This window comes from Streptomyces pseudoechinosporeus (genome assembly GCF_054783935.1).
This window is the reverse complement of record NZ_BAAGPS010000016.1, coordinates 110,657-166,727: the sequence shown is the minus strand read 5'-3', so window position 1 is coordinate 166,727 and position 56,071 is coordinate 110,657. Positions and strand designations below refer to the sequence as shown.

Here is a 56,071-nt window from a genome sequence, read left to right as displayed (position 1 = left end):
GGGGTCCGTGTCGCCGTAGTCCACACCCACGGTGCCCGCGCAGTTACTCGGTACCTTCAAAGTGCCTTCTTCCATAGCTTTGGATGCTGCCGCAGGCTGGCCATGGTTACAAGAGGGAACCGACCCTCAGCCGAGTAACCGCCTCTACCCAACCGCCCCCTGCCTCGAAGGAGTCCCGCCATGGGCACCCGCGCCTGGGCCCTGCTGCTCGTCCTCTGCGGAACGATCTTCCTCGAGGGCATCGACGTCGCCATGCTGGCCGTCGCGATCCCCTCCATCAGAGCCGATCTCGACCTGTCCACGAACGCGGCGGCGTGGGTGATCAGCGCGTACGTACTCGGTTACGCCGGCTTCACCCTGCTCGGCGGTCGCGCGGCCGACCTCCTGGGCAGACGCCGGATGTTCCTCACCTGGCTGACCGTCTTCCTCGCCTTCTCGGGCCTCGGCGGCTTCGCCACGGAGGGCTGGATGCTGATCGTGGCCCGTTTCGTCACGGGCGTCTCGGCGGCCTTCATGACTCCGGCCGCGTTGTCCCTCATCACGACGTCGTACGAAGAGGGCCCGCAGCGCAACAAGGCCCTGCTCGTCTTCGCGGGCACGGCGGCCGGCGGCTTCTCCCTCGGCCTGGTCATCGGCGGCCTGCTGACCCAACTTGGCTGGCGCTGGGTGTTCTTCGCACCGGTACTGCTGGCGGCGGCGATCCTGACGGCGGCGGTACGCCTGATTCCGGCCCAGACGGGCGAGGGAAAACCGCACACAGCAGAGGGGCGCCCCCAGCCGCGTACCACATCCGTCAACAACGCCTCCCAGCCCCGCACCCGCACCCGCACCCGTGCCGAAAGCTTCGACATCCTCGGTGCCATCACCGCGGCCGGAGCCATGCTGCTCGCCGCGTACGCCGTCATCCGGCTCGAACACGGCCTGAACGAATGGCAGTTGACGGCCGGAGCGGCAGCCGCCGCCGCGCTCCTGGGCACCGCCTTCGTCGTCGTCGAACGCCGCAGCGCCGCTCCCCTCGTCCGTCTGGGCATTCTGCGCAAGGCGTCGGTCGTACGTGCCGACCTCGGCGCCCTGCTCTTTGTCGGCGCCTTCTTCGGCTTCCAGTTCGTCGTCACGCTCTACCTGCAGGAACTGCGCGGCTGGTCCTCGCTCCAGACGGCGATCGCCCTGGTGGTGATGGGCTGCGACGCGATCCTCGCGCCGACGCTCACGCCCCGCCTGGTCAACCGGTTCGGCAACGGCCGGGTGATCCTCGGCGGCTTCGTCCTGGGGATCGTCGCGTACGGGCTCTTCCTGCCGGTCGGCATGGACTGGACGTACGCCGCGATGTTCCCCACCCTGCTCATCGCGGGCATCGCCTTCGCCCTGGCCTACGGTCCGCTCACGATCGCGGCGACGGACGGCGTCACGGAGTCCGAACAGGGCCTGGCGGGCGGCCTGTTGAACACCGCGACCCAGTTCGGCTCGGCACTCGGCATCTCGGCGGTGACGGCGGTGTACGGCCTGGCCTCCTCGGGTTCGGATCCCGAGTCCACCCTGTCCGCCTTCCGTACAGCCCTGATCGTCCCGGTGGTGATGGTGTCTCTCGGCGCCCTGCTCTCGTCCTTCGGACTACGCGGGCGAGGGAAGCGGGTGGCCGGAGTGCCTGCCGAGGCGGCGGCCAACCCCGCCCGACAGAAGGTGAGTTGAGGATGCGCGGCACGCCACACGGCGCGGTACTCGCCGACATAATGTCCCCATGACGGACACCGCCGCCCCCTCCTCCACAGAGCGCACCTCGGTCGTCGTCGTGGGTGCCGGCCCCGCCGGTCTCACCGTCGCCAACATCCTGCGTGCCGCCTCCGTCGACTGTGTGGTGCTGGAGACGGAGAGCAGGGAGTTCATCGAGCAGCGGCCCCGTGCGGGCTTCCTGGAGGAGTGGGCGGTGCGCGCCCTGGAGCGGCGCGGTCTCGCCGACCGGCTGCTGGAGAACGCCCAGGTGCACAGCGAGTGCGAGTTCCGGTTCGCGGGCGAGCGGCACAGGTTCCGGTACGGCGACATGTCCGGGCACCACCACTTCGCCTATCCCCAGCCGCTGTTGGTGACGGACTTGGTGCGTGTGTACGCGGACGAGCGGGGCGGTGACATCCGTTTCGGCGTACGCGACGTGGAGTTACACGCCATCGACTCGGACCAGCCCTCGGTGGCGTACACGGATCCGGACACGGGCGAGCGCGTACGACTCGACTGCGCGGCCGTCGCGGGCTGCGACGGCGCGCGCGGTGTCACCCGGGCGTGCATGCCGCCGGAGCATGTCGGCATCGCCCGACACGACTATGGGATCGGCTGGCTGGCGCTGCTCGCCGAGGCGCCGCCGTCCAACGACTGCGTCGTCTTCGGCATCCATCCGCGGGGCTTCGCCGGGCATATGGCCCGCAGCCCGCAGGTCACCCGGTACTACCTGGAGTGCCCGCCCGGCGACGACCCCGAGAACTGGTCGCACGAACGCGTCTGGGCCGAGCTCCACAAGCGGCTCGCGGCGGACGGGGCCCAGCCGCTCACCGAGGGGCGGCTGATCGAGAAGCGGGTCCTGGACATGCACAACTACGTCGTGGAGCCGATGGCGTACGGGCGGCTGTATCTGGCCGGCGACGCGGCCCACCTCCTCGCGCCGATCGGCGCGAAGGGCATGAACCTCGCGATCCACGACGCCCTGCTGCTCGGCGACGCGCTCATCGCGTACTGCGGCAAGGGCGACGGGAGCGGGCTCAGCGGCTACTCGGCGGCCTGTCTGGGGCGGGTGTGGCAGTACCAGGAGTTCTCGCTGTGGCTGTCGGACATCTACCACGGCGCCTCGTCCGGCGACCCGTTCCGGGCGGGCGCCACCGCGGCCCGGTTGCGGCGGACCCTCGCCTCGCCCGCCGCCGCGGCCGGGTTCGCGGGGCTGTACATCGGCAAGGACGCCGATTACTGACTCGACTACTGACCACCGGGCGACTAAGCGGCCTCGGGGAAGTGAGGCACGCCTCCACGCCTCCCCCACTGCCTTAAAGGCGTGGGAGGTACCCCCAGGCACGGCACCTCGCCGCACTGCCGCATTACCCAAGTACGTCCAGTACGAGGGCGATGCGGCAGCACGCCGATGCTCCCCCAGCTACCTCCCCCAGCACCGGACGACGCGGGAACGCACCCCACCTCCCCGAGGCCGCTCAGGACCTGGGGCTCGAGGTCGGCTTCTGGATCTCCGGGACGTCCGCGTCGACCCCTGCCGCCTCGGCAACCCCTGCCGCCTGCAGAGTCAGCCGCGCCCGGCGTGACGTCCGCAGTGCGTCCCACGTCAGCAGCGACAGCGCGGCCCACACCAGCGCGAACCCGGCCCACCGCTCGGCGGGCATGGCCTCGCGGAAGTACAGGACGCCGAGCAGGAACTGCAGTACGGGTGCCAGGTACTGGAGCAGCCCGAGCGTCGACAGCGGTACGCGGATCGCCGCCGCCCCGAAGCAGACGAGCGGCGCCGCCGTCACCACACCGGTCGCGGCCAGCAGCGCCGCGTGCCCGGCACCCTCGGCACCGAACACCAGGTCACCCTGCCCCGCCAGCCACAGCAGGTACGCCAGCGCGGGCAGGAACTGGATCGCGGTCTCCGCGGCCAGCGATTCCAGACCACTCAGATTGACCTTCTTCTTCACCAGCCCGTACGTCGCGAAGGAGAAGGCGAGGCAGAGGGAGATCCACGGCGGCTGCCCGTACCCGACCGTCAGCACCAGAACCGCGGCGAAGCCGATGCCGACCGCCGCCCACTGGGCGGGCCGCAGCCGTTCCTTCAGGAGCAGGACGCCCATCGCGATGGTGACGAGTGGGTTGATGAAGTAGCCGAGGGACGCCTCCACCACATGGCCGGTGTTCACGGCCCAGATGTAGACGCCCCAGTTGATGGTGATCACGGTCGCCGCGACCGCGACCAGGCCCAGTCTGCGCGGCTGCCGCAGCAGTTCGCCGGCCCAGGCCCAGCGCCGTATCACCAGCAGCGCGACCGCGACAATGCCGAGCGACCACACCATGCGGTGGGCGAGGATCTCGATGGCTCCGGCGGGCTCGAGGAGGGGCCAGAAGAGGGGGACGAGGCCCCACATGCCGTACGCCGCGAAGCCGTTCAGCAGACCTATGCGCTGCTCGCCCTTGGACTCCAGACCTGTGTGCTGCTCGCCCTTGGACCTCACCGGCACGGCCTCTCCCCTCTCGAGCGGCTGCGAGCGCGCAGCCGCTCACGACGGTAACGCCGAACACCCCCGCCTGTCATGGCCGTATTCACGATACGGTCATTACAAACGGGGGTGGGCGAGGACGGCTCTTGAGGGCGGCAGGGGAGTCGGCCCTCGAATGCCGTCGCTCTTCAGGGAAGCTCGAGCAGGTCAGCCCTTGAGTGCCGCCGCGATCGACTCCGCGATCGGGGTGGTCGGGCGGCCGGTCAGCCGAGACAGGTCACCGCTGGTGACGACCAGCTCGCCCTTCTCGACGGACGCGTCCACTCCGGCGATGGTCGCGGCGAGCGGCTCGGGCAGCCCGGCGCCGGTCAGGATGCCCGTGAAGACCTCGACGGAGACAGGGCTGTACGCGATCTCCTTGCCGGTCTGCTTGGCCACCTCGGCCGCGTACTCGGCGAAGCCCCAGGCGGTGTCGCCGCCCAGCTCGTACGTCTTGTTCTCGTGGCCCTCGCCCGTCAGCACGGCCACGGCGGCGGCCGCGTAGTCCGCGCGGGAGGCCGAGGAGACCTTGCCGTCGCCGGCGGCCTGGACGACGGCGCCGTGCTCCAGGACCGGGGCGAGGCTCTCGGTGTAGTTCTCGTTGTACCAGCCGTTGCGCAGCAGGGTGTACATCACGCCGGACTCGAGGATCGCCGCCTCGGTGCCCCGGTGGTCGTCGGCCAGCGCGGCGGTCAGGCTGCCCGGCGCGCTGGTGTAGGCGAGGAGCGCGACCCCGGCGGCCTTGGCGGCTTCGAGGACGACCTTGTGCTGGCCCACGCGGTCGTTGCCGATCTCGCTGCCGGAGATGAGGAGCACCTTGTCACCGGCGGAGAAGACGCTGCCGAAGGTCTCGGGAGCGCTGTAGTCGGCGACCGCGATCTTCACGCCGCGGGCCGCGAAGCCCGCCGCCTTCTCCTCGCTGCGGACGACGGCCGTGATCTGGTCGGCCGGAACCTTCTCCAGCAGCCCTTCGATGACAAAGCGGCCGAGGTGGCCGGTGGCTCCGGTGACGACGATGCTCATGATGTTGCAGCTCCTTGTGAGTGGGTATGCCACTAACCCTAGGGGCTGCACTTACTTCTCGAAAGTACCCACTTTGAAGTAAGGTACTGGCATGGCCGTAAGCGCATCAGTCAATGGATCCGTCAGTGCAGCTGGCAGCAAGTGGAACGTGGAGGGTGAGGCGATGTGTCCGCATCGCCTGGTCCTGGAGCACGTCACCAGCCGCTGGGGGGTCCTGGTCCTGATCCAACTCCTGGAGCGCCCGCACCGCTTCAGCGAGCTGCGGCGTGCCATCGGGCGGGTCAGCGAGAAGATGCTCACGCAGACCTTGCAGACGCTGGAGCGGGATGGACTGGTCCACCGGGACGCGAAGCCGGTGATCCCGCCGAGGGTGGACTACTCGCTGACGGACCTGGGCCGCGAGGCCGCCGAGCAGGTGCGCGCACTGGCCGACTGGACGGCTCGCCGCATGGACGCGGTGCTGGAGGCGCGCGAGGTGTATGACGCGGCCAGAGGGTAGCTCTGAGCTGGGGTGACGTGCCTGCCAGCCCTGATTGCACGAATGCGAACGGCGCTCGCGGGGCACACATGGGTCAGGGCGCTGGTCGACGTACGAGGCGCGCTTCCATGCGCCCCCCTCTCCACCTCCACGCCTGCTTGAGCCGCCGGGCACGCTGGGGGCGGGGTGGTTTCACCCACCGTGTGCCGACCCACGATGCCACCACGCGGCGCACGGCCACCGGATCCAGGGGGATGCCTTGACATGGCCACACAGACTCCGGCCGCGCGGGCTAGCAGGATCGGTTCTGCAGTAGTGGCGGGACTTGGCCTGATGCGCGCCTTCTTCGCCCGAGGCGCCCGCCGTCGGCGTCAGGAGGAGCTCCTGCTGGACCTGCTCCGACAGCTCACTCTGATGACGGAGGAGATTCATCGGGCGAACCTGATCCAGCAGTACAGGCTCACACTGGACCAGATGGACCGGGCGATCGACGACCCTTCTCTGGCCGACGCGGGGAGCACGCTGACCGGCATCCCGGAGGGCAAGCGCCGCCAGATGATCTTCGCCAACCGGGAGTACGGGAGCCTGCTGATGGCCCACCGGGTCGGGGTGTACGACTGGGATGAACTCCTGGGACATCTGCGTGTGCTGTGCCGCAACAAGCTGTTCGCCGAGTACTGGGACCGCACGGTCGAGCACCGCAGGTCCCTGCCCACGGATTCGGTGGAGGCACGGGTCGGGGCGGTCGTCGACGTGATGATCGAGGAGCTGGCCGACGATCCGGAGGAGTGGTGGATTGTTGGTTCACCGTCCAGTGAGCCTCCTGACGGGCCTGCGGCGTGATAGATCTTGGTATCGTGCCCGGCTCTGCCCTGGCACGTCATCCAGCCTGCCCGGACATAGAAAAGGCTCCGCGTGTGTCTGCCCTCAGCGTCGTCCGCCGTCTCGGAGATCCACCCAAGCTGCGGGGCAGCGGAACGATGGAAACCTGTCCGGACATCTTCGAGCTGAGCGACGGCAGCTTCGCCGTCATCGGCACCGAAGCCACCGCCGCGCTGGCCCACCGCCTTCCCCCAGGCGTCACACGAGCCGACCACGAGCGCATCGTCGTCCTCGACCGCGACACCGTCATGCGCGCCAAGAAGGACATCCCCGACGCGTGACAACAAGGACCCGCGTCCCGTACGTACGGGACGCGGGTCCTCATACCCATGACTTGCGTCAGCCCACAACAGTCCAGGTGTCCCCGCCCGCCAGCAGCGCGGCCAGGTCGCCCTTCCCGTTCTGCTCGATGGCCGTGTCCAGCTGGTCCGACATCTGGGTGTCGTAGACGGGTCGGTCCACCGAGCAGAAGACGCCGATCGGGGTGTGGTGCAGGGTGTCCGGGTCGGCCAGGCGCGACAGTGCGAACGCCGTCGTGGGGGACGGGGAGTGCGCGTCGTGAACCAGGATCTGCGACTCGTTCTCCGGGGTGACGGTGACCACCTTCAGGTCGCCCGTCATCTGATCCCGTACGACGCCCCGCGAACCGTCCGTGCCGAAGCGGATCTGCTGGCCGTGCTCCAGGCGGATGACCGCCTCCTCGGCCTGCTGCTTGTCCTTGAGGACTTCGAAGGCGCCGTCGTTGAAGATGTTGCAGTTCTGGTAGATCTCCACGAGGGCGGTGCCGGGGTGGGCGGCGGCCTCACGCAGGACGCTGGTCAGGTGTTTGCGGTCGGAGTCCACGGTGCGTGCCACGAAGGAGGCCTCCGCGCCGATGGCCAGCGAGACCGGGTTGAAGGGCGCGTCCAGCGAACCCATCGGCGTCGACTTCGTGATCTTGCCGACCTCGCTCGTCGGCGAGTACTGGCCCTTGGTCAGGCCGTAGATCCGGTTGTTGAAGAGCAGGATCTTGAGGTTGACGTTCCGGCGCAGGGCGTGGATCAGGTGGTTGCCGCCGATGGACAGCGCATCGCCGTCACCGGTGACGACCCACACGGACAGGTCCTGCCGGGACGAGGCCAGGCCCGTCGCGATGGCGGGCGCGCGGCCGTGGATGGAGTGCATCCCGTACGTGTTCATGTAGTACGGGAAGCGGGAGGAGCAGCCGATGCCGGAGACGAAGACGATGTTCTCCTTCGCCAGCCCGAGTTGGGGCATGAAGCCCTGCACGGCGGCGAGGACCGCGTAGTCGCCGCAGCCGGGGCACCAGCGCACTTCCTGATCGGACTTGAAGTCCTTCATGGACTGCTTGCCCTCGGCCTTGGGCACAAGGGAAAGCGCCTCGATCGTGTCCGTGCCTTCCGTGGTCGTCTCAGCCATCGATGGCCTCCTTGAGAGCCGTGGCGAGCTGCTCAGCCTTGAACGGCATACCGTTGACCTGGTTGTAGGAGTGGGCGTCCACCAGGTATTTCGCCCGGACGAGCGTGGCGAGCTGCCCGAGGTTCATCTCGGGGATCACCACCTTGTTGTAACGCCCCAGCACCTCGCCGAGATTCCGCGGGAACGGGTTGAGATGGCGCAGATGGGCCTGCGCGATCGATTCCCCGGCCGCGCGCAGCCGCCGTACCGCCGCGGTGATCGGGCCGTATGTCGACCCCCAGCCCAGCACCAGTGTCTGCGCGACGTGCGGATCGTCGACCTCGATGTCCGGTACGTCGATGCCGTCGATCTTCGCCTGGCGCGTACGCACCATGAAGTCGTGGTTGGCCGGGTCGTAGGAGATGTTGCCCGTGCCGTCCTGTTTCTCGATGCCGCCGATACGGTGCTCCAGGCCGGGCGTGCCCGGGATCGCCCACGGGCGGGCCAGAGTCTGCGGGTCGCGCTGGTAGGGCCAGAAGACCTCGGTGCCGTCGTCCAGGGTGTGGTTGGGACCCTGTGCGAACTGCGTGCGCAGGTCCGGGAGTTCGTCGATGTCCGGGATGCGCCAGGGTTCGGAGCCGTTGGCCAGGTAGCCGTCGGAGAGCAGGAAGACCGGGGTGCGGTAGGTGACCGCGATCCGGGCGGCCTCCAGAGCCGCGTCGAAGCAGTCCGCGGGCGTGCGCGGGGCGACGATGGGGACCGGAGCCTCGCCGTTGCGGCCGTACATCGCCTGCAGCAGGTCCGCCTGCTCGGTCTTGGTCGGCAGGCCGGTAGACGGGCCGCCGCGCTGGATGTCGATGACGAGGAGGGGGAGTTCGAGGCTGACGGCCAGACCGATGGTCTCGCTCTTGAGGGCCACACCCGGGCCGCTCGTCGTGGTCACGGCGAGGGAGCCGCCGAAGGCCGCGCCCAGGGCCGCGCCGATACCGGCGATCTCGTCCTCGGCCTGGAAGGTGCGTACGCCGAAGTTCTTGTGCTTGGACAGCTCGTGCAGGATGTCCGAGGCTGGCGTGATCGGGTACGAGCCCAGGTACAGCGGCAGGTCGGCCTGGCGGGAGGCGGCGATCAGGCCGTACGACAGGGCCAGGTTCCCGGAGATGTTCCGGTACGTACCGGTCGGGAACGCCTGCGAGGCCGGGGCGACCTCGTACGAGACCGCGAAGTCCTCGGTGGTCTCCCCGAAGTTCCAGCCCGCGCGGAAGGCGGCGATATTGGCCGCCGCGATGTCCGGCTTCTTGGCGAACTTCGACTTCAGGAACTTCTCGGTGCCCTCGGTCGGCCGGTGGTACATCCAGCTCAGCAGGCCCAGCGCGAACATGTTCTTGCTGCGCTCGGCCTCCTTGCGGGAGAGGTCGAACTCCTTGAGCGCCTCGACCGTCAGCGTGGTGAGGGGGACGGGGTGGACGTGGTAGCCGTCCAGCGAGCCGTCCTCCAGCGGGCTCGCGGCGTAGCCGACCTTGGCCATCGCCCGCTTGGTGAACTCGTCCGTGTTGACGATCACCTCGGCGCCGCGCGGCACATCGCCGATGTTGGCCTTCAGCGCGGCCGGGTTCATCGCCACGAGCACGTTCGGCGCGTCGCCCGGCGTGAGGATGTCGTGGTCGGCGAAGTGCAGCTGGAAGGACGAGACGCCCGGCAGGGTTCCGGCAGGGGCGCGGATCTCGGCGGGGAAGTTCGGCAGAGTCGACAGGTCGTTGCCGAAGGACGCCGTCTCCGAGGTGAAGCGGTCGCCGGTGAGCTGCATACCGTCACCCGAGTCCCCCGCGAACCGGATGATCACCCGGTCGAGGCGGCGTACATCCTTCGCGCCCGCGCCCGCCGGTTTGCGCTGTTCTCCTACGACGGCTCCGTCGGCCTGTTCGATTGGACTGACCTGGCTGGTCACTGAACTGGACCTCCCTCGAGGCGGCTGTCTGGGAGCGGCTTTCCCGCAAGCCTTCCCACCTTCAACCCTACGTCTGTAAGGGTCGCCTTCCCTCGGCCATTCGCATGATGGACACCACCTTGAGACGGTGTGACGCCCCGAATTGCCACGACTTTTCCACCCTCTGGCCCCTTCTCTGAGGACGCTCCCGGCTGGTCCTTTGGTTCTTCATGAGTTCGGGCAGGGCTCGATCACGAGTTCAGGTAGGTCAGGACCGCCAGTACGCGTCGGTGGTCGCCGTCGCTCTGGGACAGGCCGAGCTTCAGGAAGATGTTGCTGACGTGCTTCTCCACGGCGCCGTCGCTGACGACCAGCTGCCGGGCGATCGCGGAGTTCGTCCGCCCCTCGGCCATAAGTCCCAGGACCTCTCTCTCGCGGGGGGTGAGTCCCGCGAGTACGTCCTGCTTCCGGCTGCGGCCGAGCAGCTGGGCCACCACCTCCGGGTCGAGCGCCGTACCGCCCCGGGCCACACGTACCACCGCGTCCACGAACTCACGTACCTCGGCTACCCGGTCCTTGAGCAGGTAGCCGACGCCGTGGCTGGAACCGGCGAGGAGTTCTGTGGCGTACTGCTCCTCCACATACTGCGACAACACGAGTACGCCGAGTCCCGGGTGGTGTTTGCGCAGCTGCACTGCGGCCTTGACGCCCTCGTCGGTGTGGGTGGGCGGCATGCGTACGTCCGCGACGACGACATCCGGCAGTGTGCCCTGGGCTGCCAGTTCGGTGATGGTCTTGATCAGCGCCTCGCCGTCGCCTACTCCGGCGACCACTTCGTGCCCGCGGTCGGTCAGCAGCCGGGTCAGGCCCTCCCTGAGCAGCACTGAATCCTCGGCGATGACCACTTGCACCCTGTCCTCCACGATCTCTGGCCCCCCAGCCTGGCGCAGGCTTGCGCCTTGGGGCCAGCATTTCACCTCCGGCGGTTGGGCGGGTGGGTTCGTGGGGGGTTTGGGTTCGTTGTCTTGTGCGGGTTTGTGTGTGGCTGGTCGCGCCGTTCCCCGCGCCCCTGGGTGGGTGGTGGGTCGGGGCCGTGGGCCGGTGCGTCAGCCCGTCGCAGGCGGGGCGTACGGCCCTTTGCTGGTACAGGGTCCTGGTTTCCTGAGACAGAACCTACGCGACGGGCATACGACGCACCGGCCCACGGCCCCTCCCGCCGGTGAGAGGCTGCGGGTGCGTGGGGGCTGACGGCTCCAGGACGCGCCCTTTAGGCGCGGGGAACTGCGCGACCAGCCACGACGGGCCCGCACTCGCCCATGCACCGAACCCACCCTCCCGGTAGACGCCCCCGCTCAACCGCCGGAGGCACAGCGCGTTACCCCCGCCAGGGCAGCTCCGCCGTGATGCGGGTCGGGCCGGCGAGCGGGGAGTCGACGACGAGGATGCCGTCGACCGCGTCGAGGCGTTCGGCGAGGCCCGCGAGGCCGGAGCCGCCGGAGGCGTCCGCGCCGCCTATGCCGTTGTCGACGACCTGAAGCATCAGGCGGTTCTCGACCCGCCAGACGTCGACATACGCCCGCGTCGCCCGCGAGTGCTTGCTGACGTTCTGGAGAAGCTCGGAGGCGGTGAAGTACGCGATGCCCTCGATGGCGGGCGCCGGCCGGGACGGCAGGTCCACCTCGACCTGAACCGGCACCGTGCAGCGGGAGGCCACCGCGGACAGGGCGGCGTCGAGCCCGCGGTCGGTGAGGACGGCGGGATGGATGCCACGAGCCAGGTCCCGCAGTTCCTGGAGTGCCGTCTTCACCTCACCATGCGCCTCGCCCACCATCCGCGCCGCCGCCTCCGGATCCTCCGTCAGCTTCTCCTTGGCCAGCCCCAGGTCCATGGCCAGCGCCACCAGCCGCGCCTGCGCCCCGTCGTGCAGATCCCGCTCGATACGCCGCAGATCGGCCGCGGCCGTGTCGACGACGACACCGCGGTCCGACTCCAGCTCCACGACCCGCGTCGCCAGCCGCGAAGGCCCGAGCAGCCCGTGCACCAGCAGCCGGTCCACCAGCGTCAGCGCCCGCACGATCCACGGTGTGGCCAGCGTGAGCAGCAGCCCCAGCACCGCGGTCACGGTGATCTCGAAGGGGTTGTCCAGGTAGATCCGGTGCGCTTCGTCCCCGTACAGCTGAAGCCCGCCCTGACCGCCGTACACCGGAAAGAGCCAGAACCACAGCGGATACGTCAGCATTGCCCAGCCGTACGCCCAGAAGTTGATCGCCACCGCGAACGCGAACACGGCCCACGGGAAGTGCAGCACCGCGTACAGCAGATGCCGCCAGGACGCCCCGCTCTTGAGCATCGCGCCCATCCACGCCATCGCGCCCTGCTTCCGGACCCGCAACGGCTCCGGCGCCGCGACCTCAAGACCCAGCAGCCCGCGCGCCCGCGCACGCTCCAGCGCGCCGAACCCGCGGCAGCCTGCGAGCGCCGCCGCGAGTACCGGAATGCCGAGGAATGTGATCAGCAGGCCCGCGCCCACCGACACCATCGTCACGGCGAAGGTGAACATCAGGATGCCGACCGGCAGGCTCAGCATCAGATAGCCGAACTCTTTCCAGCTGCGCGCTTCGATCGGCGCCCGCAGCGCGGCCGGGAGCCGGTGCCGCCGCCCCTCGACGCCCTCCCTGAGGAACCCGGGCACACCGTCTCGCCCGTATCCCTGTCCGTACTCCGTCGCCATGGTCGCCGTCCGTTTCTGCTCGGTTCCAACTCGGCTTGGTTGTCCGCTGTCGTAGTTCCACACTGCTCGGTGCCAGGTCCGCGGACCATGGAGTACGTCGGCGTCTTGAGGCGGGGGTTTTCCCTACCTCGGGGCCTTGGGACCTCGGGGGCGCGCGGGGTGGTGCGGGGCGGCTCGGATCGCGGCGCGGCGGGGCGGGGCGGTCGGGACGAGGAGTCGTACGACAGGGCCGTACGACAGGAGCGGTCGTGTGACAGGAAGGGCCGTACAGCAGGCAGTCGTACGGCCCGCAGCCGTACGCCTACCCTCGCGTCGGCTCCTCCGTCCGGTCCCGCCACGGGAGTTCCGCTGTGATCGTCGTCGGGCCGCCTACCGGGGACTCGATGACGAACAGGCCGTCGACCGCGCCGAGCCGGTCCGCGAGGCCCGCCATTCCCGTGCCGCCGTCGAGGGAGGCGCCGCCGCGGCCGTCGTCCCAGACCTGTATGAGCAGGCGGTTGTCCGAGCGCCAGACATCAACGGAGGCGGACCGCGCCCCGCTGTGTTTGCTGACGTTCTGGAGGAGCTCGGAGACGGTGAAGTACGCGATGCCCTCGATGGCCGCGGCGGGGCGCGTCGGCAGGTCGGCCGTCACCTTGACGGGGACCGTGCAGCGGGAGGCCACCGCGGACAGGGCGGCGTCGAGCCCGCGGTCGGTGAGGACGGCGGGATGGATGCCACGGGCCAGGTCCCGCAGTTCCTGGAGCGCCATCTTCACCTCGCCGTGCGCCTCCTCGACCATCGACGCCGCCGCGTCGGGGTCCTCCAGGAGCTTCTCCTTGGCCAGACCGAGCCCCATCGCGAGGTTGACGAGGCGCGCCTGTGCCCCGTCGTGCAGATCCCGCTCGATACGCCGCAGGTCGGCCGCGGCCGTGTCGACGACCACCCCCCGGTCCGACTCCAGCTCGGCTATACGCCGCTCCAGTTCGTCGGAGGGCGACAGCAGACCGCGGACCATCGCCCGGTCCGCGTTGGCGAGCCCGCGCGCGATGAACGGCAGCACCGGCCACAGCACGAACAACGAGGTCAGCGTGATGGTGAAGGTGAGGATGCCCCAGGGCAACCGCATGAAGTCGTACAGCACTGTCCGCCAGCCGACCGGATCCCTCAGCGCCATCCACAGCCTGGAGAGGAACCCGCTCTGGCCGCGGAACGGCAGCGGACTCGGCTCGTCCACCCGTACCCCGAGCAGCGCCCTGGCCCGGTTCCGCTCCAGCTGGCCCAGCAGACGCGCGCCCATCAGCCCGCCCGCGAGCAGCGGAAGACCGATCACCGTCAGGCTCAGGAAGGCGCCGGTGGACAACACCGTCACCACATACGTGAAACCGATCAGCGACACCGGCAGGTTCGCCAGGAGATGCGCGATCTCCTTCCAGGTGTGCCGGTCGTAGGCGAAGCGCGCGGGCGGCGGCCGGTCGCCGACGTCCCGGGTGTCGGTGGCGATGATGCGTTCGGTCATAACGGCTAGCGTGCCGGGCCGCGGGCCGGAGCGCCATGAGGTGGACCGCCGGGATGCCCTGGGGAAAACCCCACCCCGGGGCCCGCCCTCGGACCCGCGCTCGGGGCGCCCATGGAACAGCTCCGGGGGCCTGTTGGGATCCGGCCGGGAGGTTGGCGGGATCCTGCCGGGAGTCTGCCCGGCGCCTGTCGGCGACCTCCGCGCATGCCAAGGCGTGACGGGCTGCTTACCGTTTCTTTAGCAGGGCCTAGACTCCGGTGCGTACAGATCGTCGAGCACGGCGCATCGCACGGCGCACATCAGGGCGCGCACGAGGTCATACGAGGTCAGGGAGCGAGGGGCGGACGTGCCGGAAGCGACCAGGGGCGCGGGGACCGGGGCCGCCGGGATTACGGCCGCGGCGGACTACTTCCAGTCGTACTCGGTCGTCGGACTGCTCGCCGTGGTCGGCGTGCTGTTCGTCGCCGTCGCCTTCGGGGCCGGGCGCCTGCTGCGGCCCGTCGTCCCGACGCCCGAGAAACTCCTGACGTACGAGTGCGGAGTCGACCCCGTCGGCGAGGGCTGGGCCCACACCCAGGTCCGCTACTACGTCTACGCCTTCCTCTACGTGATCTTCGCCGTCGACTCGATCTTCCTCTTCCCTTGGGCGACGGTCTTTGCCGCGCCGGGCTACGGGGCGACGACGCTCGTGGAGATGTTCATCTTCCTCGGCTTCCTGGCCGTGGGACTGCTGTACGCATACAAGAAGGGCGTCCTCACATGGACGTGACTCAGCCCGAGCCCGTGTCCGAGCCGGTGCCTGTGCTGCTGCCGGAGCCGAAGCGCCTGGGTGCGCTCGCGCGCCTCGCCCCCGAGCCGATGAAGGTCGTCCTGAACTGGGGCCGCCGCTACAGCCTGTGGGTCTTCAACTTCGGCCTCGCCTGCTGCGCGATCGAGTTCATCGCCGCCTCCATGGCCCGGCACGACTTCATCCGCCTGGGAGTGATTCCGTTCGCTCCGGGGCCGCGCCAGGCCGATCTGATGGTGGTGTCGGGGACGGTGACGGACAAGATGGCGCCCGCGGTGAAGCGACTGTACGAACAGATGCCCGAGCCCAAGTACGTCATCTCCTTCGGCGCCTGCTCCAACTGCGGCGGGCCCTACTGGGACTCGTACTCCGTGACCAAGGGCGTCGACCAGATCATCCCGGTCGATGTGTACGTCCCCGGATGCCCGCCCCGGCCCGAAGCGCTGCTCCAGGGCATCCTCAAGCTTCAGGAGAAGATCGCCAGGGAGTCGTTGGGGGAGCGGTACGGGTCCGATTACGGGTCTGAGCGGTACGGGCCGTCCGCCGGCGCCCGGCCTTCCGCGGGCGCGCTGCAGAGCGGGCTGGTGAAGCCGCCGGTTCCGGCCGGGGAGGAGGGCGAGCGGTGACCGGCTGGCTGCCCGCCCCTGTGGAGGAGCTCTTCGGTACGGAGGCCACGGCCGAGGAGTCGTACGAGCTTCTGACCGTCGACGTGCCGCCCGCCGCCTGGATCTCCGCCCTGGAGACCGCGCGCGGTGAGCTGGGCTGCACGTACTTCGACTGGCTGAGCGCCGTCGACGAACCCGGCACGGGTTTCCGCGTCTCGGCCCACGTGGTCGCGCTCGCTCCGGTGCGCCGCCTTCTCGTACGTACGACCGTCCCGCACGACGCCCCCGTACTCCCTTCCGCCGTCGACGTCTACGCGGGCGCCGCCTGGCACGAACGCGAGACCCACGAGATGTTCGGCGTCACCTTCGAAGGCCACCCGGGGCTGGCGCCGCTGCTCCTCCCGGAGGGCTTCGAGGGCCACCCCTTGCGCAAGGACTTCGTCCTGGCGGCCCGCGTCGCCAAGGCCTGGCCCGGCGCCAAGGAACCGGGGGAGTCGGAACACGGTGGCCCGAAGCGCCGTCAGATGCTGCCGCCGGGCGTCCCCGACCCGAACGAGTGGGGCCCTCTGAAGGGTCAGCTCCCGCCTGCCCCGGCCCGCCCGGCCCGCGGCGCGGGTCGCGCGGCGGGCGAACGCCCGGCCCGGCGGACTCGCACAGCGGGGGAGGGCTCGGCGAGCCAGGCTCCGGGTACCGATGCGCCCGCTGCAGGCCCGGGTACGGGCGCGGCGGCGGAGGGCAGGCCTGCGGGACGCCGGGCGCGTAGCGTGAGCGAGGGCTCGGCGACACAGCGGACCGAGGGGGCAGGGCGCACGGAGGAGGCGGAGGCGGGCTCGACGGGTGCACCTCCGGCCTCGGCCGCGGGTGTCGAAACGCCGCCCGCGACGCCGCGTCGCGCCCGCAGTGCCGGCGAGGGCTCGGCGTCGCAGCGCGAGGCGTCCGCTGCCGCCCCGGCCGACGAAGCCGGTGGTCAGCAGTCCATAGGCGAGCGGCCCGCCCGCCCGGCGCGCCCCCGCAGCACGGACGCCCCCTGGCACCATGCGCGCCCGGCCTTCGACGACGCTGAGCAGAGGCCGCCCACGGGGGAGTCGCCGATCGGGGAGTCGCCCACTGAGGAGCCGACGACTGAGGAGCGAACCTCGCCCGAGCGGCAACCGGACGACGAACCCAACGCACCCGGTGGACCCATGGCTCCCAAGGAGGCGCAGGCGAAACCCTCCGAGGCACCCGAAGCCCAAAGCCCCACCGACGACAACCCCCCAGGAGGCCCGCAGTGAACGACGTGCTCGACGTCACCCTGCGACTCCTGATCGTCTTCGTCGTGTTCCTCACCTTCCCGCTGATCGTCGGCCAGACGGAGCACAAGGTGATGGCCCATATGCAGGGCCGCCTCGGCCCCATGTACGCGGGCGGCTTCCACGGCTGGGCCCAACTCGTCGCGGACGGCGTGAAGTTCGCCCAGAAGGAAGACGTGGTCCCCGCAGGCGCGGACCGCCGTATCTTCCAGCTGGCCCCCGCCGTCGCACTCCTCCCGTACCTCCTCGTCCTCCTCGCCATCCCCATCGGCCCGGGCGAAGGCGCCGTCGGCGAGGTCATCGACGCGGGCATCTTCTTCGTCCTCGCCGTGATGGGCGTGGGCGTCCTCGGCTCGCTCATGGCGGGCTGGGCCTCGGCCAACAAGTTCTCCCTCCTCGGCGGCCTCCGCACCGCCGCCCAGCTTCTCGCATACGAACTCCCGATGCTCCTCACCGCGGCCTCGGTCGCGATGGCCGCGGGCACGGTCTCACTCCCCGGCATCCTCGACGCCTTCCAGTGGTGGTGGCTGCCCTGGCAGATCGTCGGCGCGCTCGTCTTCTTCGTGGCCGGCCTCGCCGAACTCCAGCGCCCTCCCTTCGACATGCCCGTTGCCGACTCGGAGATCATCTTCGGCGCGTACACCGAGTACACCGGCCTGCGTTTCGCTCTCTTCCTCCTCGCCGAGTACGCCGGAATCATCGTCCTGTGCGGCCTGACCACCGTCCTTTTCCTGGGCGGCTGGCACGGCCCGTGGGGTGTCGACGGCCTCGGCTGGGTCTGGACCCTGCTGAAGACCGCGGTCCTCGCCTTCCTCGTGATCTGGCTCCGTGTCACCTATCCCCGTCTCCGCGAGGACCAGCTCCAGAAACTTTCCTGGACCCTCCTCGTCCCTCTCTCCCTCGCCCAGATCGCCCTCACCGGCATCGTCAAGGTGGTGATCCAGTAGCCATGGCTGAGTCCCTCCCGCCCACTCGGTCCCGCATCCCCGGCAGCGGCCTCGCCAAGGGCCTGGCCGTCACCCTGCGCACGATGACGAAGCGCGCGCACACCGCGCAGTACCCGGACGCCCAGCCCGAACTCCCGCCCCGCAGCCGTGGCGTCATCGGCCTCTTCGAGGAGAACTGCACCGTCTGCATGCTGTGCGCCCGCGAGTGCCCGGACTGGTGCATCTACATCGACTCCCACAAGGAGACGGTCCCGCCCGCCGCCCCCGGAGGCCGCGAGCGCAGCCGTAACGTCCTCGACCGCTTCGCCATCGACTTCGCTCTGTGCATGTACTGCGGTATCTGCATCGAGGTGTGTCCTTTCGACGCGCTGTTCTGGTCCCCGGAGTTCGAGTACGCGGAGACCGACATCCACGAACTCACCCACGAACGCGACAAGCTCCGCGAGTGGATGTGGACCGTCCCGGCCCCACCCGCCCTCGACGCCTCCGCCGAGGAACCCAAGGAACTCACCGCCGCCCGCAAAACCGCCGACAAGCTCGCCGCCGAGCAGGCAGCCCGGGCAGACGAACAGGCAGCCGGGGCGGAGCCGACCGCGCCGCAGGAGGGAGAAGCGTGAGCCTTGCCGCCGTCGCCGCATCACCGGCGACGACCACCGCCGCCGAAACCAACGGCTTCCTCTCCCCGACCGGCGTCGAGATCGCCTTCCTCCTCGTCGGCCTCGTCACCCTCGGCGCGGCCGTCGTGACCGTCACCACCAAGCAACTCGTCCACGCCGCCCTGTGGCTGGTCGTGACGCTCGGCGGCCTCGCCGTCGAATACCTCCTGCTCACCGCCGAGTTCATCGCTTGGGTACAGGTCCTCATCTACGTCGGTTCCGTCGTCGTACTCCTCCTCTTCGGTCTGATGCTCACCAAGGCCCCCATCGGCCGGTCCCCGGACGCCGACTCCGGCAACCGCTGGGCCGCCCTGACCGTCGCGATCGCCGCGGCCACCGCCCTCGTCTGGGTCGTCGTCGACGCCTTCCGGACGACCTGGATCGACCTGGACGGCGCTGCCGCCGGCTCCACCGAGGCAAACGGCAAGGCCCTCTTCCAGAACTGGGTCCTCCCCTTCGAAGCCCTCTCCGTCCTCCTCCTCGCCGCACTGGTCGGCGCGATCGTCCTCTCCCGCAAGGCCGCCGCCGCCAACCGGCCCACGGGCAGTCCGGCCCCGGGCAAACAGCCCTCGGGTACGGATGCGGCCACCTCCGACGAGCAGCCCTCGCGCCAGGGCAAGGAAGGCGCCCGCTGATGCATCTCGCCTATCCCGCCGTGCTCTCCGCCCTCCTCTTCTGCACGGGCCTGTACGGAGTCCTCGCGCGCCGCAACGCGATCCTGGTCCTGATGTCCGTCGAGCTGATGCTCAACGCCGTCAACCTCAACCTGGTCGCCTTCGACGTCTGGCTCAGCAAGACCGCCCAGGACACCCTGCACTCCGGCCAGGCCCTGACCCTGTTCACCATCGCCATCGCCGCCGCCGAGATCGGCATCGGCCTGGCGATCGTCCTCGCCGTCTACCGCAACCGCGGCACCTCGGACATCGACAAGCTCCGCGACACCGCCGAGACGGACGACAGCGACGACGGTGACGCCCCCGAATCCGCCGCGTCCACGACGGCCGAGAAGGCTGAGGCCACCGCGTGACCACGACCACCCTCGCCGTCCTCGTCCCCCTCCTTCCGTTCCTGGGCGCAGCGGCCGGCCTGCTCCTGGGCCGCACCGCCCCCGGCTTCGTACGGCCCCTCGCCGTCCTGCCCTCGGTGTTCTCCCTGGCGCTCGCCGTCCTCGTCGCCGTACGCCAGGGCGGCGACCAGGCTGTCGACGCCGCCACCGAGCTCACCCCGACCGGCTCGGTCCCCATCGAACTCGCCCTGCACATCGACGGCTTCGCCGCCCTCGTCGCCGTCCTGGTCGGCGTCGTCGCCTCCTGCGTGCAGATCTACTCGACGGGCTACCTGCGCGACGACCCGCGCTACCCCTCGTACGCCGCTCTCGTCTCCCTCTTCACCTCCGCGATGCTGCTCGTCGTCTACTCCGGCGACCTGATGGTGCTCATGGTCGGCTGGGAGATCATGGGCATCTGCTCGTACTTCCTCGTCGGCCACTACTGGGAGACCCCGGAAGCACGCGCCGCCTCCCTGAAGGCCTTCCTGGTCACCAAGCTCGGCGATGTCCCCTTTCTGATCGGTCTGTTCGCGCTCGCCGCCGACGCCGGTTCCTTCCGCATCAGGACCGTCCTCGGCACGGTCGTCAGCGGCGGACTCGACCATCCGACGCTGATCGCCCTGCTGCTCCTCGCCGGTGTGGCGGGCAAGTCGGCGCAGTTCCCGCTGCACACCTGGCTGCCCGACGCGATGGCGGGCCCCACACCCGTCTCTGCGCTGATCCACGCCGCGACGATGGTCGCCGCCGGTGTCTATTTCATCGCCCGGCTCCTTCCGGTCTTCGCCGCCTCCTCGGCCGCGCTGCTCGTCCTCGCCGTCATGGCCGCCGTCACGATGGCCGGCTCGGCGCTCGCCGCGCTCGCCCAGGACGACATCAAGCGCGTCCTCGCGTACTCGACGATCGGCCAGCTCGGCTACATGACCGGCGCCCTCGCCGTCGGCGACCGCGGTGCCGCCGTCTTCCACCTCCTTTCACACGGAGCCTTCAAGGCGCTGCTGTTCCTCGCTGCGGGCGTGATCATCCACGCCGCCGGCACCAACTCGCTGGCCGCCATGTCCCGCATGAAGGACCTGCGCGCCCGCGTCCCCGACGCCTACTGGACGATGACCGTGGCGCTCCTCGCCCTCGCCGCGATCCCTCCCTTCAGCGGCTTCTTCTCCAAGGAAGCCGTCCTGGGCGCCGCCGAGCACGCCGCCACCGGTCACGCCGAGGACATCCCCGGCGCCGCGGGCTGGATCGTCCTCGTCGCCGGCCTGGTCACGGCCCTGCTCACCGCCGCGTACGCGATGCGCCTGTGGCTGCTCGCCTTCCGCGGCCATGGCGCCGAGGCCCCCGACCACGGCAGGCAGCCCCTCGCCATGAACGCCGTGCTGTGGATCCTCGCCGTCCCGTCGCTCGCTTTCGGGCTCACCACTGGCCTGCTGCCCGACTGGTTTGACGGGCACGACCTGACTCCGACCCTCGCCACCTCCGTACTCGGCACGGGAGTCGCCCTCGTCGGCGGCATCGTCACGTACGGCGCCTGGCGGCACACCACCGCGCTCGCGGCCCGCGTACCGATGGGTGCAGTCGCGGCCCACCCCGAGGGCGACGCCGGACTCGTCGAGGCTGAAGCCATCGCCAGCCACGCGCCCGCGTACGGAGACGTGGCCTCCGCGCCCGACCCGGCGGACCCCGGACGCCTGCTCCTGGGACCGCTGCACCGCCACGCTGCCGTCGGCTTCCACCTCGACGCCGTCTACGCGGCCCTCTTCGTCCGCCCGGTCCAGGCCGGAGCCACACTCGTCCGGTTCCTCGACCGCGAGGTCGTCGACACCTACGTACGCGGCGCGGGCGCCCTGCCCCGCCTGCTCGGCGCGGCCGTCCGGCGCGCTCAGACCGGCAATGTGCAGACCTATGTGAGCGCGCTGCTCGCCGGCACCGTCGTCCTCGCGGTCGCCGCCCTCCTAGTCGCCACGGGGGCGTGAACAGGCGTGATCGATATCAGCGAGTCCGTGATGCAGTTCCTTCTGGCGTTCATCGTCGTCGGCCCACTCCTCGGTGCCGCTGCCGCTCTCCTGCCCGCCCCGCCGGGGCTGAAGGGGAAGTCACCCGAGCAGGCCGTGCTGCGCCACGGCGTCACCGTCACCGGCGCCGTGCTCATCGCCGCGATCGTCCTCGCGCTCGGCTTCGACCACGACCAGCCGTCGAAGATGCAGGCCACGACGGACATCAGCTGGATCCCCGCACTCGACGTGCGGATCCACCTCGGCACCGACGGCATTTCCCTCCCCCTCCTGGTCCTGACCGCGCTGCTGACCTTCCTCTGCGCGCTGTACTCCTACTTCAAAATGCCCTCGGGCCCGACCCCGAAAGCCTTCGTCTCGCTCCTGCTCGTCCTCGAGTCCGGCACCCTCGCGACCTTCGCCGTCCTCGACCTTCTGCTCTTCTTCCTCGCGTTCGAGATGGTGCTCATCCCGATGTACTTCCTCATCGCCCGCTGGGGCGGTGAACAACGGCTGGCCGCCGCTTGGAAGTTCATCCTCTACACACTGCTCGGCTCCGTCGTCATGCTGCTGGGCCTGCTCCTCGTCGGGCTCAAGTCCGGCACATTCGACATGATGGCACTCGCCACTGACAACGGCCGGTCGCTGACCGCATCCGCGCAGGTCATCGCCGTTTTGGCGATCGGAATCGGGCTCGCGGTCAAGACCCCGATGTGGCCGCTGCACAGCTGGCTGCCGGACGCCCACACCGCCGCACCGACCGTCGGCTCGGTCCTGCTGGCCGGTGTTCTGCTGAAGATGGGTACATACGGGTTTGTCCGGATTCTGCTGCCCATCACACCCGACGGCTTCCGCACCTTCGCGCCCTACCTCGCTGCCTTTGCCGTCGTCGGGATCATCTACGGATCCCTCGCCTGCCTCGCCCTCGCGAAGCAGGGCGCGAAGGGCGACCTCAAGCGCCTCATCGCGTACTCCTCCGTCGGCCACATGGGCTTCGTACTCCTTGGCATCGCGACCATGACCCCGACCGGCGTGAACGGCGCGCTGTTCGCCAACATCGCCCACGGACTCATCACCGGCCTGCTGTTCTTCCTGGTCGGCGCCCTCAAGGACCGTACGGGCACGACCGACCTCGACACGCTCGCGGAGAAGACCGGCGCCTCCCTCTACGGCAAGGCCCCGCGCCTCGGCGGCCTGCTCGCCTTCGGTGCCGTCGCCTCGCTCGGGCTGCCGGGCCTCGCCGGGTTCTGGGGCGAAATGCTGACGCTGTTCGGCGCGTTCGATCCCGCCGACGACCTCAGCCGACCCGCGTTCCTGACCTTCATGGCGATCGCCGCGTTCGGCACACTGCTCACCGCCGCGTACATGCTCATCGTGGTACGCCGCGTCTGCATGGGCGTCGCTCCGCAGGAGAGCCCCGGGCTCGCCGACGTCCAGACGTACGAGTTCGCCGCCTGGACCCCGCTCGTCGCCCTCACTGTCCTCGCCGGACTCTGGCCCAAGGCTCTTCTCGGCCTGACCGACCCGGCCGTGCAGCAGCTCCTTGCAGGAGGCACCCGATGAGCTCCCTGGCCCAGCCTCTGGCCGAGTCCCTGGTCCAGTCCGTCGACTGGCTCGCGATCGCACCACCCACCATCGCGGCGGTCGTCGGCCTCGTGGTGCTCGTCGTCGACCTCTTCGTGGGCGACGCCAAGAAGGCGCTGCTCGGCTGGCTCTCCGTCGCCGGACTCGCCGCGTCCGCACTGATGCTGCTGCCCCTGCTGGACGGCGACCGCTCCACCTTCTGCCTGACCGGCGACGCGGACGTCTGCAGCTACACGGCGGACCGGTTCACGCTCGTCATCCAGTTCCTCGTCCTCGGCGGGGCCCTCCTGGCGGCCCTTCTCTCCGTCACCGCACTGAAGGACGCCAACAGGGAACTCCCCGAAGGGGAGTTCTGGTTCCTGCTGCTCTCCTCGGCCGCCGGTGCCGCCCTGCTGCCCGCCTCCCGCGACCTTGCGACCCTGATCGTCGCCCTGGAAGTCGCCTCGCTGCCCGCCTTCGCCCTCGTCGGCATCAGACGCGGTGACAGGAAGTCTTCCGAAGCGGCCCTGAAGTTCTTCCTGTCCTCGGTCACCGCGACCGCCGTGAGCCTCATGGGCGTCAGCTTCATCTACGCCGCTACAGGCACCCTGTACCTCACCGAGATCGCCACCGAGATCCAGAACGTCGACGGACAACTCCATACACTCGCCCAGGCGGGCGTCGTCCTCACCCTCGTCGGCTTCGCTTTCAAGACGGCCGCCGTGCCCTTCCACTTCTGGGTGCCCGACACCTACGTAGGGGCACCTTTGCCGGTCGCCGCCTACTTGTCGGTCGTCGGCAAGGCGGTCGGCTTCTCCGGGCTGATCCTCGTCACAGTGATCGCCCTCCCGTCGTACGCCGACGTCTGGGGCCCGGCACTCGCCGCCCTGGCCGCGCTCACCATGACCATCGGCAACGTGGGCGCCCTGCGGCAGCAGTCCACGCGTGCGTACAGCGCGGTACGGCTGCTCGCCTGGTCCTCGGTCGGCCAGGCCGGCTACCTCCTCGTGCCGATCGCCGCCGCCGCGTATTCCCAGGACGCCGAGAAGGCCATCGGCTCCACCGTCGCGTACGCCCTGATGTACGCCGCCGTGAACCTCGGCGCCTTCGCCGTTGCCGCCCTCGTGGCCCGTACGAAGCCGCTCAACCGCATCAGCGACTACCGCGGCCTGTACGCCTCACGCCCTCTCTCCGCGCTCGTCCTGGGCTTCTTCCTGCTCTGCCTCGCGGGCCTGCCGCCGGGCATCATCGGCCTCTTCGCCAAGGTCACCGTCTTCTCGGCAGCCGTGGACGCGGGCCTCGGCTGGCTCGCCGTGGTCATGGCCGTCAACGTCGTGATCGCGCTCTTCTACTACCTCCAGTGGACGACGCTCCTGTTCCGCGCCCCCGAAGGGGAACCCGAAAGGCACCGCGTCCCGGCCCCGCTGACCGCCGCGATCGCACTGACCGCAGTCCTGGGAGTCGCCCTCTCCGGAGCACCCCAGTTGGCCCTGCGCTTCTCGGACACCGGCCTCTTCTGAGCCGCGACACGCGCCCCTTCTGAGCCGCTGGCGGCATCCGGCACGCGCGCGTGGGGCACCCGAACCGCACGCGCGTGTGCCAGGCGTTGCCGCACTCACCCGGACGGCCCACCCGCTCCGCAGCGCGCACAAGGGAACTAGGACTTCCCGCCTGGCGTTGACCAGTAAGGGAGGGTCCACTGGACCGTGGAAGCACGGAATCAGTGACAGAGATCAGCAAGCAAAGGGTTCCCCTGCCGCACAACTTGGAGGGCGTACCGTGCACCGCCGGCACAACGGGCTCAGGACCGCCGTACTCCTCGGGGGACTGTCCGCACTCATCATCGTCATCGGCAGCTTCTTCGGGCGTATGGGCCTCGTCGTCGCGCTGCTCATCGCGATCGGCACGAACGCGTACGCATACTGGAACAGCGACAAGTTGGCGCTACGCGCGATGCGCGCACGCCCGGTGAGCGAGTTCGAGGCCCCGGCCCTCTACAGAATGGTGCGCGAACTCTCCACGCAGGCCCGCCAGCCCATGCCCCGCCTGTACATCTCACCGACCGAGGCCCCCAACGCCTTCGCGACGGGCCGCAACCCGCGCAACGCGGCCGTGTGCTGCACCGACGGCATCCTGCGGATCCTGAACGAGCGTGAGTTGCGCGGCGTCATCAGCCACGAGCTGAGCCACGTCTACAACCGCGACATACTGATCTCGTCGGTCGCCGGCGCCCTCGCCTCCGTGATCATGTTCCTGGTCAACTTCGCCTGGCTGATCCCGATCGGCCGCTCCGACGACGACGAGGGCCCCGGACTCCTGGGGATGCTGATGATCATCATCCTGGGCCCGCTCGCCGCGTCCCTGATCCAACTCGCCATCAGCCGCTCCCGGGAGTACGAGGCCGACGCGTCCGGCGCCCAGCTCACCGGTGACCCGCTGGCCCTCGCGAGCGCCCTGCGTAAGCTCGAAGCGGGCACGAAACAGCTTCCGCTGCCTCCCGAGCCACGCATCGAGACCGCAAGCCACATGATGATCGCAAACCCCTTCCGTCCGGGCCAGGGGATGTCCAGGATGTTCTCCACGCATCCGCCGATGGCGGAGCGCATTGCCCGGCTCGAGCAGATGGCAGGTCGCCACCAGTGAAGACAATCCTGAACGTCATATGGCTCGTACTGAGCGGCTTCTGGCTATTCCTCGGCTACTTGTTCGCGGGCGTGCTGCTGTGCATCACGATCATCGGCATCCCGTTCGGCATCGCGGCCTTCCGTATCGGCGTCTACGCCCTATGGCCGTTCGGACACACCACGGTCGAGCGGCCTGGTGCGGGCGCGGCCTCCTTCATCGGCAACATCCTGTGGCTGATCCTCGCGGGCTGGTGGCTCGCCCTCACCCACATCGTCACTGGTGTCCTTCAGTGCGTCACGATCATCGGCATCCCCCTGGGGATCGCCAACTTCAAGCTGATCCCGGTTTCGCTGGTCCCCTTGGGGCGCGAAATCGTGCGTACGGACCAGCCGTTCGCGACGTCGCGCTGGTAGAGCGGCGCGGGGGTGCGGCAGCCGAAGTACGCCTTGGCGGCCTACGACGTCGAGGCCGAGGACGCCGAGATCTGGGCCCTGTGTGCGGACGCCGAGAACCTCTTCGGCGATCCGCGTCCTCCCGCGCGTGGGACGTACGAATTGCTGGGCTGCGCGCCCGAAGGGGCGTTGAGTACCGCCCTGGCACGCGCGCGTGCCGATGGCTCGGCACCGCTCGGCTTCCTCGCTCTGCAGATCCTCGACAAGAAGGGCGAGCGGGTCGACGAGTGGTGTCTGGAGGACGTACGTGTCCTCAGCGACCGCCCGTGCGCGCGTGACATGTCACTGCTCGACATCACGATCGAGGCGCGCCAGGCCCCGCACAACTCGTTCGACTATCCGCAGTGCCCGCCGCTCTCCCCGGGCTACCGGCTGCTCGGCGCGGAGGACGAGGCACGGGGCAGCTGCCGGGACCTGGCGTACGTCGAGAACAGTCGGCCGGACCTGGTCGAACCGTCCGTGCGGCTGCTCGGCTGTTCCCCGCAAGGAGCCCTGCATACGGCGCTCGACGCGGGCGAGGAGGACCTGGGGCACGCCAAGCTGATCCGCCTCGACGCATCCGGCCGCGCCATTCAGACCGCCGTCGAGGGCGAGCTCATCGCCTGGATCCCATCCGGCCGCGGCCTGGTGGACCTCACGCTGGAGCCGTGGTCCGAGCGGCCGCCGACCGCTGCCCAGGAGGTCTGGGAGCTGTGGGAGGACGGACGCCCGGCCCTGCCCAACTCCTGGGCGCGGTGCGGCACAGAGGGACGCCGCTACTGGCTCGACACGGTGCGGGACAACCACGTCGCGCACCAACCCGACGCTGCGCCCGGCGGCACGTACCACCTCGACGGCCGTCACATCACCGACGAGCCAGGCTTCTTCTGCGCGCTCGGCGAGGCGGTGAACGGACCCGGGGGCTACTTCGGCTGGGGTCTCGACGCCCTGGCCGACTGCCTCTGCGGCGGCTGGGGAGCCGGGTGGCCCTTCAAGCTGGTCTGGCACGACGCGGAGGTCGCCCGCACCTGCCTCGGCCTCACGCCGCATATCGACAACCGGCCTTGGACCTTCGAGGAACTCCTCGAATTCCTTGCGGCCAAAGGCATCGACGTCCGCCTCGCCTAGCTCGGCACCACTTGTCCACAGCCCGGTTATCCACAGCCCGCCCGATTGTCAGTGGCGCCCTGCATCATGAACCCATGACCGAGATCGAGCAATTGACGACGCGTGTCGCCACTGAGGCCCGCACCCCAAGGCCCTGGCGCCGACCTTCACTCCCCGAGCCCGCGAACGCACCTCCGTAGCGTGCCCTGCAAGGCATCTACTCCGGGCGTCGTTCGTCCTGCCAGGGTCAGGACAAGCCTGCGCTCGGCCGACGGCAAGTGCTGCCCTGTCGCCTGCCGCCTGTTCGGTCGTACGACGAGCGCCACGCGCCGCCCCTCGTACGCTCAGCCGATCCGCGCTAGCCAGAGTCCCGCCCGCCCCGGCGCGAGGCCAGCCACTTCCGACCTCCATACGCAGCTGCCCCCACACCCAGCACACTCACGCCCACAACCACCGACACCCCCGGCAAGGCGAACGCGAGCGTGACGCACCCGGCTGCCCCCACCGCCGGCCCGACGCGCGCCACGAAGTCCGAACGGAGCGTCCAGGCCGAGGCGTTGGCGATCGCGTAGTACACGAGCACACCGAAGGAGGAGAAGCCGATAGCACCTCGCACATCCACCGTCGCGGCTAGCGTGGCGACCACCGCGCCGACGGTCAGCTCCGCCCGATGAGGCACCTGGAAGCGCGGATGCACGGTGGCCAGCGTGCCCGGGAGATGCCGGTCGCGGGCCATGGCCAGCGTCGTACGCGACACCCCCAGGATCAGCGCGAGGAGTGAGCCGAGCGCCGCTACGGCGGCACCGACGCGTACGACCGGGACGAGCCCTGGCACACCAGCCGCCCGTACCGCGTCGGCCAGCGGCGCCATCGCCTGCCCGAGCCCGCCCGACCCCAGCACGGAAAGGACAGCCACCGCCACAGCCGCGTACACCAACAGCGCGATGCCCAGCGCCAGAGGGATCGCGCGCGGAATGGTGCGCGCCGGATCCCGTACCTCCTCGCCGAGCGTCGCGATCCGCGCGTAGCCCGCGAAGGCGAAGAACAGCAGGCCGGCCGCCTGAAGCACACCACCCCCGCCCCCGGAGACCCCCACGTCGAGCCGGCTGGCGTCGGCGTCCCCGGAAGAGAGACACACGACCACCACGGAAGCGAGTACCGCGAGAACCACCGCCACGATCGCCCGCGTCAGCCACGCGGACTTCTGCACACCGCCGTAGTTCACGGCGGTCAGCGCCACCACGGCTCCGACCGCCACCGCGTGCGCCTGCCCCGGCCAGACGTATGCGCCCACGGTGAGCGCCATCGCCGCACACGAGGAGGTCTTGCCGACGACGAACGACCAGCCTGCCAGATAGCCCCAGAACTCCCCGAGCCGCTCCCGCCCGTACACATACGTCCCGCCCGAGGCGGGGTACAGGGCGGCGAGGCGCGCCGACGACATCGCGTTGCAGTACGCGACGACGGCGGCGACGCCCAGGCCGAGGAGCAGCCCGGACCCGGCCGCATGTGCCGCGGGCCCGAGGGCGGCGAAGATCCCGGCGCCGACCATCGACCCGAGGCCGATGACCACGGCGTCGCCGACGCCGAGCGTCCGCCGTAGCCCCGCTTCGGGCTGCGGCGAGCCGGGCTGCCCCGCACGGGAGGCACCCGGACCGGACGGCGACGAGCCGGGGTGACCAGAACCGGACTGTGTCATGAGCCGCACCCTACTGATCAGTGCAACCGGCCGACGCTGCACGGGCGTCCTCCCCAGCAACAACAGACGAACAACGACAAGAACCGCAGTACAGGCGAAGCCGCGAACAGCAGCACATGAGCGGCATGAACACAGCCTGGCGGGAGCAAGATCACAGCACGGGCACAGCACGGAGGGACAGGATCACGGTATGGGCATCATCAGCTGGATCATTCTGGGGCTGCTGGCCGGCGCCATCGCCAAGTTCCTGCTGCCGGGCCGCGACCCGGGCGGCTTCATCGGCACGACGCTCATCGGAGTTGCGGGCGCGTTCATCGGCGGCTGGATATCCGCCCGCTGGCTGGACCACCCGATCAGCAAGGATTTCTACGACGGCGCGACCTGGGCCGCCGCGATCGGCGGCTCACTCGTCCTGCTGGTCGCCTACCGTCTCCTGTTCGGCAACTCGCGCAACTGAGTACGCACCCTCAAACCGCAGCCAGCAGGCGGGAAGGGTGGGCACCGACGGTGCCCACCCTTCCCCGTACGCGCAACAAGCGCGATGTCACCGGTAGTTCACGAACTGCAGCGCGAAGTCGAAGTCCTTGCCCTTCAGCAGTGCGATCACGGCCTGCAGGTCGTCGCGGCTCTTTGAGCTGACCCGCAGTTCATCGCCCTGAACCTGGGCCTTCACGCCCTTCGGGCCCTCGTCGCGAATGATCTTCGCCACCTTCTTGGCGTTCTCCTGGGAGATGCCCTCCTCGATGGAGGCGAAGATCTTGTACTCCTTGCCGGAGAGCTGCGGCTCGCCCGCGTCCAGGGCCTTCAGCGAGATGCCGCGCTTGATCAGCTTGGACTGGAAGACGTCGAGGATGGCCTTGACCCGCTCCTCTGAGTTCGCCTCCATCAGGATCTTCTCGCCGGACCAGGAGATGGAGGCGCCCACGTTCTTGAAGTCGTAGCGCTGCGAGATTTCCTTGGCGGCCTGGTTGAGGGCGTTGTCGACCTCCTGCCGCTCGACCTTCGAGACGATGTCGAAACTGGAGTCGGCCATGTCCTGTGGCTCCTTGTATCGGGGTGCGTGGGGCGGCCGTCGAGCCCGGCATCGGTCCCGGCCGCATCCGCATAAGCCTAGCCACCCCCACCCTCCGAGCGGCGATCAATCGGGTGGCGAAGCACCCCTGGGCATCGGGTATCGTTTACGTCGTTGCCACGGAGCACCACCGAAAGGCGGTTCGAAGGGCAGCAACCCCCGGCGGTGTGCCCGAGCGGCCAAAGGGAGCAGACTGTAAATCTGCCGGCTCAGCCTTCCCAGGTTCGAATCCTGGCGCCGCCACACGACAACAAAGGGCCCCTGGCCTGCGGAAACCGCAGGCCAGGGGCCCTTTGTCATGTGCTCTCGCGACGGCCGTACTGTCTCGCTCTGTCTCGCATTCGAACGTCCCGTCTCGAAGTGCGTGGACGGGGCGTGGACGGGATTTCCCGGCCCGTCAGCCGTGCCGCCCCAAGCGGGCAGAGATCTTGGCGTTCGCGGCCTCGTCTCCGTCGCTGAGGAACTTGGCGTACACCCGGAAGAGGACGCCGACACTGTGGCCGGCGCGCTTGGCCACGAGCTGAGGTTCCACGCCTGAGCTGAGCCATGTGGACACAGCCGCGTGGCGAAGATCATAAGGACGCTTCGCCAGCGACGATTCGCACTGCGCCGGTGTCAGGGCCCGCGATCGCGCTACTGCCCAGACTTCGCCGTAACCCGTGTCCTGGATCAGCCCACCGCGCTGAGTGCGGAACAGACGTCCGTCCGGTGCCACGCCGTACGCCGTGACGTGCCACCGCAGCAGCGCGACCAATTCGGGCGGGATGGGGACCGGTCGGACTGCCTTCCGCGGACGGTGCTTCAGCCCACGCGTGTCGTGGGCTTCGCCACTGTCCGTCCACGCCGAGCCCGACCGGGGCCGCGTCTCCCTGAGCCGCAGCGTGCCCCACCCACGACGCGGTAGATCGCAGTCCTGGAGCCGTAGACCGATGACTTCCGCTGGCCGGGCCGCGGCGTAGTACATGCAACCGAAGAACCCCACCAGACGGCGACCACGGGGACTCTGGTCTCGTACGGCGGCCAAGAGCTTGGCGGCTTGCTCGGGGTCCGGCACGCAGGCCGGGTCCACCTCCTCTTCCACCTGCTCCGGCGCTTTCCACTTGATGCGCGTGAGCGGGTTTTCGGTGAGTAGTTCAGCCTCCACCGCGTACTCCAGGGCGTTGTGGAAGATCGCTCGTTTCCGCCGGATCGTGCCAGCCGCAGCCGTCTTGCCGTCCAGCTTCTTGGAGAGAGCGTTCAGGGTGGCCCGTACGAGCACGCGGTCGGAGAGTGCGGACGTGGGCAGCGACTTGCGCTTGAACCAGTCCAGCGCCTTGGCGACGTCGTCCGGGATGTCTTCCTCCCAGCGGTTCTTGTTGAATGCCCAGCTATAGAGGGCGGTGCGTACGACTCCGGCGTCGGGCATGCCCTTGGTGTCCTTCACCAGTGTGGGCGTCACCGTGGCCATGGCTTCGGCCAGAGTCCGACGCGTGGAGGCGGGGGAGTCGTCCCATTTCATCTCGATGTAGTTGCGAGCGTGCTCGTACCACGAGATGTCCCGATCCTTGACGACCATGGACTTCGGCAGTCCGCTGTCCACGTCGAACGGCTCACCCTCGCGGGCTGCCGTAATGAGCTGGGCCCGGCGGCTCTCCACCAGGCCCAGCGTGAGGAACGACTCCGAGTGCGGGCGTGTGCCTACCTTCCAGCGGAGTTGGTAGGGCTTCCGGTAGTCGCGCTTGCGGATGGCCCAGATCTTGACTGTGTAGCTCCACTCAGTCACGCGGCTTCCAGTTCTTCTTTGAAGGCGTCCAGGACACTTCGGCGCACACAGATGCGGCCGGTCTGGGTGCGCTTCGCCTCTGGCCCGTAGCCGCGGTTGCGCCAGCGGTACCAGGTAGCGCGGGTGATGCCGAGTTCGATCAGCGCGTCGCTCAGCGGAATCAGCTCGTCTTTGGGGGAGCGACGTCGGCGGGAAGAGGTAGCCATGCCGAGATCTCCTTGGGACAGAAGGAGGCAGTGAAGGAGAGGCTTCGAGGCCTCTGGGGGATCCGCCACGTCCGCCACGCCGCCACATCGCAGGTCAGCGGCTTGGATTTGTGGCGGACGGCGGTTGTGTGGCGGATAGGTGCCGCCACGCGAGCGCGTGGCGGCACCGGTACATCCGTGCTGGTCAGCCAGCGACCCTCAGCGGTCGCGTGGCGGTTTCCGGGGGCGCGTGGCGGATGCCGGGAAGCGGATCCGCCACACTTTCACCCCCGCTGACCTGCGGTGTGGCGGACGTGGCGGACGTGGCGGACTCTCCGGGGGGAGGGGGGCAGTACCGCGCCCACGCGTCCTGGAGGTCTTCGGCGTAGTAGCCCTTGGGGAAGGTGCCGGCGGTGGTGCGGATGCCGCGCGGCTTGATCGGCTTGTTCGCCGACGTGACGTACTGTCCGAGCAACTTCGCCAGGGTGCGGGAGTTGATCGGCTTGTCGTCCAGGTCGCCCCACGGTCCGTCGTCCATGCCGAGCAGGCATTCGAGAATGACGGCGGTAGACATGCGGTCAGCGCCACAGAACACCTTGTCCCGCAGGTCCGTCAGCAGCCGGATCCCGAACGAGGCTTCGTCGTTGTCCTGGCTGGCGTGGACCAGCTCCACACAGGCGGAACGGGCCCGCTCCGGCCAGTGCCCGCCAGCCGCGTCGGCGACCGCAAGCAGCGGTTCCCACACGTCGGCCGGGCGGTCGGAGACCCCTTCGGGCATGACCGGCCAGGCGTTGGCGACGTCGTCGCGGACGGTGTCGGCCCATTCCGCGAGCCGGTCGCGCAGGGCGTTGCCCTCCTTCTCGTGGATGCGCCGGCGGTAGGACTCGACCGTCTCGTTGGGGGCGCGCTTGCGCATGCGGATGATGATCGAGCGCGTCAGGATCGTGTCCGGCAGCGAACCGAGCCCCGCCATGGCGACAGCACAGAAGGACGAGAACCATCCCGCACTCTGGTTGGCGCCGTCCCCGACGCAGCGCAGTGATTTGCCGCCGCGCCGGTATCCGGAGTTCAGGAAGCCGCGTACGGGCTCGTTGTCTCCGGCCTTGGGGCCGAACACGGTGTCGATCTCGTCGAAGAGGAGGGTTGGGGTGCCCTCATCGGCCTCGACGAGCCGGAACAGGGCGTTGGCGGATGCGTTGACCGTGGTCGACGCGCGGGGGGTGAGGGTTTCCACGATCTCCAGCGCGCGGGACTTGCCCGATCCCGGCTCCGGGGAGAGGAACGCGAGGCGGGCGGTGCCGTCGAACGCGTCGATCAGGTGCGCGTGCGCGTCCCACAGGGTGACGGCGACGTAGGCGGCTTCGGTGGGGAAGACGTTGAAGCGTCGGTGGAACGCTTCGACCTCGTCGAGCAGGGCCGCGCCGTCGATGGACGGCACGGGCTGGTTGGTGCTGATCATGCGGCGTTCCTCCCTTCCTGGGTGGTACGGAGTGGGCAGACGTCTCGGTGCGCGGTGTGGTCGGCGATCAGGGCGAGCACCTTGTGGTGGCCGATGGCGCTGCGGTCCCGGCCGCACTCGCACTTCGAGGTGGCCGTGGGGGTGGCGCCGCGGGGTGCGCGGATGTACAGCCACGCCACGGGGAAACGCCCGTCACCACGTGGCGGGGCGCTCGGGGACTGCTCGGGGGAAAGGGCTGAAAGGACGCCCTGACGGGCGGTCTTTTCTCGGCCGCACTCCTGGGCCGGGGGTACCGCGGTGTTGGCGGAGTCCGGCCGATCGGCGGTGTCGGGACGGCATTTGGGCTGCGGGCGGGGCGGGTTGTGGCTCATGCCGTCTCCCGAGCGCGGCAGGTGCGGGCGGAGTAGGCCAGCGCGTCGCGGATCGTCGCGCGGCACTCGCCCTCCGGTAGTCCGGCCGCCTCACCGGCCGCCCCAAATGCCTCCTCGACCACGTCTCGGGCGATCTCGCCCCAGACGACGAACCGCCCGATGGCGATCGTGCGGGTGAGCAGCAGCTTGTGCCGCTGTCCCTCCGGGGCCTTCCTGACCCGCGCTGTCTCGCGTTCCAGGGCCACCGCCGCGCGGCGGGTGGCCTGGCCCGGGATGAGGAGCGGGGCGGCGGGTGCCGGGGCGGGCTTGGGCGCGGTCTGAAGGTGGCGCAGGAGCCATCCGGGCAGGCCCGTCACGGGGGCATCGTCGGCCACCTCGTACGCGCCCGCGACGGTGACGCTGCCCGCGGCCACGATGTTGCCGCCCCACGCACGGGTGTCTACGTTCGACGCCACGGACTTCGTGGTGCAGGGCAGATGGACGCCGTGCGGCGTGTGGAAGTACAGGTGCAGGCCGCCGCTGGGCGTCCGCACCGTGTAGGTGGCGGGCCATGGCACTCCGGCGCGCTCGCAGAGCGCCGCAAAGGACGTCGCGCCGTCAGGCGCGTCCGAACTGCCCTGCCCGTCTTTCTCCTTGGGTACGTCCAGGTCGACCACCAGCAGGCCGGAAGGCCCGGTGGCGATGCCGACGTTGAACGGGCCCGCGGTCCACGCCGCGCGGATGCGGTCCGGGTCGTTGGTGGCGCGCTGTTCCCACTTCAGGTGCCCGATCGCGCACTCCCCGGTCCGGGGGCAGGCGCGTTCACCGTGCAGCGCGGAGCCCTTGCCGCCGGGCCGCAGCGGGTGGACGCGCCAGGCGCGGCCGGCGGCTGTCAGGGCGGCGCTGAGGAGGATCTCCCTCATGCGACCGCCTCCACGACGCTGTGGAGGAATGCGCGGCCGATCCACTCCGTGTAGGCGGGCGGGATGGCCTCGGTCAGTTCCTCGCGCACGTCGGTCCACGTGATGCCCATGGCCGACTGGAGTTCGGGGATCGACGGCTTGCCGCCCCCATTGCCGTACGCGGCCACGTACGGGCCGTCGAAGTACTGGCCGTGCCGCCAACCGCGCACCCGCCCGCGGTGGGCGACGTGCGCCGGCCGTGGGGCCGTCCAGCCGCCCAACTCGAAGTTGCGGTGGCGGATGACCCCGAGCCCGAACATCTCCCCGCACAGGGTCAGGTCCTTGCGGATCTTCGCACGGCCGTTGGGCTGCTCGATCACGTACGGCAGGCCCGTCCGGTCGAGCAGGGCGCGAGTGGGCGCCACCAGGTCGACGTGGGCGCCGCCCCATCCCTGGGAAAGGTTGGTGCCCACGGTCAGTGCGCAGCCGTGCTGGCACGGCGGGGAGGCGTGGACGAACGCGTACCGCTCGATCTCACCCGACTCGATGAGGCGGGCGAGGTGTTCGAGGGCATCCCCCCGGTACTGCGGGAAGGGGTAGTTGGGCCGGTCGGCGATGTCGACGCCGTGCACGTCGAACCCGGCACGTGTGTAGCCCATGCCGGCGCCGCCGGCGCACGAGTACAGATCCAGCAGGCGCGGCCGTGGGCCACTTGCTCGCCGGAAGTCTGTGGGGTGGGTCATGCTGGAGGTCTCCAGTTCTGTCGAAGGGACGGGAGAGCCGGGGCGGGCGCGATCTTTGGCGAGAGGGCGCCCGCCCCGGGCGTATCTAGAACGGCGGCTTCGCGTTGAACTGCGAGTCCGCCGAAGCGCCGGTCGTGGCCCACGGGTCGCCGGACGGGTCCGGCTTGCCCGCGGCGGTCTTGCCGTTGATGGCGACGGTGGTGAAGCGCAGCGAGGCGCCGATGTCGTCGACCTCCACGGCCAGCATCGAGCGGTTCTCTCCCTGCTCGGTCTGCCAGTTGTGCTGCCGGATCCGCCCGGACAGCACCACGCGCGAGCCCTTGGTCAGGGAGTCGGCGACGTGCTCCGCGAGGGAGCGCCAGGCGGCGCAGCGGAAGAACGTGGACGTACCGTCCTTCCACTGGTTCGCCTCGCGGTCGAACATGCGCGGCGTGGAGGCCACGGTGAACTTCGCGAGCGCCTGGCCGGACTCGGTGACCTTCACTTCCGGGTCGGCGGTCAGGTTGCCGATGATGGTGATCGGGGTCTCTCCGAACGACATGCTGTGTCTCCTGTTCAGTGCTTGGAGCGGGCGAGCCGGAGGGTGATTCCGCCGATGCCGAGGGGTCCGGCGGCTCCGGCGATGACGGTGGCGGTGTGGGCGGCGGCATCCAGCAGCGCGCACAGGGCGACGACCAGGCCCCAGGTTCCGAGGGCGGCGGCGCCGGCGATGGCGAGCGGGATCAGGACGCGTCGCCACGGGATGCCGGTGTGGGTGTTGTCCTGGACGAGGATGACGACCGGTGCTCCGGTGGCTTCGGCGCGGCGGTAGGCGTCGGCGGGTATGTGCGGGGCGATGATCCCCGGCGGGTCGCGGTGGGGTATCACGGGGCTCCCTCGGGTGGGCCGCGGGCCCGCGCCACAGACGTGGTGCGGGCCCGTGCGGGTGGGTGTCAGGCAGGGGTGTCAGGGGTGTCACGCCGGGGGCGTCACGCGTTTCTGACACCGGGTTTGCCTAGGGTTTTGGGTGTCAGAGGGCCGTGACGGTGTCAGGCGTCAGGCAGCCGTCAGGGCGGGCACGATGCGCCACCGGCCGGTGGCGTTCGTCGCCTCCAGGCGGCCCTCCGTGTACGCCTCCTTGAGTTGCTGGGAGACCCACGGGCGGGAGAGGTTGTTGCGGTCGCACCAGTCCTTGAAGTCGACCGGGCCCACGATCATCTGCCCCTGGCGCTCGAACTCCTCCAGCGCCTGAGCGAACAACCGCCGGGCCTCCTCCGGCGACGGCTTGCGGCCGGTCTCCTGACCGAAGATCGGGGCGTCGTCGCCCTCTTCGGCGTCGGGGAGGTCGGCTTCCGGGTCGATGTGCTGGTCTTCCGGGTCCACCAGCGGGCCGCCGTACTCCATGTCGTCGTCCTCCTCCGTGACGGCCCTCAGCGCCGCCGGCTGCGGGGTCTCGGGGGTGGAGCGGCCGGTGTACGCGTTGCCGGCCACGCCGGATGCCGCGCCGGCGGTGACCGGATCGGCGGTGGCGCCGTTGCGCTGCGCCCACGTGGCGAGCAGTTCCATGACCGGCACGGCCCGCTGCGTGAAGCGCCGGCCGCGGGCTGGGGAGGGGTAGCGGTCCTCGGGGATGCCGGGCGAGACGACGTAGCAGTAGCCGGGTCGCCGGTTGCCCCATGCGCCGGGGTGGGCGCCCGCGGCCAGCACCTCGTCCGGCAGGGAGAACCCCTCATCCCGTGGATCGCAGCCCAGCGCGATCACGGACGGCAGCGATGCGCGGGTGCTGGTCGACATCTGGTCGTACGACGGCCGCTGCAGCGACACGACCAGCGAGATGCCCGCGGAACGGGCCTCCTGCGCGATGCCGGTGAACGCGTCATCACCCAGGTTGCGCAGGGTGTTGGCGGCCTCCTCGAACCAGGTGACCAGGAACGGCATCCCCGCACACCCACACGCGGTGCCATCCGTGCGGCAGGAGTGCGCCGGGTAATTCTGCACCTGCGCCGCCTCAGGGACCCACTGCCGGTAGTCGTGGGCCCCCAGCCAGCGCGTGCGGGCGGGGATGACGGCCTCGACGGCCGCCACCATCACTTCGGAGCCGGTGCCGCCCTCAACGCCCCAGTCCAGACCGGGCCGCAGGGGCCCGAAGTCCTGGAACGCCTTCGGGTCGGAGAACCACACGATCACGTCACGGCGGGAGAGGATCTCCGTCAGCACGTTCAGCGCGGTGTCTCCCTTGCCGGAACCCGTGCCGCCCGCGATCAGCAGGTGGGTGGAGTTGCGGCCCGCTTCCGGATCCCCCGGCAGCCAGATCAGCAGCGGTGCGCCGTCGTCGTAGCGACCGAGGTTCAGCGGATCCGCGATCGACCCACCCAGGAGGGAGGGGCCCTCCCACTCGACGATGTCGGCCAGCATGTCCTCCGGCACGATCACCAGCTCCCCGCGCCGGGCGGAGCCGGGGTCGGGGGTATACCGGACGGCGCTCTTCGGCAGGTCCAGGGCAGAGGCGAGGTTGCCCAGTGCCTTGGTCATGTCGTCGTTGGTCTGCGTGCCCGGGTCCAGCGCGACCGGCGCGGTGACCCGGTTCGGCTCGACCTTCGCCGTACCGATCTGCGCCCGCGCCAGCCCGACCTTTTCCAGCAGGCCCTTGTCGGAGCCTTCGCCGGTGGCGTCGGGGTTGTGCCGCATGAGCAGGCGGACATTCCACGACAGGGCCAGCGCCGGGCCGCCCATCAGGTACAGGTCGTCGAGCGGCCCGGCGGTCGGGCCCGCGAGACAGGCGCTGGTCAGCCAGGCTGAGCCTGCGGCCACGGTGATGGCTGAGTGCAGGCGCCGTTGCTGGCTGGTCGCCTTGCCTGCCCACCAGGTGGCGCCGGTCAGCGCCACCGAGGCGAGGGTGAGGCCGACGCCGGCCGCGGCGCTTTCGCCCCACCGCCAGTGCCCCAGGGCACCGGCCAGACCGGTCGCGCCCCAGCCGAGCCACGGCGGGATGTGCGGCTTGGCCCGGTGCAACAGGTACTTGCCCACGCCGCCGGCGTCAGAGCCGCCCTGCAACTGAACTTCCAGCAGCTCCGCAAGCTGCCTCTGTGTATCGCGCTCAGCCATCGAGCAACCTCCTTACTGCTGGGCCCAGTTCATGACCGGCTGCTGAGGCTCCCGGGCACGGTGACGGACGCGGTTGATCTCTTCCTCGAACTCCTGCTGGAAGACCGAGTAGCAGGAGGCGGCGTTCTTCGCGGCGTCCCGCAGCGCGTCGGCGGACCGCTGCATCTTGCGGGACACCTTCCGGGCGCGGATGCGGGAGCCGAACGTCCGTCCCTCCGGGTCGGGCACGGCCGCGAGTACGCCGTTGAGGATCTCGGCGGCCATGGCGACCTCGATGGACAGCGTCACACCGGCCGCGCGCAGGGTGTTGCAGTAGTTCCGCACCTGCGCCGGGGAGGTGAACTCCGGGGTGGGCAACAGGGCTTCAGCGTGTGGACGGCCCCCGTTGGTGCGGGCCGCCCCCTTGTTGTTCACGGTGACGTTGATCGGCGGTACGAACGAGCCGCCCATCGCGCCGACGAAGCCACCGGCCGCGGCGCCCGCGTTGGCGAACTTGTTCGGCTTGTTGGCCGCGCCGCTGGCGGCGGGTTGGGGCCGGGTCCTCCGCGCGTGGCGGCCGTTTGTGGTCTGAGCCATCAGGCAGTCTCCTTACGTCAGTGGGTGCGGCGGACGATGAACCACGAGATCTGGGCGCCGATCAGGGTGAGCAGCCAGATCAGTTCCAGCGGACCGGCCAGCGGCCCGAACCCTGCGGCCAGCGCCGCCCACCCGAGCGCGGTGGTGCCGAGCAGCGCCAGGGCGATGCGCCAGCCCCACACCGCGCGATCGGCGGCGGGACGGCGGCGCTGCATGAGCGCGAGCCACACCAGCGGGCCCGCGGCCACCGGGGCGAGCACAAGGCCGGACCACCACGCGTACGCGTGCAGCACGGCCGTGCCGACAAGAGCCAGTACGGCGACGATGAGCGGGGCGAGCGAGCGGCGGTGGTCCCACAGCAACCGCCCCAGGAAGCCGAGCGCTTCGCGGGTCAGGGACGGGCGTTCGGGCACCACGACCACGAACGGCTGAGCCGAGCGGCGGCGCCCGCGCTGGCGCGGGATACGGACGGTGGCGGCACCCGCCGGCACCTTCATGGCGCGGCGGGTGCGGGTACGGCTGGTCACAGCGAAACTCCTTGGGAGTCGAGGAGAGATTCAGGCGGCGCGCTGTTCTTCGGGATAGGCGCAGGGCACGCACACCCCGAGCGAGACGGGGATGACGTAGCCCGCGTCCGTACGGCACTGCGGGCAGGTACGGCGTGCGGTGTTGGCCTTGGCCAGCGCTGCGCGCTTGGCCGGGGTCATGGGGCGTACCGGCTTGGCCTGGTCGAGCCGGTAGAGGTAGGCGACCAGCGGGCCGCGCCGGTAGCGCGGGCGCAGGATCTGCGCCGCGACCGGCTGACCGCCGGGGCGCAGACCACGGGCCCGCAGCTGGCGGCGGGTGGCGTAGCCGTCCGGGGCGCACCGCCACGGGAAGGTGGGGATGCCGTGGCGGGCGCCGGTCGGGTCGAAGCACTTGGCGAACGCGAGCGACATGACCGCGTCCTCCCGCTCAACCGGCGATCGTGGCAGGGAAGTCGGCCAGGTACGGCTCACGGGCCTTAACCCGGCCGCGTGCCGTGCGGGCCGTCGACTCCGACGCCCCGAGCCCGATCTCTGCCATCGCCTGCGTCATGCGGGCGGTGCTTGGCTGCGTGAAGTCGGTGCCGTACAGGGCCCGGACCAACTGATCGACCCGGTTCGGGTAGACCACCGGAGTGCACAGGTCGACGGCCGTCGACGACGCGGCGACGGGCGCCGAAGTGTCGTCGACGACGCGCGCGGAAGCCGGGAGCTCCGGCACCGCATCGGCGGTGTGGACGGCCTCCGAGGGCGGGGTGGGCTGCGCGCGGTCGACGGCCACCGTGACGGGCGTCGACGGTGCTTCGACGCCCGTCATCGCCCGGCGGGCGAGGTAGGCGTGCACCTGCCGCATCAGCGCACCGAACGCCAGCAGCGCGGCGACCGGCGGAACGGCGGCGACCACGTAATCCAGGGCACTCGCGTCGGAGCCGACTCCGGCCACGTTCAGCGCGATGGAGGCGCCGTCACCTGCGGTGACCAGCCCGATTGCCCACCAGTCGACCCGGTGGGCAAGCGACGCTCGCAGGATCAGCAGCTCACCGATCACGATGAACAGGTCCACCGTCGCAGGCCACGCCCACGAGCGGGCCACCGCTTCAGCCATGCCGTGCCGGGCAGCGACTTCCTGCAAGTGCTCGTAGGAGAGCCAGAACGCCACCGCGGTCAGCACCACGGTCAGCGCCGCGGCGATCGCGGTGATGGCGTGCTCCACGTTGACGGGCGTCGACGATGCTTCGACGGGCGTCGACCGCGCGTCGACGCGGGCCGAGGCGCTCATGACGCACCCCCGACCGTCGCCGGGGCGACAACGTCCGCGAAGCCGGTCAGGAGGACCTCCGCGCCCGCGTAGTCGACGACCGTCGACAGCACGCGCGTACGGCCCCCGCTCTGCACGCCGTAGGTCACCGCGTCCGGGGCGGCTCCCAGGGCCTCCCGCCACGCTTCGAAGCTGGGCAGGTCGTCATGGAACGTCAGCTCCAGCCGCCCCGGGTAGATGTGCGTCATCCGCACGGTCGGCGCCGGCAGGTGCCCGAAGTCCACGGACAGCAGCCGCAGCGCCCGCAGCGGTGCGGCCAGGTTCTCGAGCATCAGGGTCTCGCTCATGCCGCAACCCCCGTCCGCAGGGTCCGGCGCTTCGGCGCGGGCCGCGGCGCGAGCCGCAACAGACCCGCCTCGTCCAGCGCCTTCGCGGCCACCTGCACCGCGCGGTCCGGCAGGTCGGGAAAGTCGGTGAGGATGTCGCGGGCCGCGTCCAGCCGCGCCGCACGCTCCAGCTCGCTCTCCCCCTCGACACCGAGCCACAGCTCAACCGGGGTGCCGAGGGCGAGTTCGAGGAAGTCTTCCGTCGTATCGGCCTGATGGCCGGAGACGTAGTTGCGCATGGATTGCTCCTGAGTCGAAGGGATGGAAAGAGCCGGGGGCCGCGAAACATGGGCGAGAGGGCGGCCAACCCGGGAAGCGGCCACAGCCGCAGAAGCGGCGGGCCGAAGTGCCCCGACCGGGAGTCGAACCCGGTCTACGACCATCGGGGCGGTGGAACTCGTCGTACGGGCGACCACCGGGGAACCGGGCCGCCTCGTACGGCGAAGGAACCGGCTTCACCGGCCCGCAGATGTACGGCGGACCGGTGCTGAGCCGGACTGACGAACGTCACCCGGTCGTCACGGGGACGGGGAATCTCACCCCGTCGACTTGGCACGCTGTGGAGTTCTCAAGGAACGACCAGCAAGGGGCCCCTCGTGGAAGCGAGCTATCCCGAACCGGCACAGCCTTGAAGCAGCCCAAAGAAGGCCCTTCCGGCTCGCTGTCCTAGGACTGCGAGCGGCTTGAGACGACTATGCACCGCAGTCCTAGGACAGTCAACAGTCCTAGGACTGTGCTTCACTGGGACGCGTTGAGAGGAGTTCTGCGTGGCACCCAAGTGGCGCGACCTGGCGGACAGGCTCGCGGAGCAGATCAGGAACGGTGAGTACGGTCCGGGCGCCCAGTTGCCCCAGATCAGAGACCTCGTGGAAGCCGGGGAAGGCTCGAAAGCCACCGTCCATCAGGCCTACAAGGCCCTGGAGGCCGAAGGGCTCGTGACCTCATCGCGTGGACACGGCACGGTCGTACGTCCTACCGCCCCCCTCAAGCGGCTCGGTATCGCCCGATACGACAAGGCGAAGTGGCGCGACGGCGACGAGGTCGCTTTCATCGCGGACCGCGTCGCATCGGGGCGCGCCTACAAGCGCAACGAGCAGACGCAGACCGTGAGCCGCGTCCAGGCGGACAGCCTCGTAGCCGAGGGGCTAGGCGTCCCAGTCGGATCCGACGTGTACGCACGCGCCCGCCTCGTGAAGGAGGGGACGCAGCCGACTCACACCCTGACCAGCTACTACAGGCCGGAGCATGTCGAGGGGACGCGCATCGTCGATCCCACCCCGGGACCCGCCGGCCGTGGTGGCGGATTCCGGGTCCTGTACGACGCCGGATACGAGATCGACCACATGAAAGAGGGGCTGTTCGCCAGGGTCCCGACCGGAGACGAGGCGAAGCTTCTACAGCTCCCGCCCGGCGAACCCGTGGTCGAACTCCACCGGACGACGTACACGGCGGATGGCACGGTGGTTGAGTTCGCAGTGGGCATCCATGCGGCCTCACGCTTCGCGTGGGAGTACGAGTTCAAGGTGCCCGACTCCGCCAACGACGACAGCAAGGGCAAGGAGACTTCAGCGTGATCTCGGTACGGGACTGGGAGGACACCCAGCTCTTGTGGGACTACCAGCAGATGCACCACGAGCCGCGCCCCTGCTCGGTCGGCATCGGTCTCGGGAGTCATGATCTCGGCGTCGCAGACACCACCGTCGACCTGTACCGGCGCGGCATGATGCCGCTGATCGTCTTCACCGGAGCGACCAGCCGGACCACCCAGGACCGAATGCCACGCGGGGAAGCCGAGCACTACCGGGACCGCGCCGTTGAGCTGGGCGTACCGGCGGACGCCATCCTTGTCGAGCCGCGGGCCCGCAACACCGGCCAGAACATCACGCTGTCCCGCGCTCTCCTCGAAGAGCGCGGGGTCAGCGTTTCGTCTGCGCTTCTCGTCAGCAAGCCGTACGAGGAACGGCGGGCTTATGCCACCGCTCGGAAGCTGTGGCCGGAAGTCGAATTCGTCAGCGCGTCCACTCCCATGACGCTCCCCGAGTACATCGACTCAATCCAAGACGCACGCCTCGTCATCGACATGCTTGTTGGGTCACTGCAACGACTGCTGATCTACCCCGCACAGGGCTTCATGATCACGCAGGACGTGCCCGACGAGGTGATCCGTGCGTACGAGCGGCTCGCGTCCCGTGGCTTCACGAGCCGACTCGTTCCCGAGACTGCCGGGAGCACTCCGGGTGCCATTGGAGCGCCCGGTACCCCGTGATCTCAGGGGCTATGGGCCATCCGTGGGCCAGGGTCCACCTGACGGTGCCGCTGTAGCGTTCCCGCGCAGGTTAGGACTGAACGTCTGACGCGGCAGCAGTCGCGCCGGGATCTGCCAGACACCCGCTGAGGTTGTGCTTCCTGTGACATGGGCACGGAGCGTGCTTGATGATGGTGGCCGTGACACGACACCAGAGATTATGTGCCTGGAGCGGGGTAATTGTTGGGGGACTGCTGGCCGCAGGACTGATCGTGCTGGTGGTGGCGGCGGACCTCGATACCGCAGGGCAGGCGGCGGGCATTGTGGGCACCATCGTCTCCCTGGCGGGGCTGGGGGTGTCGGTGTACGCGCTGAGACAGCCGAGCCCGCGCCTCACGGCAGGGCCAACGGTTACCGCTGGCGCAAGCAGGGCTATCGCCGTGGGCGGAGACATCTCCGGCACGGCATCGACCGGCGACAGCCAGAGCGCCCAACAGCGCCCAGGTCCCCAACATGCCGGGGGCGCTCCACAGCCTGCATCGCCGACGTTGCCTGGCAGCGCGGTCGCGGCAGTCGGTGAGCGATCGATCGCCGCAGGCGGGGGCATCTCGGGGAAAGTATCCACCGGGGACACCGTTAACGGCGCGAACGAACGCTGATGGGCCATTGGTTCAGGCGGCCGCGAGAGCCGCAGACTCCGCACGCCACCCCCCTTCCGACATTCGAGGTGCCCGTAGCCACGGCGGCCGCGGACGGTGACCGTGCCATATCCGCTGGCGGGGACCTGAACGGAATCGCCTCGTCTGGCGACCATGCGATGAATATCCAGACGCGGGCTGAGCACGCCACCGTGCTGCCGCCGGATGCCTTCGTGCCGATGGGGGAGCTGTCAGCTCCAGAGGGGTTGACCAAACTTCCCCTGCATACGCCCCACTTCGTTGGCCGCGGACAGGCTCTCGCCCTTCTTGACACGAAGTTGGATGGTTCCGGTGGTGTTGTAGTTCAGGCCGTTCACGGCTTGGGCGGGATTGGAAAGAGCACCCTGGCCGCGCACTGGGCCGCCACCCGCGCCGACAGCCACCACCCGATCTGGTGGATCACCGCCGACACTCCAGCCGCCCTCGACGCGGGGCTGGCAGAGCTGGCGACCGCACTGCAACCAGCCCTGGCTGGTGTGCTGCCCGCCGAAGCGTTACGTGAACGGGCGGTGCAGTGGCTGGCCGCGCACGACGGCTGGCTGCTCATCCTCGACAACGTGAGCACCCCGGACGATATCCGCCCATTGCTCGCCCGGGTCCGCCACGGACGCTGTCTGATCACCAGCCGTCGCACCACCGGCTGGCAAGGCTTGGCCACCCCCGTCGCCATCGACGTCCTGAGTCACCATGACGCCGTCGACCTGCTCCTCCGCGTCCTCGACCGCACCCCACATGACCTGGACGGTGCGGGGGAATTGTGCGCGGAACTGGGCGGCCTGCCACTGGCCGTGGAGCAGGCCAGCGCCTACATCGCCGAGACTGGTATCACACCACGCGCATATCTCGACCTGCTCACCGCGCACCCGGCCGCCATGTACCGCCACGGCGCCGAAGGCACCGCTCCTGACCGCACCATCGCCCGCATCTGGCGCGTCACCCTCGACCATCTTGCCGACGATCCCCTGACCGGCACCATCCTGCGCACCTTGGCCTGGTACGCCCCCGACCACATCCCCCGCAGCCTCCTGGGTGACCTCGCCGCCCCACCCGATCTCACCCGGGCGATTGGCCGCCTGGCGGCGTACAGCATGCTCACTGTCCACTCCGACACAGCGACCCTGAGCGTCCACCGCCTCGTCCAAGCCCTGGCCCGCACCTCTGATCCCGACGACCCTCACCGCTTGCCCCACCACGTCGACGAAGCCCGAACCCAGGCCACACGCCACCTCGTCGACGCTCTTCCCGACCACCCGGACGACCCCGTCGAGTGGCCTACCTACCGCACCCTCCTACCGCACATCGACGCGCTCACGGACCACGCGCCCCCCAGCACCGATACCCGCGCCACCGGGTACCTCCTCGGCCGCGCAGCAGCATTCCTTCAGAATCAGGGCGCCGTCTCTCGTGCTCTCAACCATCGCCAGCGCGCCTTCGTCACCACCCGCCGCATACAAGGCGAGGACCACCCGGACACCTTGACCGTCCGCAACAATCTTGCTTACGCCTATGCGTCTGCGGGGGATCTGGGGCGGGCCATTCCCTTGTATGAGCGGACCCTCGCCGACCGGTTGCGGGTGCTGGGTGAAGACCACCCCGACAGCCTTACCTCCCGCAACAATCTTGCTTACGCCTATGCGTCTGTGGGAGATCCGGAGCGGGCCATCCCATTGCTGAAACGGACCCTCGCCGACCACTTACGGATGCTGGGCGAAGACGCCCCCCACACCCTGGTCTCCCGCAACAACCTCGCCTTCGCCTATGTGTCTGCCGGGGATCTGGAGCAGGCGATCCCCCTGTGCGAGCAGACAGTCACCCATGCGCTCCGGATTGTGGGGGAGGACCACCCGCACACCCTTGCCTCCCGCCACAGCCTCGCGTTCGCCTATGCGTCTGCGGGGGATCTGGGGCGGGCCATTCCCTTGTATGAGCAGACCCTCGCCGACCGGTTGCGGGTGCTGGGTGAAGACCACCCCGACACCCTTGCCTCCCGCAACAGCCTCGGCTACGCCTGTGTGTCTGCGGGGGATCTGGGGCGGGCCATTCGCCTGTTCGAAGAAGCCCTCGCCGACCGGTTGCGGGTGCTGGGTGAAGACCACCCCGACACGCTGACCACCCGATACAACCTCGCCTATGCCTACCTATCGGCGGGGGATCTGGGGCGGGCCGTTCGCCTGTTTGAACAAGCCCTCGCCGACCGGTTGCGGGTGCTGGGTGAAGACCACCCCGACACCTTTGCTGCACGGCAATGCCTCGGCTCTGCCTACTTGGCTGCGGAAGACCCAGGGCGGGCTGTGCCCTTATTCGAGGAGACCCTCGCCGACCAGTTGCGGGTGCGGGGCGAAGACCACCCCGACACGCTGACCATCCGCCGAAGTCTCGCCGTTTCCTACTTATCGGCAGGAGATCCGGAGCGGGCCACGCCCCTCCTTGAGCAGGTCCTAGCCGTTACCCGCCGGATGCAGGGTCAGGGCCACCCCGACACCCTGACCTCCTGCGACAGCCTTGCCTACGCCTACGTGGTGACAGGAGACGTGGAGCGGGCCATCACCGTGCTCGAGCAGACCCTGGCCGACGCCACCCAAGCCCTGGGCCATGACCACCCGTTCACCGCAGCGGTACGGGACAAGCTGACTGCGATACGCGCCCGCTGATCAAGGAGGGCGGGTCTGTTTGGCGATGTGAGACGAAGAATTCTGGACGAGGCTTGAACGACAGGCCGCACCAGTAGTGACGGTGGAAGATTCATCCCAGGTCAGGCCCGGTGGAGTCGATTTTTCGCTGGAGAACTGCCAAACCGCCGTACCGTCCGGACGGCCGTCTCCCGGCCGTTCGGCGGTGGCTTGCAGTATCGGGCGGTCAGTCGTGATCTCTGCCGCAGAGCGCGCGGTGGTAGCGCAGGTGTGCTTCGTTGATCTGGTGGGCGGGGTGCCGGCGGAGCTTTCCTATGGGGCTGTCGTCTGCGGTCGCGCGCACTGTGCCGTCAGTGGTGATGTAGATCGCGAGTGCGTCGAACTGGACGTGGTGATTGGGGCACAGGACGAGCAGGTTCGACAGCTTGTCCGGGCCGTGGTGGGGGCGGCCAAGACCGCGGATGTGGGCGGCCTCACTGTAGGTGCTGAACCGGGTCGGCAGCTGCAAGCCACAAACCTGGCAGCGGTCGCCGTGCAGCCGCTTGACTCGGGCCGTCAACTCGGGGTCGCGGACGATGCGGGAGAGGGCGACCGTGCGCCGTGAAGCAGGCCCCGATTCCCCCTCTTGGTCCTCAACGTCGTCCGGGAGGCCGCTCGCGCTCTCGTAGCCGGCCAGCCCCAGCCGTTCCATCAGGGCATGGTGGTCGACGTCGGCCAGGTAGGTCTCCCGAAGGACGGCGACCGCCTGAGTCCGCACGAACGGATCGCTCAGCAGGCGCGCTGCCTGCTCGGTGATGCCTCCTTCGGGCTTGAGCCTGTCGAATGTTGCGGCATGGGGCTTGGCGGACTGCTCGGGAGGGAGACCGTGGAGTTCCCACAGACGGCTCGTCTGCAAGTGCCAGAACGGGTACTCAGGGGTCATCGAAGACTCGGGATGGCCGAACTCGGCCAGCAACCCACCCACCTCGCCGCGGAACTGACGCCACGACGCAAGGCGGGGCTGCCCGGTGGCGACCCTGGAGACACCCCACAACAAGGCCAGTGGCTTGTGCCTACTGGGCCGGCCCTTGTTCTGGTGGACCTTGAGGTTCTTGAGCCTGTCCATCAGGATGCTCGCGGTCAGCTGCTCCGACGGCTCAGCCGGTCCAGGCGAAGCTGATGATGCTGCGTCGTCCGGCCGGCGGGGGGCGGGAAACAGCCCCAGCGGCTCGTGGCCGTCCTCGGTCGCGTGCGGGCGAACGGCCCGGTCTCCATCAGAGCGGATGGTCTGCCGTCGTACCTCGGGTAGTGCCGCATACCCGTGCTCCACCCACTCGCGCCAAGAACGCGGAGCATGGGCTAGCGCATCGTCGGCCGAGAGCCCGGGATTGCCCCGAGCTTCGATCCATGCCCAGTCGAGTTGACCGTCCTCCAGGCTCAGATCCAGAACGGCCAAGTCATAGCGGTAGTTGGGAAAGGGCCTCCCCTTGGCTTCCTGCTCGATCTGCTCCAGGCGCTCGATGACCGCCACGCCGCAGAACTCCACATACCCCTTGGGCGTCTTGTTCCGCGAGACCGCCGCGAACACAAGCAGCGGCACGGCCCGCGCACGCCGTTCCGCGGTGGGTGCCTGATGCTCAGCGAAGGCCTCCAGCAACAGTGCATTGCCCTGGGTACTTCCCACCGGGACCGTGTGGTCGACTCTGTGGTCTCCGAAGTAGCTGATGTGGCCGTTGTCCAGATCGAACACGTCGTGCCAGGGAGTCTCTGCGCTCCCAGCCTTCCACGGGCTGGAACGGATCAGAATCGCCGGACGACGTCGCTCGCCCGACCCTTTGACCCTGGCAATCGGGTTGATCCCCTTGCTCAGCTGGATCTGCGCGAGACCTTCGGAAGCCGTGACGTGATGAATGTTCCGGTACCCATCGATGCTAGGTACCGCAGGGTCCCTGTTCTGCGCGGACCGCAGCACTTCACCGACACGCAGCTGGCTTCCCACCGAACCTCCCCCTCACGAACATCGCTCTGTCACCGATCTTGCCAGGTTTTGATCGGCGTCCGGTTCTGTCACCCACTTCGCCAACGGACCAACGCACACCGGGACTGCTTGGCCTAGCCTCCTCCTCTCGCACTGCCCCGTCGGCAGCCGATCAGCCCGGAGATCGGAGCCCGCAGGTCTCGGGGCGGCCATTGTCTGGCCGCACGTTGCGCGCTCCGACCCCACCTCCGGGCAACCGTCCTCGCCAGTGCCCTGGCGGTTATCCGGAAAGGCCTATCTCCTTCGCGAGGTCATCGAAGGCAGGCATGACGGCGAGTACAGCACTGGCCGCTGCACGCCGCGCTTCGTCGATGAAATCGTCGTCCGGCACCGTGTCGCCAGCTTTCTTGATCTTGTCGAGCTTCTGCTGGAGGAGAAGGAGAGAAACACCGACTCCGACGGCATACTGCTCCCGGGCCCGCTTGTCGCTGGTCAGCTCCTTGTTCCGCGCCGCGAGGTACTTCTTGAAGGGCGGATACTCCCGGTTGAGCAAGACAGTCGGGATGAGCTGGTCGCCAAGGGCTCGCAGCTCTGCGTAGTCGGAGAGTTGGTCAGCGAGAATGGACGCGGGTACGTCTTCGACGGACCCGACGGTGACGCGTTCCCAACTTTCTTCCGACTCGTGGCTCGTCCACCGGAGTGCGACGTTGCTGCCCGGCCCCGGCCCCCCTTGCCCCTGGGCTCCCTTGGTGGTTTTGCCCGTGCCCGTCCCAATGCCCGGGATGTCCTCCACCAGCTCCAGCTTGGTGACGTGCTCCAACTTGTGGCCCAGCCCGCCCGCCGCGCGGATCCAGTCCTCAAGCACAATGCGCAGTTCGTGCGTGCCCAGTTCGGCGGTTTCGGGCACCGCGACCATGACGCGTACGCGGCCGTTGCGTCCATTCCCCGTGGTGATCTCGCGGTCCTCGACGATGTCGGGATGGTCGCAGATGGCCCGGAGACGTCCGCGCCGTTCGTAGAACGAGTCCTCGACATCGACGGTGTAGGTGATGGAGCGCGTGGTTCCCACGACGGCTCGGACGGTGGCTGGCCCCGTGATGAGTGTGGGGTCCTGATGCAGCACGACGGGCTTGAGTGCCCCTCCGCCGCCACCCGCCCGGCCGGACCCTTGACCGCCTCCCTGACCGCCGCTGCCATTGCCGGAACCGAAGGAGAACCCCTTGACGGTAAGTGCACGGCTGATCCTGCGAGCGATCTCCGCCGTCGGCTGGTCGCTCTTGTCCTGGTAAGAGGCACGGATGAGCGCGTTGTTGGCCTCCCGGAGGACGGCGGACTCCCGAATCAGCGCCCGGACGGCTTCCTCCAAGCGAAGGGCGACGTCGCCCCTCACAAGCTCGCTCCGGTCCGCGGTGAAGAGACTGGTGCGCAGATGGATGGGCAGTTCATCCGTCTCCACGACGACGAGCAGGCGGTCGTAGAGCCTGTTCAGGCCCGTCTGGTCGCGCACATCCCGCGGGCTCCAGTGATGGTGTACCTGCCCGTTCGACGTGAACAGAACGGCGTGGTCACTGGCCAGGAACTTGTCGCGACCGCCAGGGTCCTTCGGTCCTCCCGCGAAGAGCCAGTAGCGCACGGGCAACTGGTACGTCCGGCCTTGGTGGTGGAAGGGCAGAGTCTCCTCGCCCGGCTCGAAGTCGTACTCCGACCTTTCCAGTCGGTGTGCCAGTCCTTCCAGAGTGGTACCGCGGCCCCGCGTCGTGTTGTTGACGAACCGGGTCGGGAACACGGGGTGGACGAGCCGGGTGTTGGTTACGACGTCGAAGGACTTTGCATCGCCCTCGCGCCGGCGCTGGACACCGTCAACCCGGTAGGAAACGAGGGCCAAGTGGGTGCCGGGCTCGAAGTCGTCGTAGTCCTCATGGGGACACGACCAAGGCTCCGCCGTGTCCCCTGCGGCATTCCACTCGCGATCCACCAGGTAGTAGGCCGTCTGCCCCTTGGTGTTGTCCTGCCACCGGACCACGGCAACCGTGATTCGGTCCTCTTCACCGTCCTGGAGGAGCGCCGGAGCACGCCGGCTGACGATCACGACCGCCTTGGCGTTGCGGTAGGTCATGGCGCCACCGAGCCCGAACGCCCCTTGGAGGTAGAGAGCGTCCTCTTTGTTGCTGCCTCCCAGAGCGAAGATCGTGTTCGGCACGCTGGCGGGCGTCATTCCGCAGCCCTTGTCCCTGAACACTGCCGTCAAGCGCTTCGTTTTGCTGGCCGGCGCATCGGAGTCCTCGAAGGTGGTGACGGCCAAGTTCGACTTCTCACCGGAGTCGAGATACTTGAGAAGCTCGCTCGTCGCCTCGAAAGGGGTCTGGAACGGCACGTTCGCCCTTGAGTCGTACTGCTGCAGAGCAAACCGCTCGATGACGCTGTCCTGCATGTTGGTCACGTGCTCGATGAGCTTCAGGTCGTAACTGCCCGACGACCCCATGAGCCCGAAGTTGTTCCACTTGTCGCCCACCGGACGGCGGTGTTCGGCAGTGAAGGACTGCGCTATCAGCTCCTGGACCGCCTCGGCGTCGGCGAGAGTGGCTGCGTTCAGGGCCGCATGGACGATCTGCTGGTTGAGTGCCGACACGAGGATCTCCTGGTGTGCCTGGACTGGTAATTGCATACGAGGTTCGCGACGAAGAAGATGCGAAGCTGTCCGGTGGATCAGTTCTTCTTGGGGCCGGGGCTGATGTGGTTCACGATCACGTCGGCCGCGCCCTCCCAGGCACCTCGGCCGGCGACGGCCTTGAACGTCACCGGATCCACCAAGGTGCCGACGAAGGGGCTGCTGCTGCCGCGCGAGAAGTCGAAGTTGTGAAGTCCCTTCATGCAGGCGGCGAGGTCGAGTCGCTTGTCCTCGAACGCCACTTGGTGCACGGCTGCGGCGACGGCATACAGCAGATTCGCGCTCAGGAGCCACGTGTCGTTCCGAAGCAGGGCTACGCCCTTCTCCCGCCCCAGCGCCTGCTTGAGCGTCGGCAGCTCCCCCAGTCCCTGCCAGAAGTCCACGATCTTGGAGATGGAACCCTTCTCGTCCGAAGCGATCTTCAGCTCCACTGCGTCCTCCCAACCCCGCGTGTCGCGAAGACCGGTACCGACCAGGAGCGTCCCGCTGGCGTAGCGCAGCGTCTTGTATGACATCGTCTTGGCGCTCAGCTTGCCCGGCGTGTCGGTGAGGAACTCGACGCGACGGCCCTCGGCGAAGATGGGGATGTCATCCCGCTTGATGATCTTCTCGATCAGGATGCGGTTCAGCGCGCTCCGGCGGTCCATGGACTGACCGATGCTCGCGCTCAGGGGCTTGGCGTTCTTCTGAAGATCGGTGAAGTCCTGGGCTCGGCGCACTTGGTCGTCGTCGAGCACGACGATGATCGGCTGCCCGCTCGTGGCCAATCGCTGGTAGACGTCGTCGTTGAAGTCACGATGTGCCTCGACCACGTCGGTGTAGGCGCCGGTGCGGTGGCCGCCGTCCCCGACCTTGAACTTGGCTCCCGGCCGGACGTACAGCACTCCCGTCTTGACGGCCTGGCCCTCGGGGGCACCGTCGTCGGGAACGAACTTCGCGTCCCCCTCCCCGATGTACACCAGGATCGAGTTGAGAACGTACTCCTCCGTCTCCTCGATGTACTTGGCGATGCGCTGCCGGTGGGCCTTGTCCTCCTTGCGGTTGGTTCCGCCGCCGGACAGCGGGTCCCACACCTCTCGGGGCCCCACGACACCGGTGTAGTCGATCGGCGTCATCGCCGTCGCCACCATCTGCCGGCCGCCCATGCGGTACCCGATCGCCGGATACGGAACGAACCCGAACATCTGCTGCTGCCTAGCCTCGACCATCACGCGCTCCCGTTATCGCACCCATCATTTCACGTAGAGAGTACTCCTACGTGAGACACGACTACAAGAATCACCGCAATTTCACGTAGCAACCCTCACTACGTGAGAAGCGACCGCTGGTGGTCGATCAATAGCGCAACGTAACTGACAGGTCGTGTACGTACTCACACGCAGACACGTGACCGGCAGTTCCTCTGAGGTACCGCCCCCGTCCACCACTGCGGCTACCGGAGAGGGTCACCAGGCGGACGGCGTGCGACTGACGACTCGGACTACTTCGCCATACCGGAGCGGCCCTCTCCGGTGGATACGCGGTGACACCGATGGCAGAGGCACCTCAACCACCACAACACCGCAGGTCAAGCCCTTGGTCGAATGGAAGAGGATCACTCTCTTCTAAGGGCCTGGGCGCTCGGGCGGGACCGCTTCCTCAAGGCTTGGATGCAACTGTCGGCTGCGGTCGGCAGCAGGGGGGCTGGCTGCTCGCCTGCGGTCAGAGTGGAGCTGCGCCGACAGGCCCGGGGGCAAAGGAGGGCGGAGGTGCCGTGAGCGATCACCTCACCGAACGACAAGAGCGCATCCGTATCCACGCCCGCCGTGGTATGCCGCTCCATGCGGAGATTTTCAAGATCAGGACGACACGTGGACGGGAACCAGTGAGTTCCACCGTGTGACATGCAAAACCGCAGGTCAAGATGCGGATTGATGAGAGATCTTGAGAGGACTGTAAATCTGCCGGCTCAGCCTTCCCAGGTTCGAATCCTGGCGCCGCCACGTTGCGAGAGACCCTCTCGGGCCTGCGAGACAGCAGGCCCGAGAGGGTCTCTTCACGTATGCCGTCTCACCCATCGGCGTGAGCTGCCGTCGCCCGCTCTGAGGGCTGAGCAGGCCGGTTCACGTACATGGAGCACGTAGGTGGCGAGTGTGGGACTGGCGCAGAAGAATCCGGCACAGGCTGTCGATCCGGCCGGTTGCCGTTCGACGCAAGGGTGAGAGCAAGGGGACAGCCATGCTCTCCCGGTCGAGAGCCATGGGACTGCGACCGGTAACTCGCTTCGAGACGGAACGAGGGGAATGTCATGCCCAAGCTGCGCGTACACAACCTCACGATCTCGCTGGACGGCTTCGCCGCCGGCCCCAACCAGCGCCTGGATGCGCCGTTCGGCGACGGCTTGGAGGGTGGCGACGTACTGCACGATTGGATGTTCGCCGCGATGAAGGACCGCGTCGACGGCAAGACCGGGATCGATGTCGACTACGTCGAGCGCTCCGAGCAGAACATCGGCGCCACCATCATGGGCCGCAACATGTTCGGGCCCGTGCGCGGACCGTGGCAGGACGAGTCGTGGACGGGCTGGTGGGGCGACAACCCGCCCTTCCACCATGAGGTGTTCGTCCACACCCATCACCTGCGGCCGTCGCTGCCCATGGAGGGCGGGACCACCTTCCACTTCACCGACGAACCCATCGAGACTGTGCTGCAGCGGGCGTTCGAGGCGGCGGCGGGCAAGGACGTGCGCCTCGGCGGAGGACCGGCCACCATCCAGCAGTACCTGCGTGCCGGGCTGGTCGACGAGCTGCACCTGGCCATCGTCCCGCTCCTCGTCGGCAGCGGTGAGCGCCTGCTCGACAACCTGGGAGACGGGATCGACGGCTACCAGGTCGCCGAGCTGGTCAGCTCTCCAGCCGCCACCCATGCCCGCCTGATCCGCCGCTGACCCCGACGGATCTCCGAGCAGGAATCTGACCTCGGAGAAGGATCGCGCTGCGGCCTGGAGAACAAGTCGCACCGCGCGCCGCCGTCCGGCTTCGTACGCTGGTTCGTATGTCGTCACGCCGCAGGAACTGCCCCGAGTGCCGTCGCGAGATCGCCGTCGTCGCCGGGCGGTTCGCACGGCACGACCCGCCGGGGGCGCGCGAGAGCGGGCAGCTCATGTCGTGCCCCGGGTCGCGCCGGCAGGCGCAGCTCGGGGCAGTCCAGCCGGGGCTGGACGAGTACGTCGTGCCGGACTTCCCCGGCCAGCTCCCCCTGTTCTGACCAGCTCCTGTGCTCACTTCTAAGCCGACCGGCTCCCGCAGACCTCTTCCGACCAGCCCCGCCCCTCTGAGCCAGAGGTCAGTCAGACAGCCCTCCGAGCCAGAGGTCAGGCGGACAGCCAGACGTCAGGAGACAGGCCGTACGTCCATCCGGCTCACCAAACCCTCCGGGCCGAAGCGGTACACATGCTCGACCGGCTCCTGCGCCCAGTGATCGCCCGCATCATCCCGCAGCCCCGGACGCACGGTGGCGACCACCCGCTGCCCGTCCTCGTCGAGGTGCAGCCCCTCCAGCCGTACGAGGGGATGCGCGGCCTCGAACTGCGCCGCCCAGTAGGCGCGTACCTCGTCGTGGCCGTGCAGCCGGACCCTGTCGGCGACGTTCGGCCAGTCCACGTCCGGGGCCAGGCAGTGCGGGACGAACGCGTCGCGTTCAGCGGTGCTGAAGACCTCGTACATCTTCCGCAGCAGGGCCTCCTGCGCGGCGGGAACCTCGGCGGCGGTCACGGGAGCTCCTCGGCTCGGGCTGACAGGACGTCCTCAGGCAACCACCGGCCCACGTCCGCCCTCGCCCCTTGCGTCGTGAGCGAACAGCACGGGCTCGACGAACTCAGCCTCCGTCATCGACTCAGTTCCCCGCCACTGACTTCACCGCCACGGAAACCGGCGCCGATCCGCTGATCAGCTCCAGTGTCAGCCCGGCCGTCGCCGGAGTGTCCAGCAGCTCTGCGAGGACGGCCGCGACATCATCGCGCGGTATGGGCCCGCGCCCGGTGGACGCCTCCAGGCGTACGAGACCGGTGCCGGCGTCGTTCGTCAGCATCCCGGGGCGCAGGATCGTCCAGTCCAGGCTGTTGAAGCCGCGTATGTACGCATCAGCCTCGCCCTTGGCGCGCAAGTACACATCGAAGACGTCGTCCCCTGGATGCGACGGGTCCGCGCCCATCGACGACACCACCACGTACCGCCGCACCCCGGCCCGTACCGCCGCGTCCGCGAAGAGGACGGCGGCACCCCGGTCCACGGTGTCCTTGCGGGCTGCGCCGCTGCCCGGGCCCGCGCCTGCCGCGAAGACAGCGGCGTCGGCGTCCTGCAGATGCGCGGCGACCTCCTCGACCGAGGCCGACTCCAGATCGCACAGGACCGGCTCGGCGCCGGCCGCCCGCAGATCGTCGCCGTGCTCGGGTCGGCGGATGATGCCCGCGACCTCGTCACCGCGCGCGGCGAGCAGGCGCTCCAGCCGCAGCGCGATCTGACCATGACCTCCAGCGATGACAATGCGCATGTCTTCGACCGTACGCCCGGACACTGACACTCGCCGCACAACCCTGTGGATAACTCATGAGTCTCCTGAGCGATCAACGAATTACGACAACGTTCGCTGAGTTACGAGGGCGACGCCGCGTGGCGTCAAAAGGAGACCGT

55 protein-coding genes and 1 tRNA gene (1 of these 56 only partly in view) are annotated in these 56,071 nt (G+C 69.1%); 26 read left to right on the top strand and 30 right to left on the bottom strand.

Annotation, left to right across the window (positions count from 1 at the left end; all coding sequences use genetic code 11):
• Positions 1-75, bottom strand: partial view of a winged helix-turn-helix transcriptional regulator gene (locus ACYVO6_RS21730; RefSeq protein WP_461063498.1) — the beginning only. 366 nt of this gene lie to the left of the window's left edge; only the first 75 of its 441 coding nucleotides appear in the window; its start codon is at positions 73-75; the stop codon falls past the left edge of the window.
• Between the two features lie 105 nt (positions 76-180).
• Between ACYVO6_RS21730 and ACYVO6_RS21725 the strand changes: the two genes are divergently transcribed.
• Together ACYVO6_RS21725 and ACYVO6_RS21720 are read left to right on the top strand one after the other, a co-directional pair.
• Positions 181-1,689: an MFS transporter gene (locus tag ACYVO6_RS21725; RefSeq protein ID WP_461063496.1), complete on the top strand. Its 1,509-nt coding sequence runs from the start codon at positions 181-183 to the stop codon at positions 1,687-1,689.
• Between the two features lie 49 nt (positions 1,690-1,738).
• The gene (locus ACYVO6_RS21720; RefSeq protein WP_461063494.1) at positions 1,739-2,953 is read left to right on the top strand and encodes a 4-hydroxybenzoate 3-monooxygenase; all 1,215 of its coding nucleotides are present in this window, start codon (positions 1,739-1,741) and stop codon (positions 2,951-2,953) included.
• A 235-nt stretch (positions 2,954-3,188) separates the two neighbouring features.
• Here the strand turns inward: ACYVO6_RS21720 and rarD are convergent, their stop codons facing one another.
• Entirely contained in the window at positions 3,189-4,112 is a 924-nt protein-coding gene (rarD, locus tag ACYVO6_RS21715; protein ID WP_461063627.1) for an EamA family transporter RarD, read from the bottom strand.
• 279 nt (positions 4,113-4,391) lie between these two features.
• Positions 4,392-5,246, bottom strand: coding sequence for an SDR family oxidoreductase (locus tag ACYVO6_RS21710; RefSeq protein WP_461063492.1), 855 nt, complete (start codon positions 5,244-5,246; stop codon positions 4,392-4,394).
• 91 nt (positions 5,247-5,337) lie between these two features.
• On the opposite strand from ACYVO6_RS21710, the gene ACYVO6_RS21705 reads away from it, so the two are divergent.
• The 3 genes from ACYVO6_RS21705 to ACYVO6_RS21695 all read left to right on the top strand — a co-directional run bounded on the left by ACYVO6_RS21705 (position 5,338) and on the right by ACYVO6_RS21695 (position 6,887).
• Positions 5,338-5,745 (top strand): winged helix-turn-helix transcriptional regulator, encoded by a 408-nt coding sequence (locus ACYVO6_RS21705; RefSeq protein ID WP_461063490.1) that lies wholly within the window; start codon positions 5,338-5,340, stop codon positions 5,743-5,745.
• 195 nt (positions 5,746-5,940) lie between these two features.
• On the top strand, positions 5,941-6,567 hold the full coding sequence (locus ACYVO6_RS21700) for a DUF6082 family protein (protein ID WP_461063488.1): 627 nt from the start codon (positions 5,941-5,943) through the stop codon (positions 6,565-6,567).
• A 137-nt stretch (positions 6,568-6,704) separates the two neighbouring features.
• Positions 6,705-6,887 (top strand): hypothetical protein, encoded by a 183-nt coding sequence (locus ACYVO6_RS21695; protein ID WP_461063625.1) that lies wholly within the window; start codon positions 6,705-6,707, stop codon positions 6,885-6,887.
• 58 nt (positions 6,888-6,945) lie between these two features.
• Here ACYVO6_RS21695 and ACYVO6_RS21690 read toward each other — a convergent pair whose 3' ends face one another.
• From ACYVO6_RS21690 to ACYVO6_RS21670, 5 genes are all read right to left on the bottom strand, one after another.
• Positions 6,946-8,025: a 2-oxoacid:ferredoxin oxidoreductase subunit beta gene (locus ACYVO6_RS21690; RefSeq protein ID WP_461063486.1), complete on the bottom strand. Its 1,080-nt coding sequence runs from the start codon at positions 8,023-8,025 to the stop codon at positions 6,946-6,948.
• Positions 8,018-9,949, bottom strand: coding sequence for a 2-oxoacid:acceptor oxidoreductase subunit alpha (locus tag ACYVO6_RS21685; protein WP_461063484.1), 1,932 nt, complete (start codon positions 9,947-9,949; stop codon positions 8,018-8,020). The genes ACYVO6_RS21690 and ACYVO6_RS21685 overlap by 8 nt, the downstream gene beginning before the upstream one ends.
• Before the next feature lie 230 nt (positions 9,950-10,179).
• Positions 10,180-10,839 (bottom strand): response regulator transcription factor, encoded by a 660-nt coding sequence (locus tag ACYVO6_RS21680; protein ID WP_281399628.1) that lies wholly within the window; start codon positions 10,837-10,839, stop codon positions 10,180-10,182.
• A gap of 464 nt (positions 10,840-11,303) precedes the next feature.
• Complete coding sequence (locus ACYVO6_RS21675) at positions 11,304-12,659, bottom strand: sensor histidine kinase (protein ID WP_461063482.1); 1,356 nt, start codon at positions 12,657-12,659, stop codon at positions 11,304-11,306.
• Positions 12,660-12,960: 301 nt separating this feature from the next.
• The gene (locus ACYVO6_RS21670; RefSeq protein WP_461063480.1) at positions 12,961-14,157 is read right to left on the bottom strand and encodes a sensor histidine kinase; all 1,197 of its coding nucleotides are present in this window, start codon (positions 14,155-14,157) and stop codon (positions 12,961-12,963) included.
• Between the two features lie 346 nt (positions 14,158-14,503).
• Between ACYVO6_RS21670 and ACYVO6_RS21665 the strand changes: the two genes are divergently transcribed.
• The 13 genes from ACYVO6_RS21665 (at position 14,504) to ACYVO6_RS21605 (ending at position 27,224) form a co-directional block, all read left to right on the top strand.
• Complete coding sequence (locus tag ACYVO6_RS21665) at positions 14,504-14,926, top strand: NADH-quinone oxidoreductase subunit A (protein ID WP_461063478.1); 423 nt, start codon at positions 14,504-14,506, stop codon at positions 14,924-14,926.
• The gene (locus ACYVO6_RS21660; RefSeq protein WP_461063476.1) at positions 14,917-15,570 is read left to right on the top strand and encodes an NADH-quinone oxidoreductase subunit B; all 654 of its coding nucleotides are present in this window, start codon (positions 14,917-14,919) and stop codon (positions 15,568-15,570) included. Before ACYVO6_RS21665 ends, ACYVO6_RS21660 begins: the two co-directional genes overlap by 10 nt.
• Complete coding sequence (locus tag ACYVO6_RS21655; protein ID WP_461063474.1) at positions 15,567-16,823, top strand: NADH-quinone oxidoreductase subunit C; 1,257 nt, start codon at positions 15,567-15,569, stop codon at positions 16,821-16,823. The genes ACYVO6_RS21660 and ACYVO6_RS21655 overlap by 4 nt, the downstream gene beginning before the upstream one ends.
• Positions 16,820-17,788: a complex I subunit 1/NuoH family protein gene (locus ACYVO6_RS21650; RefSeq protein WP_461063472.1), complete on the top strand. Its 969-nt coding sequence runs from the start codon at positions 16,820-16,822 to the stop codon at positions 17,786-17,788. Before ACYVO6_RS21655 ends, ACYVO6_RS21650 begins: the two co-directional genes overlap by 4 nt.
• Before the next feature lie 2 nt (positions 17,789-17,790).
• Positions 17,791-18,405, top strand: coding sequence for a NuoI/complex I 23 kDa subunit family protein (locus tag ACYVO6_RS21645; protein ID WP_461063470.1), 615 nt, complete (start codon positions 17,791-17,793; stop codon positions 18,403-18,405).
• Positions 18,402-19,079, top strand: coding sequence for an NADH-quinone oxidoreductase subunit J family protein (locus tag ACYVO6_RS21640; protein ID WP_461063468.1), 678 nt, complete (start codon positions 18,402-18,404; stop codon positions 19,077-19,079). The genes ACYVO6_RS21645 and ACYVO6_RS21640 overlap by 4 nt, the downstream gene beginning before the upstream one ends.
• Positions 19,079-19,471, top strand: a complete 393-nt coding sequence (nuoK, locus tag ACYVO6_RS21635) for an NADH-quinone oxidoreductase subunit NuoK (RefSeq protein ID WP_461063466.1) — start codon at positions 19,079-19,081, stop codon at positions 19,469-19,471. The genes ACYVO6_RS21640 and nuoK overlap by 1 nt, the downstream gene beginning before the upstream one ends.
• The gene (locus ACYVO6_RS21630) at positions 19,468-21,459 is read left to right on the top strand and encodes an NADH-quinone oxidoreductase subunit 5 family protein (RefSeq protein WP_461063464.1); all 1,992 of its coding nucleotides are present in this window, start codon (positions 19,468-19,470) and stop codon (positions 21,457-21,459) included. The genes nuoK and ACYVO6_RS21630 overlap by 4 nt, the downstream gene beginning before the upstream one ends.
• A gap of 6 nt (positions 21,460-21,465) precedes the next feature.
• Positions 21,466-23,040 (top strand): NADH-quinone oxidoreductase subunit M, encoded by a 1,575-nt coding sequence (locus tag ACYVO6_RS21625; protein ID WP_461063462.1) that lies wholly within the window; start codon positions 21,466-21,468, stop codon positions 23,038-23,040.
• Positions 23,037-24,560, top strand: coding sequence for an NADH-quinone oxidoreductase subunit N (locus ACYVO6_RS21620; protein WP_461063460.1), 1,524 nt, complete (start codon positions 23,037-23,039; stop codon positions 24,558-24,560). Before ACYVO6_RS21625 ends, ACYVO6_RS21620 begins: the two co-directional genes overlap by 4 nt.
• 259 nt (positions 24,561-24,819) lie before the next feature.
• Complete coding sequence (htpX, locus tag ACYVO6_RS21615) at positions 24,820-25,683, top strand: zinc metalloprotease HtpX (protein ID WP_461063458.1); 864 nt, start codon at positions 24,820-24,822, stop codon at positions 25,681-25,683.
• Positions 25,680-26,078, top strand: coding sequence for a YccF domain-containing protein (locus ACYVO6_RS21610; protein ID WP_461063456.1), 399 nt, complete (start codon positions 25,680-25,682; stop codon positions 26,076-26,078). The genes htpX and ACYVO6_RS21610 overlap by 4 nt, the downstream gene beginning before the upstream one ends.
• 12 nt (positions 26,079-26,090) lie before the next feature.
• On the top strand, positions 26,091-27,224 hold the full coding sequence (locus ACYVO6_RS21605) for a barstar family protein (protein WP_461063454.1): 1,134 nt from the start codon (positions 26,091-26,093) through the stop codon (positions 27,222-27,224).
• A 337-nt stretch (positions 27,225-27,561) separates the two neighbouring features.
• Here the strand turns inward: ACYVO6_RS21605 and ACYVO6_RS21600 are convergent, their stop codons facing one another.
• Positions 27,562-28,902, bottom strand: coding sequence for an APC family permease (locus ACYVO6_RS21600; protein ID WP_461063452.1), 1,341 nt, complete (start codon positions 28,900-28,902; stop codon positions 27,562-27,564).
• Between the two features lie 190 nt (positions 28,903-29,092).
• Between ACYVO6_RS21600 and ACYVO6_RS21595 the strand changes: the two genes are divergently transcribed.
• A complete protein-coding gene (locus ACYVO6_RS21595) occupies positions 29,093-29,359 on the top strand; it encodes a GlsB/YeaQ/YmgE family stress response membrane protein (protein WP_461063450.1) in 267 nt (88 codons plus the stop codon).
• Positions 29,360-29,446: 87 nt separating this feature from the next.
• On the opposite strand, the gene ACYVO6_RS21590 is transcribed toward ACYVO6_RS21595, so the two are convergent.
• Positions 29,447-29,935 (bottom strand): YajQ family cyclic di-GMP-binding protein, encoded by a 489-nt coding sequence (locus tag ACYVO6_RS21590; protein ID WP_328771052.1) that lies wholly within the window; start codon positions 29,933-29,935, stop codon positions 29,447-29,449.
• Positions 29,936-30,135: 200 nt separating this feature from the next.
• On the opposite strand from ACYVO6_RS21590, the gene ACYVO6_RS21585 reads away from it, so the two are divergent.
• Positions 30,136-30,217, top strand: a tRNA-Tyr gene (locus ACYVO6_RS21585).
• 154 nt (positions 30,218-30,371) lie between these two features.
• On the opposite strand, the gene ACYVO6_RS21580 is transcribed toward ACYVO6_RS21585, so the two are convergent.
• The 15 genes from ACYVO6_RS21580 to ACYVO6_RS21510 form a co-directional block, all read right to left on the bottom strand.
• The gene (locus tag ACYVO6_RS21580) at positions 30,372-31,736 is read right to left on the bottom strand and encodes a tyrosine-type recombinase/integrase (protein ID WP_461063448.1); all 1,365 of its coding nucleotides are present in this window, start codon (positions 31,734-31,736) and stop codon (positions 30,372-30,374) included.
• Complete coding sequence (locus ACYVO6_RS21575) at positions 31,733-31,942, bottom strand: helix-turn-helix transcriptional regulator (protein WP_461063446.1); 210 nt, start codon at positions 31,940-31,942, stop codon at positions 31,733-31,735. The genes ACYVO6_RS21580 and ACYVO6_RS21575 overlap by 4 nt, the downstream gene beginning before the upstream one ends.
• A 184-nt stretch (positions 31,943-32,126) precedes the next feature.
• A complete protein-coding gene (locus ACYVO6_RS21570; RefSeq protein WP_461063444.1) occupies positions 32,127-33,380 on the bottom strand; it encodes a DUF3631 domain-containing protein in 1,254 nt (417 codons plus the stop codon).
• Positions 33,377-33,751 carry a hypothetical protein gene (locus ACYVO6_RS21565; protein ID WP_461063442.1) on the bottom strand — a complete coding sequence of 125 codons (375 nt, stop codon included), beginning with the start codon at positions 33,749-33,751 and terminating at the stop codon, positions 33,377-33,379. The genes ACYVO6_RS21570 and ACYVO6_RS21565 overlap by 4 nt, the downstream gene beginning before the upstream one ends.
• The gene (locus tag ACYVO6_RS21560) at positions 33,748-34,653 is read right to left on the bottom strand and encodes a bifunctional DNA primase/polymerase (protein ID WP_461063440.1); all 906 of its coding nucleotides are present in this window, start codon (positions 34,651-34,653) and stop codon (positions 33,748-33,750) included. Before ACYVO6_RS21560 ends, ACYVO6_RS21565 begins: the two co-directional genes overlap by 4 nt.
• Entirely contained in the window at positions 34,650-35,375 is a 726-nt protein-coding gene (locus ACYVO6_RS21555) for a DNA methylase (protein WP_461063438.1), read from the bottom strand. The genes ACYVO6_RS21560 and ACYVO6_RS21555 overlap by 4 nt, the downstream gene beginning before the upstream one ends.
• Before the next feature lie 85 nt (positions 35,376-35,460).
• On the bottom strand, positions 35,461-35,916 hold the full coding sequence (gene ssb / locus ACYVO6_RS21550; RefSeq protein ID WP_461063436.1) for a single-stranded DNA-binding protein: 456 nt from the start codon (positions 35,914-35,916) through the stop codon (positions 35,461-35,463).
• Positions 35,917-35,930: 14 nt separating this feature from the next.
• A complete protein-coding gene (locus ACYVO6_RS21545; protein WP_461063623.1) occupies positions 35,931-36,239 on the bottom strand; it encodes a hypothetical protein in 309 nt (102 codons plus the stop codon).
• 171 nt (positions 36,240-36,410) lie between these two features.
• The gene (gene traB / locus ACYVO6_RS21540; protein WP_461063434.1) at positions 36,411-38,459 is read right to left on the bottom strand and encodes a plasmid transfer protein TraB; all 2,049 of its coding nucleotides are present in this window, start codon (positions 38,457-38,459) and stop codon (positions 36,411-36,413) included.
• A gap of 12 nt (positions 38,460-38,471) precedes the next feature.
• Entirely contained in the window at positions 38,472-39,035 is a 564-nt protein-coding gene (traA, locus tag ACYVO6_RS21535; protein WP_461063432.1) for a plasmid transfer protein TraA, read from the bottom strand.
• A 17-nt stretch (positions 39,036-39,052) separates the two neighbouring features.
• Positions 39,053-39,562: a hypothetical protein gene (locus ACYVO6_RS21530; protein ID WP_461063430.1), complete on the bottom strand. Its 510-nt coding sequence runs from the start codon at positions 39,560-39,562 to the stop codon at positions 39,053-39,055.
• A gap of 30 nt (positions 39,563-39,592) precedes the next feature.
• Positions 39,593-39,973 carry an RRQRL motif-containing zinc-binding protein gene (locus tag ACYVO6_RS21525; protein WP_461063428.1) on the bottom strand — a complete coding sequence of 127 codons (381 nt, stop codon included), beginning with the start codon at positions 39,971-39,973 and terminating at the stop codon, positions 39,593-39,595.
• A 16-nt stretch (positions 39,974-39,989) separates the two neighbouring features.
• On the bottom strand, positions 39,990-40,838 hold the full coding sequence (locus ACYVO6_RS21520) for a DUF2637 domain-containing protein (RefSeq protein ID WP_461063426.1): 849 nt from the start codon (positions 40,836-40,838) through the stop codon (positions 39,990-39,992).
• Positions 40,835-41,164 carry a hypothetical protein gene (locus ACYVO6_RS21515; protein WP_461063424.1) on the bottom strand — a complete coding sequence of 110 codons (330 nt, stop codon included), beginning with the start codon at positions 41,162-41,164 and terminating at the stop codon, positions 40,835-40,837. Before ACYVO6_RS21515 ends, ACYVO6_RS21520 begins: the two co-directional genes overlap by 4 nt.
• Positions 41,161-41,442, bottom strand: coding sequence for a hypothetical protein (locus ACYVO6_RS21510; protein WP_461063422.1), 282 nt, complete (start codon positions 41,440-41,442; stop codon positions 41,161-41,163). Before ACYVO6_RS21510 ends, ACYVO6_RS21515 begins: the two co-directional genes overlap by 4 nt.
• Before the next feature lie 528 nt (positions 41,443-41,970).
• Between ACYVO6_RS21510 and ACYVO6_RS21505 the strand changes: the two genes are divergently transcribed.
• From ACYVO6_RS21505 to ACYVO6_RS21490, 4 genes are all read left to right on the top strand, one after another.
• A complete protein-coding gene (locus ACYVO6_RS21505; protein WP_461063420.1) occupies positions 41,971-42,777 on the top strand; it encodes a GntR family transcriptional regulator in 807 nt (268 codons plus the stop codon).
• Entirely contained in the window at positions 42,774-43,469 is a 696-nt protein-coding gene (locus tag ACYVO6_RS21500) for a YdcF family protein (protein WP_461063418.1), read from the top strand. Before ACYVO6_RS21505 ends, ACYVO6_RS21500 begins: the two co-directional genes overlap by 4 nt.
• Before the next feature lie 167 nt (positions 43,470-43,636).
• The gene (locus ACYVO6_RS21495) at positions 43,637-44,107 is read left to right on the top strand and encodes a hypothetical protein (RefSeq protein WP_461063416.1); all 471 of its coding nucleotides are present in this window, start codon (positions 43,637-43,639) and stop codon (positions 44,105-44,107) included.
• Between the two features lie 158 nt (positions 44,108-44,265).
• Positions 44,266-46,797: a tetratricopeptide repeat protein gene (locus tag ACYVO6_RS21490; RefSeq protein WP_461063414.1), complete on the top strand. Its 2,532-nt coding sequence runs from the start codon at positions 44,266-44,268 to the stop codon at positions 46,795-46,797.
• Between the two features lie 205 nt (positions 46,798-47,002).
• Here ACYVO6_RS21490 and ACYVO6_RS21485 read toward each other — a convergent pair whose 3' ends face one another.
• From ACYVO6_RS21485 to ACYVO6_RS21475, 3 genes are all read right to left on the bottom strand, one after another.
• Positions 47,003-48,754 (bottom strand): HNH endonuclease, encoded by a 1,752-nt coding sequence (locus ACYVO6_RS21485; protein ID WP_461063412.1) that lies wholly within the window; start codon positions 48,752-48,754, stop codon positions 47,003-47,005.
• A gap of 259 nt (positions 48,755-49,013) precedes the next feature.
• Complete coding sequence (locus ACYVO6_RS21480; protein WP_461063410.1) at positions 49,014-51,362, bottom strand: hypothetical protein; 2,349 nt, start codon at positions 51,360-51,362, stop codon at positions 49,014-49,016.
• A 77-nt stretch (positions 51,363-51,439) separates the two neighbouring features.
• On the bottom strand, positions 51,440-52,609 hold the full coding sequence (locus ACYVO6_RS21475) for a DNA sulfur modification protein DndB (protein ID WP_461063408.1): 1,170 nt from the start codon (positions 52,607-52,609) through the stop codon (positions 51,440-51,442).
• Positions 52,610-53,688: 1,079 nt separating this feature from the next.
• Between ACYVO6_RS21475 and ACYVO6_RS21470 the strand changes: the two genes are divergently transcribed.
• Both ACYVO6_RS21470 and ACYVO6_RS21465 read left to right on the top strand, forming a co-directional pair.
• Positions 53,689-54,327 carry a dihydrofolate reductase family protein gene (locus ACYVO6_RS21470; protein WP_461063406.1) on the top strand — a complete coding sequence of 213 codons (639 nt, stop codon included), beginning with the start codon at positions 53,689-53,691 and terminating at the stop codon, positions 54,325-54,327.
• Between the two features lie 107 nt (positions 54,328-54,434).
• Positions 54,435-54,647 carry a hypothetical protein gene (locus tag ACYVO6_RS21465; RefSeq protein ID WP_189325298.1) on the top strand — a complete coding sequence of 71 codons (213 nt, stop codon included), beginning with the start codon at positions 54,435-54,437 and terminating at the stop codon, positions 54,645-54,647.
• A gap of 125 nt (positions 54,648-54,772) precedes the next feature.
• Here ACYVO6_RS21465 and ACYVO6_RS21460 read toward each other — a convergent pair whose 3' ends face one another.
• Positions 54,773-55,153: a nuclear transport factor 2 family protein gene (locus tag ACYVO6_RS21460; protein ID WP_461063404.1), complete on the bottom strand. Its 381-nt coding sequence runs from the start codon at positions 55,151-55,153 to the stop codon at positions 54,773-54,775.
• A gap of 121 nt (positions 55,154-55,274) precedes the next feature.
• A complete protein-coding gene (locus ACYVO6_RS21455) occupies positions 55,275-55,931 on the bottom strand; it encodes an SDR family oxidoreductase (RefSeq protein WP_461063402.1) in 657 nt (218 codons plus the stop codon).
• Between the last annotated feature and the right edge of the window lie 140 nt (positions 55,932-56,071).

What these genes read in the sequence shown, in the direction of transcription:
- ACYVO6_RS21725 (WP_461063496.1), top strand. Translation starts at nt 181, where the DNA reads ATGGGCACCCGCGCCTGGGCCCTGCTGCTCGTCCTCTGCGGAACGATC.
- ACYVO6_RS21720 (WP_461063494.1), top strand. Translation starts at nt 1,739, where the DNA reads ATGACGGACACCGCCGCCCCCTCCTCCACAGAGCGCACCTCGGTCGTC.
- rarD (WP_461063627.1), bottom strand. Translation starts at nt 4,112, where the DNA reads ATGTGGGGCCTCGTCCCCCTCTTCTGGCCCCTCCTCGAGCCCGCCGGA.
- ACYVO6_RS21710 (WP_461063492.1), bottom strand. Translation starts at nt 5,246, where the DNA reads ATGAGCATCGTCGTCACCGGAGCCACCGGCCACCTCGGCCGCTTTGTC.
- ACYVO6_RS21705 (WP_461063490.1), top strand. Translation starts at nt 5,338, where the DNA reads ATGGCCGTAAGCGCATCAGTCAATGGATCCGTCAGTGCAGCTGGCAGC.
- ACYVO6_RS21700 (WP_461063488.1), top strand. Translation starts at nt 5,941, where the DNA reads ATGCCACCACGCGGCGCACGGCCACCGGATCCAGGGGGATGCCTTGAC.
- ACYVO6_RS21695 (WP_461063625.1), top strand. Translation starts at nt 6,705, where the DNA reads ATGGAAACCTGTCCGGACATCTTCGAGCTGAGCGACGGCAGCTTCGCC.
- ACYVO6_RS21690 (WP_461063486.1), bottom strand. Translation starts at nt 8,025, where the DNA reads ATGGCTGAGACGACCACGGAAGGCACGGACACGATCGAGGCGCTTTCC.
- ACYVO6_RS21675 (WP_461063482.1), bottom strand. Translation starts at nt 12,659, where the DNA reads ATGGCGACGGAGTACGGACAGGGATACGGGCGAGACGGTGTGCCCGGG.
- ACYVO6_RS21670 (WP_461063480.1), bottom strand. Translation starts at nt 14,157, where the DNA reads ATGACCGAACGCATCATCGCCACCGACACCCGGGACGTCGGCGACCGG.
- ACYVO6_RS21660 (WP_461063476.1), top strand. Translation starts at nt 14,917, where the DNA reads ATGGACGTGACTCAGCCCGAGCCCGTGTCCGAGCCGGTGCCTGTGCTG.
- ACYVO6_RS21645 (WP_461063470.1), top strand. Translation starts at nt 17,791, where the DNA reads ATGGCTGAGTCCCTCCCGCCCACTCGGTCCCGCATCCCCGGCAGCGGC.
- nuoK (WP_461063466.1), top strand. Translation starts at nt 19,079, where the DNA reads ATGCATCTCGCCTATCCCGCCGTGCTCTCCGCCCTCCTCTTCTGCACG.
- ACYVO6_RS21620 (WP_461063460.1), top strand. Translation starts at nt 23,037, where the DNA reads ATGAGCTCCCTGGCCCAGCCTCTGGCCGAGTCCCTGGTCCAGTCCGTC.
- ACYVO6_RS21600 (WP_461063452.1), bottom strand. Translation starts at nt 28,902, where the DNA reads ATGACACAGTCCGGTTCTGGTCACCCCGGCTCGTCGCCGTCCGGTCCG.
- ACYVO6_RS21595 (WP_461063450.1), top strand. Translation starts at nt 29,093, where the DNA reads ATGGGCATCATCAGCTGGATCATTCTGGGGCTGCTGGCCGGCGCCATC.
- ACYVO6_RS21590 (WP_328771052.1), bottom strand. Translation starts at nt 29,935, where the DNA reads ATGGCCGACTCCAGTTTCGACATCGTCTCGAAGGTCGAGCGGCAGGAG.
- ACYVO6_RS21575 (WP_461063446.1), bottom strand. Translation starts at nt 31,942, where the DNA reads ATGGCTACCTCTTCCCGCCGACGTCGCTCCCCCAAAGACGAGCTGATT.
- ACYVO6_RS21570 (WP_461063444.1), bottom strand. Translation starts at nt 33,380, where the DNA reads ATGATCAGCACCAACCAGCCCGTGCCGTCCATCGACGGCGCGGCCCTG.
- ACYVO6_RS21565 (WP_461063442.1), bottom strand. Translation starts at nt 33,751, where the DNA reads ATGAGCCACAACCCGCCCCGCCCGCAGCCCAAATGCCGTCCCGACACC.
- ACYVO6_RS21560 (WP_461063440.1), bottom strand. Translation starts at nt 34,653, where the DNA reads ATGAGGGAGATCCTCCTCAGCGCCGCCCTGACAGCCGCCGGCCGCGCC.
- ACYVO6_RS21555 (WP_461063438.1), bottom strand. Translation starts at nt 35,375, where the DNA reads ATGACCCACCCCACAGACTTCCGGCGAGCAAGTGGCCCACGGCCGCGC.
- ssb (WP_461063436.1), bottom strand. Translation starts at nt 35,916, where the DNA reads ATGTCGTTCGGAGAGACCCCGATCACCATCATCGGCAACCTGACCGCC.
- traB (WP_461063434.1), bottom strand. Translation starts at nt 38,459, where the DNA reads ATGGCTGAGCGCGATACACAGAGGCAGCTTGCGGAGCTGCTGGAAGTT.
- traA (WP_461063432.1), bottom strand. Translation starts at nt 39,035, where the DNA reads ATGGCTCAGACCACAAACGGCCGCCACGCGCGGAGGACCCGGCCCCAA.
- ACYVO6_RS21525 (WP_461063428.1), bottom strand. Translation starts at nt 39,973, where the DNA reads ATGTCGCTCGCGTTCGCCAAGTGCTTCGACCCGACCGGCGCCCGCCAC.
- ACYVO6_RS21520 (WP_461063426.1), bottom strand. Translation starts at nt 40,838, where the DNA reads ATGAGCGCCTCGGCCCGCGTCGACGCGCGGTCGACGCCCGTCGAAGCA.
- ACYVO6_RS21515 (WP_461063424.1), bottom strand. Translation starts at nt 41,164, where the DNA reads ATGAGCGAGACCCTGATGCTCGAGAACCTGGCCGCACCGCTGCGGGCG.
- ACYVO6_RS21510 (WP_461063422.1), bottom strand. Translation starts at nt 41,442, where the DNA reads ATGCGCAACTACGTCTCCGGCCATCAGGCCGATACGACGGAAGACTTC.
- ACYVO6_RS21495 (WP_461063416.1), top strand. Translation starts at nt 43,637, where the DNA reads ATGATGGTGGCCGTGACACGACACCAGAGATTATGTGCCTGGAGCGGG.
- ACYVO6_RS21490 (WP_461063414.1), top strand. Translation starts at nt 44,266, where the DNA reads ATGAATATCCAGACGCGGGCTGAGCACGCCACCGTGCTGCCGCCGGAT.
- ACYVO6_RS21475 (WP_461063408.1), bottom strand. Translation starts at nt 52,609, where the DNA reads ATGGTCGAGGCTAGGCAGCAGCAGATGTTCGGGTTCGTTCCGTATCCG.
- ACYVO6_RS21470 (WP_461063406.1), top strand. Translation starts at nt 53,689, where the DNA reads ATGCCCAAGCTGCGCGTACACAACCTCACGATCTCGCTGGACGGCTTC.
- ACYVO6_RS21465 (WP_189325298.1), top strand. Translation starts at nt 54,435, where the DNA reads ATGTCGTCACGCCGCAGGAACTGCCCCGAGTGCCGTCGCGAGATCGCC.
- ACYVO6_RS21455 (WP_461063402.1), bottom strand. Translation starts at nt 55,931, where the DNA reads ATGCGCATTGTCATCGCTGGAGGTCATGGTCAGATCGCGCTGCGGCTG.